Genomic DNA, 57,671 nt, shown 5'->3' with positions numbered 1-57,671 from the left:
CAGAAGTATCTAGCACGAATGTATTTTTATATGACCATAATACACTGTTCGTTTCTGCTGAAACTAAAATGTACTCCATCCCTACAGTAACATTGCCTGAAATGACCATATAATTAGTTTCCCAGGATGTTAACTTGATAAAGAGTACTGATTCTGCACCAAATTTATCTTTGTAGGTTGAAAATGGGATCCCTTTTAGTTGCGTGCCATCAATAATCCCTGCCTCTTTGAAAATATTGCTCACAATAGGTACAGGGAGTACATAGTAGCCTTTATCAGCTAAAGGCTGGGCAACCGTCGCGTTTAGGAAGTCGGGAGCTTCAGCAGCTGTTGTTTCATTGATAACGGGAACAATGAGCATAACTTGACGATTAACGTCTGAATACATGTCAGGAAAGGCAGCTTCTTTAGTTGTTGTCTTAGCTGCACAGCCCGACATAAGTAAAACAATAGTAATTGAAATGAGTAAGCGCATGTTTATCCCTATTTCTGATCTGATATTAAGCGTTCAATAAAGCCTTTGGACTCTGGGTACAATTCAGCTTCTTGGCGGTAATAAGCAATACTGTCATCGCTATCACCACGTTTTGCTGTAATGTATCCAATTTCAGCATAAATCCCTGGAGGAACTTTCAAACCTTTTTGCTTTGATGTATCAACAATTCTGTTTAACTCATTGAGGTGATTTGTGACACTTTGTTCTGAAGGCGCTTTAATATATTCATAGTAGGTCTCGGAGTAGTTCCCCCAGTAATATCCACTCTCAGTTATCGAAGCACAGCCTGCAAACAGAAATGTCGTGGCAAGTATAAAAAGGTATCTTGTTTTAATTAGCATTAGTTACTTTTCCTTTTAGAGTCGTATTGTTCTTACTTGACCATCAGCAAGGTAAATGTCTTTAGTGTAAAGAACTGTACCTGTAGGGCTCTTGATGGATAGTCTGTGTGACCCTTTATCCAATTTTATTACTAGAATTTGACGATTTTCATCTGCTGCATCAGCAGCACCAGCAATACCTGTTGCATAGGGAGTTAAATCTTGACCATTAATTATATGGTTATTGATTGCAGCAACAGAAATTGAATTTCCAACTAACACGTCGGCAATTATGACGACTTTTTGTTCATGTTCTAAACCCGTTTCATTTCGCTGTACATTTGATCCGCATGCAATTAAAAATACACTTAAAAATAAAAATATTATTGTTCTCATGAAAGTCTCATTTTATTTGTCAGAAAGGTAATATTTTGACAGGTCATCGCTAATCGACCCTTCAACTACATCTACGAAAGATATTTGCTCAAACTCATCATTTCCATATGTAGATAACACTTGGATCTTACCGATTTTCTTCCCCGGTAAAGTGATACGGCCACCTGTTTGTGGGTTTTTCACTTGCTTCCCATTCTGATAAACAACTAACTCCATACCTTCAGAAAGACCCTGTGCTTCTCCTCCAGAAATGATGAAAGTGCCATCCTCATTTGATAGAAAATATGATTTCCAAGGCTTGGCCGTCATGTTTTCGACTAGATTGCTGATCATTTGAGATATCGCTTGTGATAACGCTTTATCAGTTAGGCTTTGATCAAATGCAGCAGATGTTCCAGCTCCAAGTGTTTTCTTTGTTTCAGTGGTTGCTTCACCAGCCCCTTCAACAGAGCTTATTATCCTTCCTGTTGTTACATCCACTAAGCGGACGTTAACCTTTGTATAAGCTTTCTGTATTTTTGACTGAGAGAATAAACCTGTAGTACTCTCAGCTGAACGGCCAAATTCGCTCACAGAACCAACGATTAAGTAATCAACAGAAACGCCACTATCATTTATGCCTTTTAATATGTTTTCTGAATTAACTTCATCACTGTCAAGACGTTCAAACATAATAAACTTATTGGTGTCGGCTAGGCGAGCACTAAGGATATCAGCCGCTTGTTTACCAATTCTATTGTTAGAACTGTCTACTAGAAAGCTGTTTGCTGCCTGAGTTTCATTTGAAAATCTTGCTATTGCGATTTTACGTTTTAGAAACGTTTGAGCCGAATCAGACTTTATACTTGTGTTTGAAGATGTTGCATCCAATCCAGTTGCAAATGCAGGTCCTTGAAGGCAAAAAAGTGTCAACCAGGTGAATACGAAAATATTCCATTTATTCATTTTGTTCTCTTTTTTAATTTTATCCGTTGATGCTTCATTATATTTAAAATGAGCACTATTACTTGGAGATCTACGCGCTTGAGAATTCTGCTACCTATGTCATATTTCGTTGATTTTTCCCTCAAGTTTGTGTTTTACATTTATGAACTACAAAAAATAAAATAACCCACTTTAGCTTTCGATACCAAGGAAGCTCGCATTTTATACTCCCTTCTTCATCCAATTAGATATTCAGCTGAAAAATATAGTTTTTATCTGGGGGGGACTGGACAGTCGCATATTTTGTTTTGTTAACGACAAAACATCTTGAGTAGAAGCTTCCCTAGTTGCACTCTCAATTACTTCCACAAAGCGCTACGCTTCCATAGAAAACACGTAAGTAAAGATTACAGTATCCAAAATATCTAAATGCTTCCTTACTCCTTGGTTCTCAGTGCCCTCCATTGTGCATCGGTTTAGAAATGTAGAATCCAAACAAATGAGAATTTTGTATGGATTAATGTTTTTAAACAATTGATTGTTAACTATTTATTACGCTAGCAACTTGATACAAGTAACGGGCTCTTTGGGCTCTGGCTGCTAAATGTTCATAAAGCGAAGCAAAGAGTGGTATATCATCCTGATACGGGTTCCGCCTGAGCTGCTTGCTAGTACCTATTATGGGTATTAAGCGGTGCCGCTTAGGAAATCATCCTTGTTTTTTGTTTATCTTTTCGACAGACAAGATAGCGTTCTGTATACAATCTGTCTAGCAGTTTCTACTAATCATTTTCTCTACAATTATTCAGCTTTTATTTTAGATGACTTAATAGACAACATTTTAGATAACAGCTAGTTAAGCACCGACTAAACTAGATTGGCTAAACACAAAAAAAGGCAGTTCAGCCACACTTTTGTATTGTTAACGACTCCTTTATTCGAAGTAAAAACTCTTGCAGCTTTCCTTCTCCGTGACCTCTGTGTACTCCGTGGTAAATCGCTTTTTTTTTAACGAAGGCCAAGAGCATTTTCACCACAGAGCGCTACGCTACACGGAAAACACGGAGGTAAATATGGCTACTTCCAACGGGGACGAGTTGTAACTTTAGGCAGCGCGTAAAGAAATGAGTATTGAGGATACACAGAGGTGATTAGTAACACTACTTGACTATGATCCAGAGTAATCTAGTCGTTCCTATTATTTGATTGCCTCTGCTAGCTCAATAATGAATATAATATCGAGTGATATTAAATCCTAATAATTTGACGAATAGCGGAACTTATCGATCATAAAATCTAAGAATAATCGAATTCGTTTCGGTTGATACTGTTTACTAATGTACACCACGTTTAAGTCGGCACTCGATACTGAGGTCGATGCATTGAAATTTTTCATATAACCATTGAGCACTGTAACAAGTCGTAGATTATCAATATCATCTTGAATGTCTAAAACGGATTTAAGCGCAATGCCAGCCCCTTCTAAAGCCCAGCATCGAATGACTTCTCCATCATCAGAAAAACGCTTAGGGACAACCGTGATTGCATTTCTTTTATCTTGATCTTGATCTTGATCTTGATCTTGATCTTGAAAGTGCCAGGTCTTTAACTCCTCGTTACTACGAAGCATTGCTAGGCAATGATGATGCACTAAATCCTGTGGTGTTAATGGTGTGCCATATTGCTTCAAATATGCAGGTGAGGCGCATAACACCCGTCTGCTAGCCGACAATCGCCGCGAGATCAAGTTACTATCAGCAAGCTCACCATAACGAATAACAATATCCATACCCGACTCGGCAATGTTAGAGACATTGTCGTTCAAATATAAATAAGGCACAACATCAGGATATAGCTTACAAAACTCAGACACTATTGGAAGAATATATTGTTTACCGACATCCTTTGGCGCCGCGATTTTTAGTGAGCCTTTCACCTCTTTAACACCATTTTGAATCAGGTCTTCTGTTTCATTGACGTTATCTAAAATCTCAATACAGGCTTTATGATAAAGCGCTCCAGAATCTGTCAGCGATATGTGTCTGGTACTGCGATTAAGCAACTTCACCGCATACCTTTGTTCAAGTGCCTGCAACCTTGCCGTCATTGTGGCAGGGGAAAGGCCGATATCGCGCCCAGCAGCGGCTAACCCTTGATGCTTCACAATGCTGACAAACATTTCCATATCAGAAAACTTATCCACGCCCTCTCCTATTATTCAGCTTATACGAATAATAACTTCGTATTTAGACCAATTATCAAACCTTACCGAATAAATATAATAGCAACTGTTATCAAGAACAACAGCAAGGAACCAATTATGAACCAGAACCTAAATCAGAAAAAGACAACTTACGTGATCATTGGTGGTACATCAGGTATCGGTGAAGCAGTGGCAAAACACGTCAATAATGACAATACCATTGTCCATGTTGCCAGCCGCATGACGGGGTTAGACATCAGTGACGAGACTGCTGTACATCAGTACTTTGAGTCCATAGGCCCTTTTGAACACTTAGTCGTTACAGCAGGTTCATATGCTCCTGCTGGAAAAGTAGCGGATGTCACCATTGAAGAAGCAAAACACGCCTTTGATATTAAGTTTTGGGGGGCCATCAATGTGACTAAACATGCGGCAAGATACATGACTCCCAAAGGAACAATCACCCTGACCACTGGCATGCTGTCGCGTAAAGTCGTTGCTAATACTTACGTAAAAACCGCTATCAATGCCGCGCTAGAGGCCGTGACAAAAGTGCTAGCTAAAGAGCTTGCGCCGATTAGAGTCAATGCGATTAGTCCAGGCTTAACCATGACCTCAGCATACAAAAATATGGATGCTAGCTCACGTAACGCCATGTACGAAAATGCTAAACGCAATTTACCCGCAGGTATCGCGGGGTCGGCTGAAGATATTGCGATGGCTTATGTCATGGCAATATCCAACCCCTATATGACGGGTTCGATCATCGATGTCGATGGCGGCGCACTCGTCAATTAGCACATCAACCTACCAGGTGTGCCAAGCCATGCCGAGCAAATCTTAACGTAACCAAGGTGATTAATCATGAACAAAGCAAAGATGCCGTTTCAGGTATGGATACTCACACTCGCAGCCTTCGCTATTGGCACCGCTGAATTTGTTATTGCGGGTATTCTTCCGCAAATAGCCACATCACTATCGATTACAGAAGGCCAAGCAGGATACTTAATTAGCGCATACGCGCTAGCCATTGTGATTGGTGGCCCTATCTTAACCATCTATCTAGCCCGCTTTAATAAAAAATGGGTGCTCATTGGGCTCATGGCTTTATTCATTGTCGGCAATATAATGTCCGCATTAGCACCGACTTACAACTTACTACTCTTAAGTCGCGTTATTGCCGGATTAGTTCAAGGACCTTTTTATGGGATTGGAGCTGTTGTAGCGACAAACCTAGTGTCGGAGAAAATGGCGGGTCGCGCCGTTGGTCAAATGTTTGCAGGTTTAACACTTGCCAATGTACTTGGGGTTCCCGCTGGCACTTGGATTAGCTTAAAGTTTGGCTGGCACAACACCTTCTTTATTGTGGCCGCTTTTGGTGCCATCGCTATGATTTCAATTTTAATATCTATCAAGTCGACTGGGCATGGGGAAGCAAAAAATATTAAGGCTCAGCTAAAGGCATTCAAAAACCCAATGCTGCTTATCAGCCTAGCAATCACTGCATTAGCCTGGTCAGGTTTCATGGCGTTATATGGATACATAGCACCAATAGCAACCCATATTACAGGCTATAGCGAAGATGCCGTCACTTGGATTTTAGTTATTGTCGGGCTTGGTCTCATCATTGGTAACACGCTTGGTGGACGCTCGTCAGACAAGGATCTAAGAAAAGCCTCTATGTTCTGGGCTATTGCAATGATTGTCTCATTGATTATTGTCGGTCTGGTAATTGATAATCCGATTCTACTTATTGTTGCCCTCTTTGTATTCGGTATCGCGTCATTTGCAAACGTCCCCGCGATGCAGCTTCGGGTGATGAACCATGGTGGTGAAGGTCAAGAACTAGCGGCAACTGCCAATATATCGGCATTTAACTTAGCCAATGCATTTGGTGGTTTCCTAGGAGGAATGGTACTCGATAGCCACTTAGGTGCGGGCATGATCCCTTACGCGGCCATTATAGTGCCAATTATTGGTGTGTTCTTTATCGCTAAAGCCAACCAGCGTGAAAGTCGCAATGATAAGTTAGACACCAACCTGGCAAGTGCTAATCACTAACCTTCACCTTAATAGCGAGCGAAAATAATAGCCCTAACTGAAATTCCCCGCTTATTCGATGAATAAGCGGGGAAATTTTCCAGCACTTGCCTCTCTGATAGTGAGTTAATTAAACAGGAGCCTGCACTTTATAAACCAAAGTAACATAAGCCCCACATAGACGTAGGGTCTAGGCCGAGCGTATGCGTAAGAAGTTCTGGGGTTATGCCTCTGATGAAGTATTAGATAATGAAGGACTTATTCTTAAATCTATTGCACTTATTCTATATACTCCAGCAATGAGATTAACCCACTCAAGATTAAAAATAAGTCGTGGTTAACGATATAAACTTAATTACTAATTAAACACCTCTTACTTGCAACTAAAGAACTACAACCTTCATATGCAATTAAAAACTTGCATGAGAGAGATGAATTTAATTCATCAAAAAATAAAGAATTACATTTTAACACCCTAATATTCAATTGATCAAAACACTTAAGTATTGTACTTTGTCCGTCATTAATAATTACTTAACAAGTCAGGACAATTAACGAAACAAATATAAATAAAATTGAAACAATAAATAGTTAGTCTACTACCAAACAAATAAGTTACATATTTCAAGGAGTGAAAATGTCAAACATTGAATTATTCATAGCATGGTTTACGGTCATGTTCCCTTTAGTCATAAGTCCTGGACCTGCAAATGTTGTATTTGCGGCTTCGGGTGCATCAATGGGATTTCGACGATCTTTACCTTTAATAGCAGGAATCGATATTGTTTTTGTTTTTTACTCTCTACTCATTGGTTTTGGCTTTGGGGCCGTAATTCAAAGTAACAACACCCTTTTCAATGCAGTTCAAATATTAGGCGCAATATATTTACTCTATTTATCGTACCGATTTATTTCGCCTAAGGTAAAACAAAATAACAATTCAGAAAGTGCTTCCAATGCTAACTTTACATTCTTAAATGGTGTGATAATTCAATTACTTAACCCAAAAGGGTTAATCATGTTGATACTAATGTTCTCTCTATTCTCATCATCAGAACAATCCTCATCAAACATACTCACATTATCTTTATGGTTATGTATTTTAAACGTATCTTCACACATGCTCTGGGTCGCATTCGGTTCCCATATTTTAAGAAGAATGAATTCCGGTAGAAGTGAAAAGTTCCAAGCTATTTTTTTTGCAACTTGTCTAGCGCTAGTTTCAATTTGGATAATAACTGAAATGGTTATTAATCTTTAACATTTAAATTTCAAGGATGGAATTTGTAATGCAGTATTATTCTACATGTATCATAGGACTAGGTCCTCGAGGGTTATCTGTATTACACAGAATACTTTGTCACGCAAAATCATCACCAAACATTAATATTTCTATTGCTATATTTGAACCAAATGAACCAGGTGTCGGTGTACACAGTACTGAGCAGCCCGATTACCTACTGTTAAATACCGTTGCTGGACAGCTATCTATGTTTCCTCAGGAAAATACATTTGGTAGCCACCAGACTTGCAATGAAAATATCTCCGGCCCGACATTCTATGAGTGGTGCCAAGATCTAAATATACAAATTGATATGAATAATCATGTCACAAATCAATTAGGAAGGAATATTTCAAGTACAGACTATCTGCCAAGGCGTTTAGTCGGAGAGTATTTATCTTTCACATACAAAACCCTAATTGCTCATTGTCCGGCTAATGTAAGTATTCAACGATATGCAGATACCGTGAATGGAATCACTCCTCATCAGCTAGCCGATAGCCGATTAAGCTATAGTGTTCATAGCAACGAGCACCAGATTAATTGCCACTCTTTGTTCCTAACCCTAGGCCATACAGGACAAAGCAAAGATATTGCGAAAACTAAAACAAGTACAACCTTATACCCTATGCCAGCCGCATTTTCCCATATCAACCAAACAGATTTGGTTGGAATTGAAGGCTTAGGACTCGCAGCTATGGATGTATTATCCTGCTTAACCTTAGGTAGAGGTGGCAAGATAACGCGAACTGAAAAAGGAAAGATCCCACAATATACCCCTTCAGGAAAAGAGCCCAAAATTTGCTTATATTCACGCTCTGGAATGCCTTTTCGCGTTAGACCTGAAATAGCCGTAACCGACAAACGGCATCAAGCTATTTTACTCACAGCTAAAAGATTGGAACAACTCACAGCTAATGGAGAGCAAAGTGTTGATTTTGAAAGAGACTTCATCCCTATTCTCTTACTAGAAATGCGAGCCGTTTATGTTTTAACCTTGATGGACTTGCAGCTAAGAAAGACTGTTGAGCAAAGCCTTCGACAACACGCCAATATCAGTACCTCTTCATTTCTAGATATATTAATCCCTATAGAAAATGATTTAGGCTGTTTTGATCCATGCCTGTATGTACAAGACACCTTACCAGAATTTGTTACCCCTATTGATTATCAAGCCTGGTTTAAAGAATTTATAATAGAGGATTTATCTTCAAGTTTAGAAGGAATTTCATCTAATCCAGTAAAAGCCTCTTTAGAAGTATGGCGTGATCTGCGAGATACTATCAGAGCAATATCTGACTTTAATAAACTTACACCTAACTCTCACTCGCTGCTTTACTCTAAGTACTCAGGGATTGTAAATAGAGCAGTTGGAGGCCCTCAGAGAGAACGCCATGAAGATTTAATCGCATTGATGGACGCTGGAATAGTTGAAGTGACTACAGTTCACGGTACTGAATACAATCAGGAAGAGAACTCATATCAACTAAATTGTAAAGACGGCACTACCAGAAAAATGGACATCATCATTCCGGCTTATCTCGATAGTAGTGGAATCGGAAACAGCAACTCTTCAGTTTTAATATCTTTAAAAAATAGAGGTTTAATTTCAAAACAAAACAATAATTTAGGTTCGGACAGTATCAACATAAATCAATTACACCAAGTCATTTCCGAAAATGGTGAGGCAATAAGTAATATTTGGATACTGGGTCCTAATGTAGAAGGAACCACTTATTACAATCATTACATTCCGACATGTGGTGGTGTATCTAAAGCCTATGTAGATGCTGATATTGCAGTTATGAATTTCATAATAAATATCTAGTGTAGCACTAAAGATTTATAAATCAGTGTTTATTAGTACTTACTCTCAGACACTAAAATTATCAATGTTAATTTAAAGACAAATGGAGTTTTCTTATATGAACATTAATGAATCTATAAACCAGGTATTTATAAAGCTGGTAAAATTATCAGATTTAAAACCTTCTGAAGAGTTTTGTGAAAAGCATGTTGAATCTTTAGTACATAAGATTCAACATCAACAGAAATGGTCACATCCGATTTTAGTTGAGATAAATTCTAATGTTATATTAGACGGTCATCATCGATTTGCAGCGGCTAAAGTATTAAATTTTAGTCGTATTCCATGTTTTCTTGTTGACTATAACAACCCAGAAATCCACGTTTCTTGTTGGAATACTGGTAAAGAATTAAACAAATCAGAAATATTACAAAAATCATCTCAGGGTATCTTGCTTGAAAAGAAATCAACTAGACATTATTTTAACATTAACATGCCTATTCTATCTTCTTTTGAAGTCAATGACTTAAAAGGACATTCCTCATGATTCACAAATCTGAATTAGACTTGGTATTTGATGATATTTTCCTTGAAAATCATAGCATTTTGGATAATTCAAAACTTTTTTTGAAACTAGAAGGGTTCAATATCGGCGGTTCAATAAAAATGAAACCCGCATTGAAAATGATAAACAAACTTGAGTTACAAAATAAAATAAATGCTAACACCGCGATAATTGAAAGTTCTTCTGGAAATTTAGGTGTGGCACTCAGTATTATTTGTGCTTCTCGAGGTTATCCTTTTATTTGTGTTGTTGACCCCAATGTACTCCCAGCCTCTGAAAACTTGATGCGATCCTACGGTACAGAAATGATTAAGGTCACAAACAAGGACAGTAATGGCGGTTTTTTAAACTCTCGGATCGATTTAATAAAAGAGATGTGTAGTAAGAATGATAATTTAATCTGGCTCAACCAATATGAAAACATTGATAATATAGAAGCCCATTATTTAACAACAGCAAAAAGTATCTCACAAGAGTTTCCAGATTTAGATTATCTATTTATTGGTGCTGGAACTACTGGAACTTTGGGAGGGGTCAGTCAATATTTCAAAAAACACATGCCAAAGACAAAGTTGATCGCTGTTGACTCACAAGGTTCTATCACTTTCGGCGGCGTAGCTGGAAAACGTAAGATACCAGGATTAGGGTCAAGTAAAGTCCCTCCTATAAGTCAACACTCTTCATTTGATGAGATTATTCGGATCAGCGAGAAAAGCACCATTGAAATGTGTCACAGGATGGCAAAATCAGGCTTATTATTTGGTGGTTCAACAGGAACGGTCTTAGCCGGGGTAGAAGTATATAAATCAGCAATCCCGGCTAATAGTTCCGTTGTTGCCATCTCGCCAGACTTTGGCGAACGCTACCTCAGCACTATCTATAATCCGTCATGGGTGAATGAACACTTTCGTTAATAAAGATCAATGAAAAAAATTTATCCTAACCAACTCAACAAAGGAATGTATTGTGAATATGCCACCATTTAGCGTTATTGGCTCGACTGTTATTGAAAAGTGGATAAGCGGAAACAGTAGCACTATTATTGACCTCGTCGCTGAAAGCTATCAGTTGTTTGCAAAAGAACAAACTGTTTGCCCTGATAGCTATTTTTTACGTTATCCCAGTCAACCCCAAAATCGAATCATCGCATTACCCGCCTCAATAGAATCAGGTAGCCCAGTTTCCGGTATAAAGTGGATTGCTAGCTTCCCTGAAAACTTAAATAATGGGTTGGATAGGGCTTCTGCTGTAATCGTTTTGAATGATCGCCAAACAGGATACCCCATGGCTTGCCTTGAGGGTTCACAAATATCAGCCAGTCGAACTGCAGCATCTGCGGTATTAGGGGCTAAATATCTACACAAGACTCCAGGAAAAATAGAACGTCTGGCAATTATTGGTAGTGGCCTAATCGCGCAAACAACAGTGAACCTTTTCAAGCGACTTGGTTGGGACATCTCTGAGCTGATCGTTATTGACCTGAATCCCAAAAGAGCTGAACAGTTTTGTGCACAGTTTCCAGACATTCAATCCCAAATAAGTAATGACATAGAAAGCATTAAACAAGCTGACATGGTGTTATTTACGACCTCAGCAATCACACCTCATGTAGAAAAAATGGATCTACTTGCCCATAACCCAACCATTTTACATATGTCTCTGCGTGATATTTCAGCAGAAATTATTCTTAAAAGTCAAAATATCGCTGATAATGTGGATCACGCAGTAAAAGCGAATACATCACTTCACCTTGCTGAGCTCCACTCTGGGGATCGCCAATTTATGGCTGGTGATATTGTGCAATTAATGAATGGAGAGTTTACAGCTGATTTTTCTGTTCCCAGAATCTATGCTCCCTTTGGAATGGGGATACTTGATATCATGATTGGATATCAAATACTCAAAGATAGTGATGCCAATCAAGTTACTAAATTGAATGACTTCTTCCCAACACCACTGTCATCCAAAGCTGTTTCATAACGAACAATATCCCTCTAACTAAGGTATTTTCTTACCTTAGTTAGTTAGTTAACTAATCAAACTGCTATTTGATGAGACTCATAGCCGCTAAAAGCGGTTGTAAGTCATCTTGGAGTCCCTCTGCTGTGTTATGGTCGCACATAAACATTAGCGTGACTGTCTCTTCAATAACATCCATGTTTGCCTCACGTAATTTATTCCAACGCTCTTCGGCAAGTAAATCTATTTACTTAGCCAGTTCGCTATCCCTAGCTCTCGCTCATGAGATCATGGCTACACCATATTCACCTTCCAACGGGGATAGATTGTAACTTTAGCTTTCATCTTGAATATTTAGGGATATATTTACTATGATCCTACTTTTTATAACTCTACAGCCTTGTAAACAGAGGTTGGTTATTTATAAAGGTAACATTTTCTGCAGCATGGCAAGCCATGCAGGCAGCCTTGGCCTTAACTAAGCCTTGCTTGGCTTTAGTGAGGTCTTTACTGGTGAAGTCATTTTTGACTTCTGCCCAGGTATTATTAAGTAGAATAGCCTCGGCATTTTGACGTCTAGCAGGGCGTTTCATCAAGCCGTTCTCTATGGTTACCTTGATTTTATCCCAATGATAAGCCGCTAAATCAAAATTCTGATCTTTTATCGCTTGTACTATGCTGCCGTATCGCTCACCAACTTCCCACATAGGTTGATCGAAGCCACGTAAGTACTTCTCGATACGTTGATCTTTAACGCTGTCACTTGGCGCTTCGGTGATCCAGTGCTTCGACTGATGTGTACTTTCCTCAGCCGCAACCGCTATACCAGAAACACCTTGTGCAGCAACAACGAATAACCCGGTCATTAATAGTGAAGTAAATAATCCCCCTTTGAAATGGGTTTTAAGTACATCACCATCACTCCTAGTTTTATAATTCATTCACTCTTCCCCGCTCTCAAAGAGACCAACTCTAACAAAGTTAACATCGAAAAAATCTCGAAAATTTGCAAAGAAACGTAAAGGGTAAAAGTGTACAGCAGGCCAACATATTGCTTGTTTCGCATAGGCATAATACAAGTTGGGACAGGCATATCTTTTCGTTCTAGACCATCCCCTATAAGACTCCGAATTATCTCAACTTGCATTGATTTCAGATGGCTATCCATCTTCTTGAGAACATTATCTAACCGTCATTCCGTCAACGCTTGAGCCTGTTCTAACCTCCTAGAATTCGCTTCAAGGCTTCAAGGCTTCAAGGCTTCAAGGCTTCAACTAAGAACTCTCTCAGTGCGACTAAGTTGCTGTCAAAACTTTTTCGATGCGCCACGACCATATTTAACGGCGACTTTTCTTTGCGGTAGTCAGGCAGTAGCGATACTAAACGTCCTGCGGCAATATCCTCACGCACATCTAAGCAGGTTTTATAGACGATACCCACTCCCTTAACAGCCAATAAACGAAGATAATCGCCATCGTCTGATAAATGATTACCACTTACTTTCACGGAAACAGTGCTCGCATCTTTAAAAAATCGCCAATGACTGCTTAACATGTCGTCACTGTAAAAGTGTAAACAGTTATGTTTTACCAAGTCTTCCGGCGTTTTCGGCGTGCCATAGCGGGCTAAATAATCAGGTGAAGCGCATAATTCCCGGACGGCATTACGCAGTATGGGTAAACACACTAAGGAGGAATCTTCGGGCTCACCGTAACGTAGCCCCGCATCTACCGTTTGCGAATAAAAGTCTGCGTATTTATCGCTTAACTTAACCTTCAAATTGATATCTGGATGGTGTAGTTGGAAATCCATCAAACAGCCAAGTAATGTGTTTCTACCTAGATCAGAAGGCACTGACAAGGTGATACTGCCTTTAAGCTTATCCCCTAAGATAGCTTGCTTACCAATATCTAAGTTCTCCAGTGCTTTAAGTGCGTAGGGTAAAAAATTTCGACCGCTCTGGGTGAGAGTTAAACTGCGTGTAGAACGCTGTAATAACCGAGTGTTCAGCTCAGCTTCCAAGCGCTTTACAGCCGCGCTAGTAGCGGCAGGAGTAATTGACAATTCACGGGCGACAGCAGAAAGATTCTTAAGTTCGCATGCCAGCACGAATATTTTGACGTCAAAAAATTTCATCATGATTTTCAATTTCTCGTTGAAAGTACTTTCGATTTTAAAGCTATTATAAGAAAAAGCCATCTCCTTTATGCTGCACGAAACCACCAAAGGAGAGTTACACATGACACTATTTCGTTCCCTCAAACTAGCCACTGTCACCCTGGCAACGTCGTTAATATTAAGCCTTTCGGCTCACGCCAGTAATTTCGAAAAGATCCCATTTGAAAAAGCGCTATTTGATCAACTTCAAGCTCAAGGCGATACCGTGCTTATCGATGTATTTGCCCCTTGGTGCCCAACGTGTAAGAAACAACAAGAGGTTATCGGCGACTATTTTGCAGCCCACCCCGATAGCGAGATAAAGGTGCTTGTCGTTAACTTTGATGATCAACCCCAATGGGTAAAGTTCTTTAAGGCGCCACGCCAATCAAGCCTGTATCTATACAAAAATGGCGAGCAACTTTGGTTCAGTGTGGCTGAAACCCGTGAGCAAAAAATCTTTTCCGCTTTGAACTCAGTGAGTATGTAATATGGATACCTTTGCCATACCACTGGCGTTTGCCGCGGGCATACTCAGCCTGTTATCGCCCTGTGTATTACCCATGATCCCCGTCGTTGCAAGCTCAGCAATGCGCAGTTCTCGCAAAGGCATAATTACCTTAGCGTTAGGGCTAAGTCTGTCCTTTGCGTTTGCAGGAACAGTGCTCACCTTTGCGCTGATTAGTTTGGGGCTATCGCCAGAGGTATTGCGTTACTTCTCGGCGGCTTTACTGCTGATCATTGCCGCAGTCATTTTAATCCCGAAAGCCGGAGACTGGCTCATACTAAAGCTGTCAATGCTCACCAGCCGACTGCCTAGCCATCAAGTCGATGGCGAAGGTGTAATGACACAATTTGCCGTTGGCGCATCGCTAGGTCTAGTGTGGCTGCCCTGTGTTGGCCCAACGTTAGGGGCTGCTATCGCCCTTGCATCGACAGGTCAAAGTATGGGCTCAGCTTTCATCATTATGCTGGCTTTTGGTATCGGTACCGCCATTCCTCTGATTGGTTTCAGCCTGTTAATGAAAAACTCACTGGGAAAATGGATCAGTGGTGGCGCGGTGGCCAAAAAAGTAATGGGGCTATCTTTAATCATTTTGTCATTGACCATTTTCACAGGCTTTGACCGCACATTAGAAGCGTTAGCACTCGACATTATGCCCGAGTGGCTCTACAACATATAAGAGAATACGATATGAAACTTACTCACTCCGCCATTATGCTCGTCGGCTTAACAACACTCTCGTCAATAGCAAGTGCCACAGAGAAAACCGTTAATACGCCTCAAGTTTTACCCAAAGTTATTTTCTTCGACGTTAACGAAACACTGCTGGATTTAGGCAATGTTGCCCAGTCTGTCACCCTAGCATTAGATGGTCGTGACGATTTGGTGAGTAGCTGGTTCACTACCATGCTGCATTACTCCTTGGTGAGTAACGCTATTGGTGAATATCATCATTTCGGTGAAATCGGCGTTGCAGCGCTGCAATTAGTCGCTAAACAAAATGGCATAGCCTTATCTCAGACCGAAGCGAATCAAGCGATTCAAGCGCCATTTCGCGATTTACAACCTCATCTTGATGTCATTATGGGCCTTAAAAAACTACAAGCTTCAGGCATCAAACTGGTCACACTGACTAACTCTTCAGATGCTGGCATAGAGAGCCAGTTGAAAAATGCCAATTTAACCCAGTACTTTGACGACTCATTAACCGTGCAACACCTGCAAGTGTACAAGCCTGATTTACGCGTGTATCAGTGGGCACTTGAACAGATGCAGGTCGAAGCAGATGAAGCTATGCTCATCGCCGCCCATGCATGGGACATTGCCGGTGCAGCCAAAGCTGGCATGCAAACGGGCTTTATTCAACGCCCCGGTCAATATCAGTTCGCGTTAGCAAAAAAGGCTGATTATGTGGCTGTCGATCTGATTGGACTGTCGGAGCAAGTGTTGACCAAGCAGCCATAACCTAGATAGGTATTACAGCTACGCCAATATCAACGTCTCAGAGGGGGTCGTTGATCCCTTCCCCAGTGTTAGAAATAAGAGCCTCTAAAAAGCTTATATGGACGGTAAATTCCCGACGAGGTAACGATCCTGCTTATGCCACTGAGGTGAAATGAGGAAAGTATGATCTGGCCCCACTTTTTATTGAACTTCATAGTGCTATAGTGTAGGAAGTTCTAAAATAATAAATTTCAGATCACCATTCAGGGGTTACCTATGCTAAATGAGAATCACGCGCTTATTTTCGATTTCCCAGAATATAAGCAAGACATTGTTTATTTGAATTATAAAGACGAAGCATTCACAAAACTATCCAAGCAGTATCACCTCCTCGATTATGATATTCGTCAGTTAGAAATTGATGGTAGTCCAACCGATGACGAGCACATGCACCAGCTAAAATTACAACGCGCGAACTTGAAAGACGTATTGTTCCAACGATTGAAAGCTCACCACGACGCCCCGATTACAACAAGCTAGTTCCAGAGCCTAAGTTCACTCCCGCGCCATTCCGGCAATGGTTTAGACTCTGTCATTCTGGCAATGCTTTTAGCCGGAATCCATCCTGTCATGCCGCTGTTTTTTAGGCCTAAACAAAATAATCTGTCGTCCCGGTGTCTTTTAGACCGGGATCTGGCTCTTTATGGCTATACAAAATACCTATGACATCGTCAAAGTTGTCGTGTATTGGCAAGAAATCCATTTACTTAGCCAGTTCGCTATCCCTAGCTCTCTCTCATGAGCTTGTGGTTACGCCACTGCTTGTAACAGTCAGAACACCTTCCAACGGGGGGGTTGTAGCTTGAAGCAGTGATTTGAAAAATTTACTCTGACTCCTCTAGGATTTAAAACATTTTAAATAAGAATATATTTAATTAAATCCACTATGTAAAATCTATATTTTTCCCAAACTAATATTTCAACATGCACCATGCCTCTAACTGAATTAGTTGTAGTGACTTACTTTCTATTTCCTACCCGTTGATATCGGTTACAACCCTATTTTAACAGGTGTATTCTTATTAAGTGACACCATAAAAAAATAACAAACATTAAATTAACACTTTAATGTAAACGTGCAACAGTCACAGAATATGAACCTCAAGTAACAATCTTTACAATCTTCATAAGCAGATGCTTAACTAAATATAGGTTACTGTTATTTAATATATATTTACCCTTTCACTTTATCGTTCATCATTAAATCCCTTGCGTGATAAAAGTCAGCTGTCCATTTGAACAGTAATTAAAGCCAACAGTTTATTTTACTGTGGGATTTGAAATATCTAGTTAGTAATTTATAAATCATCAAATTCATTTAGATGAAAAACATCGCTAACTTCTGATTTAAAACTTGCGACTTCATTCCAGCAAGAAATATTAATTGTAAGAAAATATGTGCGCTAGTTATAATATTATTAATCAAGGATAAATTATGTCAGTTAACATTCAAACTCAACTTCTTTCTGCTGATGTCGACTATGAGATCAGAAATACTCAGGCAATGCATGAGCTGGTAAAATTAGCGACAGGTAAAGTTGAAGGCACGTCGAGCGATATCTCGTTAGTCCTGGATACTGAAGCAATACTTTCACTCGAGCGCTATAAGGTGCGTGGCGTCACTCTGCCTGAAACAGCTGCAGAGGTGAGATTATTTTTAGGTAATTATGACAGTACGATACCAGGCTTAGCCAATCATGATCTGTTAATCACTTATCTTGCGATTCGAACGAATGCCAAGCAGTGGGATCCGATAAAAGATGAGTTGTTAAAAACAGCGGTAGAGATGGACGGCTTTGCCAATAAGATACTCACTAGTGGCGGCCAGGCATTAAACTTTTTAATGGATATGGTTGGGATTTATTATACTGGCGATATTGAGCTCGATAGCATAACGCCTGAGCAGATGCTTGATGCTGAATTTGTAGAACAATTTATGCTAGATATTAACGACGATGCAGCTGCTGCAGAGGACAACGCTGGCAAGCTTGCTATCACTGCAGGAATGATTCAATCCCTGTGTAGTCAGGCCGATATTTATTACAAATCTAGCTTGAACCTACGTGATCAAATATTAGGATTTAAGACGGGCATGGAAGCCTGTAACTACGACGTCAAGAAAAAAGAAGCCCTGTGTGATCAATTAGATCTCGATGAGCAATTACAAGGCTTAAAAAAAGAACGCAGAGACTTAGCCGCGCAAATACAAGGCTTGAAAGCCGATTACGACAAGAACGTTGGACTGGCTTTTACCGGTGCCGTTGGTGGTTTTATAGGCATTGCGATTACTGGCGGGATATTTGGTGCGAAAGCTGAAAAAATAAAAAAAGAGATCGCTGTCAATACATCAAAACTGCATGATTTAGATATTGAAATCGAAGGTTTGAGTAAAATGCTCAATGCGGTTACCACAGTCGACGGGCAACTCGAAGGTGTAATGGCTGTTATCACCCAAGCCGAAAAAGGGGCAAATCAGCTCGTCACAGCCTGGTTGACTGTTGTCGACTTATTAGAATCTTCCCACAATGCCTGTGTTGCTATCGAATCTTCACAAAACTTAGTTGATTACTGGGTTGCATTCAATGATGTGGTTACTCCCTGGAATGACGTGCAGAGCAGTGTACTTGTGATCCTCGAGCAAATAAATAATGCCTTAGATCAAACCTTAAGAATGACGCCTCAATATAACTTAGATTATATTCAGGCGACAAAAGATTCGCAAATGATACATCCTAGCATCGATATCAAGCAATTAAATTTATTAGCAGCAAAAATACGTGAGGAAAATAATACCATTGTTAATAACTATTACCCTGATTTTAACTTTTTTTGTAACGCTATTACAGAAAGAGTGCTTGATGCTAAAGCTGATGTAAAGGCCTCCATTATTACTGTTGAAAATAATACCGGAGCGAGTCAAACCAGTAGTATAAATATGATAAACACATTTATTATTAATGACTTATATGCACTGTCTCATGAAACAGATCAAACCGTTATCGATAGTCTGAATATGAAAATTGACGGTTTTAGAACTACGGTCATCAAGAAGCTGCATACGATAAATGCTTTACTTCAGTCCCGAGCCGATCTGCATAAAGAATCTATCGGTAACATAAATTATTTTAATTTTAAATCTGATTTGATACATGAAAAAGAAGAGTTAACAGAAAAAATAGCACTTAAAGAGCTACAAATACTACAGATCAAAACTGAAATTAATGATACAGATCAACAGATTAATGATTTGAACAAAGCAAAAAACTTGATGCGTCAATACAGTGTTTTTGATTTTTTCTCTGATACGATCCCTAGCATAGATGATATCGCCGGTGTTGCAGATATACCGACTCCGCAATTACAAGCGATAGCATTAGGCTTAGATATACTATCAGGTCTTGTTGGTGAGATCGGTAGCGGTTTCAGCTACAACAAAATGGTAGATGCGACTATTTATCTCCATAAGGTGCTCGATGAGCTTAATGCAGCAAATAAGGACTTAGAAAGTGAGCAAGATACGTATCTCATCAGCTTAGATACAATCAATATTATGTTTAACATTGAATCTGATAGAAGACCATTTTGTGTCGAGTTACAGAATCTGATGCAGTGTTACCAGAACTTTATTGTAGACATTAATGATGCAGAAACACTGGCTCGTGACTTTAACAAACAGCTTGAGCTGCTTGCTAAAATGTCTAGCTACATGTCCGAGCTTAAAGTTGATATAGATAGCCGCCTCTCGATAACTTCTCAGAAAAGTTTAAGAACAGGCATGTATTTTAATAATATCAAGGGAATTTGTGAGCGTAGTGTCGTTAAATTAGACATAATAAATATTAAATCTGCCAGTGACTTGCTTAAATATGGCTGTCAGCCTAAAGGTCGGGGGACTATTGCTAAGCTTGTTGGAATAGATGAAGCTGAGTTACTTAATTGGATCAACCGTGCAGATCTTAGCAGGATTAGGGGCGTAGATGCTGAATACGCAGATTTACTCGAGATCTCAGGCGTCGATACTGTAGTAGAGCTCGCTCAGAGAGATGCTGTTAACTTGCTGAAAAAATTAACTCAGCTGAATCAAGAAAAGTCCTTGATTGAGACTTTGCCTTCGCTATCTTTAGTACAAAAATGGATAGACGAGGCACGCAGCTTACCCAGAGCTATTCATTATTAATCGTTAACTTATAAACAAAAATGTAATTTAGGCATAGCAAGGAAATTTATTTAATTGTCTTACTATGCCTTTATCCCTCCTCTGCCGACTACCTGATCCAAGCCACTAAGCCATGGTTTCATGCGAGTTAACTTATATATGTGAAATTAAAAAATGGTAAAAAGTAAAAATAATGAAATAGTGACCAGTGCCGATCTCATCAATATTAAGCTTTATGCGCGTTATGCTGTGTTAGCACCTGATAGTTTGAAGAAAACCCAATTTTTTTTAGGCTATGATAATAGTGATATATCACTATTATCTCCAGAAAGCTTTCACGAACTATTCTTAGAAGTTAATAACAATGGCAGATATTGGAGATCCACTATTGAAGCACAATTTAAATCCTGTCTGCGATCCATGAAAGATCTTTATCAACTTCACTATCCCTCTTTAGAAGAGGCGCTGGAACAACTCGATAAACTGTTAGATGAAGGCAAGATCGTACAAAATCCGCTGGCGGATCTGGATTTATCCGATGAACAACAAACTGTAATAAATGATGTTCATCGAATTCTTTATAATGCTTGGTATGACTTAAGTTATGCTGAAGCAGAGAATCAATCCGCCGCTAATTCATTAAGTGCTTTCAGAAAAAATATTGATCACACAAGAATATTAATAATAAAGAAAATCGAATTCATCCAGTATGTTGATACCTCAAGCCTGAGAGCCTTATTGTATAAATTACAAGATGACTTTAATTTCATGCTGGATTTTTCAATCAGTGCTGAGCAAGCAAGCTTGAGTTTGTGGGCGCAATGGCTAAGCCTTTGCGGCGAGCTTGATAATGCACACAGATCCATAGGTAATATAAGCTGTCAGGCCGATATTTATGACCTTTATGTCGACTTACTGGATATTATAAATGTGATGCAATCTGTTAATGTTGAGAACAGCTATATGCTCACTTGCTTTGAACAAGCAGATAATGATTATCGAGTTAATTATCCTTGTGGCTTCGTTCCTCTAGGCCGTTATCTTGATAATTGTAAGGATATAAGTGTCTTTCTCAGGGGCCAATGCCGAAATCAAAATGGGTCATGGCAAGCGTTTAGTATTAACTTAACCAAGCATGATCCAGTCAAGACTGAGGTGCTCTACGACAACGGGGCACTCATTATCGACATCAATTTTCCTATTACCCGAGGTTATTGCTACTTCCCCGGTGGGGATTATGAAGGTCATTGCCAGAACATCAGAGTGGAATTAACGGCTAATTGCCTGTCAGACAGCGGGAGCTATACCCCTAGTTCACTCGTATTAACCCATGAACTCTACCTTGAAGTTAATAATATAAACGGATGTTTAGTTATAAATTAAAAAAGATAGGAAAAAAAATAGGACACCCGTATCTTTTATGCTTTAAAACATCCTCTACTAACCTTTAAGCTCTCTTAACTCAGCTTTGTTCAGGATAACGATCATGACCTCAGCTCGACGTACATGTATGTTGAATTCGGGTTTATTTGGGTGTCTCTGTTTCTTCTCTGACTCCACTTGCTCAGAGCTTAGCTGCCTGGACCTCTATCTCCACCTTCCAATCCTCGGAAAAGAGACCAGCCACAAACAGTAACGTCACCGGGAGCACCTGAGAGTGACCGTTAAAGAGCTGCTGCATTGCCGCTCGATACCCACCAAGGTCCTCTCTGTCAGTTAGATAAACTCTAACACTGACAATATCTTCCCGTAACATCTGGTTAGCTTGCAGTAGCCCCTCTATATTTTGCCAGGCATACAGAACCTGCTGCTCTATCCCTTCCCCTAGCTGACCATCAAGATCGATCCCTAGCTGACCTGCGATATGCAGCCAACGACTATTGCCAGGTACATGGGCGCAGTGATGGTATCTTGCTGCGGGTGGCGCAATATTATCGGGGCTCCAAATTTTATTCATTTAAGCTAGTGTCCTTGAGTTAATTCCTGTTGATGCAAGCCAGTTAATCTTAGTAAGCCCTTTAAAAAAACCGGAAGATCATGAACTCAATGTTCAGATATCCTGAACAACCTTCTTCTATTTAAGGGAATAACCATTACAGCAAAAAATATAGCAGCCCAGATGTTCACCAGTACTGGTAAATGTTCATGTTGAATTCGTGATCTATTAGAACTTTAGCGCTGAAGATGTTTGTACCGGTTGATAGATTTCTATTTTAATCGATTGTGGGTTGAGCAGTGCAATTAGGTCATTGAAAGAGGCTTTATCTGCCATCAATTGATTAGAATTGTGCGCATCAGCCGCTGTTTGCCAATAATAAAGCTGCATCCAACTGCCGTCAGGGGCAAGAGTCAATAACTCATGAATAAATCCCGGCAGTACTTTCAAATCCGCAAGCATCATTTGAACCGCCAAGATCATTTGTTGCTCTGTGACTCCAGCTTGAGCGTGCCATGTTACGGTTTCCACCACATAGTCAAATGTTGCCACTTTTTCTTCCTTTAAATGCGAACTAGAAATAACGTTATTTCTGATTCTGATATTGTAAAGTGATTATAAACCTTGCCGCTAAGAGAATAATTCCACAAAATACTAATCATTAGTTTCCATAAGAGAACGAATCATGGCTAGATTTAGGCATGCATTGCTATACCAGCAGGTGGTTGAGCTAGGATCGATGGCGGCAGCCGCCCGAGAGCAAGGGATAGCCCCTTCAGTAGTAAGTAAGCACCTGGCAGAACTAGAGGCAAGTTTAGGCGCACAGTTACTTACTCGTACGACACGAAAAATAGCGATGACTGAAGCAGGCGAATACTTTTATCATTCGATATGCGGGATAGGAGCCAACTGGCAGGCTCTTCAGGATGAAACCGCAAGACTTAATAAACGACCAGCCGGGAAGTTGTCGATTGCCGCGCCCAGTTTGGTTCATAGCCGAGTACTGATGACTGTATTGAGTGGTTTTGCAGTTCATTATCCTGATGTTAAGTTAGAACTTCGATGTGTTGACTACGAAGATATCCCGTTTGACCGTGCTGATATTTCAATTGCCCGCAAACGTGAAGGATTTGATTCCGCTACTTACATAGGTGTTCCTATCTATTCTTATAGTAATAGCTTGTTCGCTTCCTCTGATTACTTGGCCAAACATGGTGAGCCCCAAAATACTCAAGATTTACTTCACCATCAATGCCTAAGCTATGGAGTAGGGAAAAGCCGCAGGTATTGGCATTTTTCTCAGGCAGATTCGATATTGGTTAATGGTCATTTATCGAGTAATGATACAGAGGTATTGATTCGAGCCGCGTTACAGCATCAAGGGATTGTTTATATTCCTCGTTTACTGGTGAGTGATGAGATTGAGCGGGGTTTATTGAAACCAATACTTGTTAATCAATGTCAAAGCGAGCCTTTTGAACTGATGGCTTATTATCGTAAACAAGCTTATTTACCACAAAAAACTCGAGTGTTAATCGACTATTTAATAAAGTAAAACTAGCCCCATCCATGAGAAAACTAAAGCCATTCATTGTTGATCAATTACATACCCAGGCTTTCGTAAGTTATCAATGGGCCTTCCCCCGTAAACCTAATCGAACAAGTTACTGGCATATTCAAAGTCGGCAATGTGCTAAAAATGGGGGGAAGTTAATAGGAAAAATGATGGGAACTATCAGCCAGCTTGAAGATACTAGCAACAACTTGAAAAGTGCTGGCTAGTAAGACCCTAGAACAGTAGACACTTCTCCAAGTGTTCACAATCACGAATGAGCTCTTGAAAACTCCCTACAGGACCATGAATTCGGGTATGAACCTTGCGTTATTGCAATTCAGTAAGCTCGATTTCAAGTTCTGAGATATCCTCCTCCTTTTCTTTGATTTTTCTTTGATACTTTTCAATTTTATCTGTTTCATTGTCTGATTCAGCTTCATTGAGGTTTTGCCTATATTCCTCTATGTCCTCCATTTTGTCATCAATTTTATCTAGTAAATCATCACGTAACCCTTGGATAGAACAATTCTCTTTAGCGTATTTTAGAGCCTTATTTAATCCATCAACCTTAAATTCATTGTTCTTAGATTCAGCGATTGATAGCTGATAATTGATTTCACAAAACTTTCTTTCACATGCCTTCAAATCTCTGCAATCTGAAGCAAATACATTACTTGATACACACGCAAGGACAAACAATCCTGATTTGTAGCCTACTTTCACAAAATAATCCTCTGAACGTTATAAATATAAGTCAAATTCAACATTATACATGTTGCAAGGTTAAGGGAGCATGAGGCAAGAGGTGAATTAATATTAACCTCTTGGAATAAGTGAGATGAGAGTAAATTTTGGAATTTACCTTTTCACTATGTCTTTCTAATTTAAATACTTTTGTGGGATGAAATAATAAGTAAGGCTATCTGAAAATGAGAACAAGACAGCCTTATCTTTTTATCAATGATTAATTAGTCTGTTGCTTTAACCACTTAGCCACATCATTACCCAAGGTATTGACCGTGTGCGCCAATACCGAGCATGAGCCTTTAAAGCCACCGAAGAAGCCACCACCCGAATTTCGAGTCTTTTCTATCGTTGCCAGCATCTCACCATCGACTAAATAAGATGCAGTGATACTGGCTGATTTACGGTGGCCTATGAAAGCATTTCCCGCGCTGTAAACATCATCAATAGATAACTTCAATACTTTGCCGTTAGCGGGTAGCTGATCTACAGCTTTAAGCGAAAGCTTCTGTTTCTTAGCGTACTTTAACACTGAGTTTGAGAATTGATGTCCAAGTTCAGTGCATTCATTTTCGATATTATCCGCGACATGATTGTCTGAACGAAAAGGGATATCCATTAAGATATAAACGGTCTTGTCAGCACTCTGACTCGATAGTTTAGCGACTTGCTTAACCGTTTTTTCCACCTTTTTCGTTTGCACTATTTCCGTTTGTACTATTTCTTTATTCGTTTCTGGTACTGGGCTAGGAGTAGTCTGAGTGGCACCACAGCCACTTAATAGGGCAGCGCTTAGCAAAGGTAAGGCGATTGGTTTCATTTTAAGTCCTTTTATAATGATAATACTTAAGTTATTTGTGCATGACATGTGATAAAAATTAGTCACTTATATTATTTTCAGGTGAAAAGTTGAAGCAGTATACATTGAAGCGAATGTACATTACTTATAACTTACTTTTTGGTCGATAACCGCTATGCCCTGCAATGTTGAGATAACGAAGAAACTTAGGACACTCTAAGTGATTTATGGTGCTACAAGCTGCGGCATGTCGAAGCCCGTCCCGCATTGCCGACATCTCAGCAATCTTCTTATCCAGTATTTCAGCTTTATCTAAGAGGCACCCTCTATCAACGACTAAACCGTCGGCAGTAAACATCGCCCCTATATCATCTAGCGATAGGCCTACGTTGCGTCCCAAAGCGATCAAAGCTAACTTTTCAATCACATCCTTTGCAAAGTACCTTCTCAGCCCTTTGCGACCCACAGAGCGAATTAGCCCTTTCTCCTCATAAAACCTGATAGTAGAAACAGGTAGCTTAGATATTTTTGAAACTTCACCTATGTCCATCAACTCCCCCTTGACCTCAAGTCAGCTTGAGGTTGTACCATTTAAAACCGAACTTCGCTTCATGTTTAGCACAACAAAGGAGATTACCTCATGTGGGATCAACGCTATAGCACCTTAAAATACGCTTATGGAACAACAGAGAATGACTTTTTGAGATCCAACATTCAGAGCATTCCAAAAGGGAAGATACTGAGTTTAGGTGAGGGTGAAGGCCGCAATGCGGTTTATCTTGCGAAAGCGGGATACTCAGTTACTGCTGTTGATTCGTCGATTGTAGGCTTGAACAAAGCTAAAGCATTAGCCAAAATCAATGGCGTATCGATTGAAGTAGTACATGCTGACTTAACAGAATATGATCTAGGTGAAAACCAATGGGATGGTATCATTTCTATCTTTTGTCCTTTGCCATCGACCATTAGAAAATCGCTACATACAAAAATACAGAGTGCACTTAAAGCTGATGGGGCTTTTCTGGTTGAGGCTTACACTCCAGAGCAGGTGCTTCGAAATACAGGAGGCGGTAAATGTGTCGACGTCTTTCAAACAAAGCAAACATTAACAGATGAATTGAACGGCTTAACAATACAGTACCTTGCTGAACTTCAAAGGAAAGTGATTGAAGGTAGTTACCATACAGGCATGAGCTCAGTCGTTCAGGCTATTGCGGTAAAAAATAAGTAAGTGCAGCCAAAGTCTGACTAGTCCCCAAAAAAGATATAGAACTCACCTATCCGCCATATCTCTCTAGTCTAAACCTTTTTATGGGGACAGAACGGGTATAGGAAAAGTAACTAAATAGAAATAAGACCATATTTGTAACTTTTTATCAGGCACATAATGAAGAATCAAATAGGAACCTGTTCTTTAATGATATCGACAAAGAAGGATTTTAGCGCTTGTTTACTCTCATCATCTAATGATTGACCATTTTTGTCAGAGACAAGAAATACATTGTCGACTTGCTCACCAACTGTGGTTATTTTTGCAGAGTGAATATTAAGTTCAAACAGCCTGAAACCGTTACAGAAGTGACTCATAAATTGTGGATTATCGAGTGCCGTAACGCTGATAAGCGTTCTATCCTTTTTACGAGAGTGCAAGAACTCGACTTTAGCCTCGCACACGAATGAGCCAATGTTGCTATTAAGACGCTGTTTAGGCACTTTTCTATTTTCAAACAATACTTGTTTGAGTCTTTTCTTGATACGGTCACGTCGCCCAGCGGTTCTTATTGGATGATGGTCATAATCCAATATTTTTAAAGACTCCACCACATAACCATCTTTAGTCTTGGAGATATTCGCTTGCTGAACTGAGATTTGTAGTGAGGCTAAAGTATTAAATAGTGTCACAAACAGGCCCGGCTTATCCTTCATATAAACGAACAGATCACTGCTACCTTTAGTACTGCTTTCATCTAGCAAAATAAGTGCATGTTCTGTGGGATATTGCATCATAGCTTTAGAATAACGAGCGATATCACAGGGCTGAGCGTTGCTGAAAAATGATAGCGGTAAGCGTTTCCAAAGCTGTTTAATCACATCAGGCGTTTCACTCATCCCCATCAGCTCTAGCGCTTCATTTTTGTGTTCACGGACGATAGTTCGCTGTTCTAGCACATTTTCTAAGCCATTACGCAGCGCATAACTAATCGACAAATAGAGATCTCGAAGTAACGTTGCCTTCCAGTTAGTCCACAGGTCATCATTTGTCGCCTTAATGTCGGCAACCGTTAAACAGTACAGAGCATCGAGTCTAGCTTTAGTGCCTATCGCTTTAGCAAGATTCTTAACTTCCGAAGGGTCATATATATCTAACCTTTGGGAGGATAAGGATAACAATAGATGATTTTTAACTAACCAAGTGATCACCTTAGCTTGCGAAGGTTTTAGTTCATGAAATTTGGCAAATTGCAGCGCGTCGACCGCCCCCAATTCACTGTGGTCACCGCCGCGTCCTTTGCCTAAATCATGGAACAAGGCGGCTAACAACAACACCTCTTTATTCTCTATCGCTTTGTAAACGGCACTAGGTTGTGCAAGAGAGGGAGATTCAGGTTTGCCACTGAGTGAATATAAGTTTTTTAGTAACTTATGCGTATGCTCGTCTACGGGGTAAACATGATATAGGTCGAATTGCATCTGACCCACAATTTCGCGCCATTGTGGAAGATAGGAGGCTAAGATCCCATGTTTGTGCATTAATGATAGCGCGAGCCCCATGCCTTGAGGATGACGGAATAGCGAGATAAACTCTTTGCGGCAGCTATGAAAATCTTGCAGATCACCCAGTAATCGTCGCCTAACCTGACGTATTAATCGAATCGTCTGTGGGCTGATACCGTCAATATCGTTCGCGTTTTCTGCTATATGGATAAACAGAGCGATTAGCTGCTTGCGATCGACAAATACATCATCATGGCGAGCATTAATCAGTCGACCATTTATTTCAAAATGCTGATTTAACGGAGTAGATTTCTTGTCTGTTTGCTCCAGAATTTCATCTTTAAAATACTGTAATAGCATTTGATTAAGTTCACTAATTCGCCTCATTGCCCGATATAACTGACGCATCATTTTTTCGATAGCAAGGTGACTATTGTCTCCAAAGCCCATCAGCCTTGCCACATCGCTTTGCAAAGAAATAAGTAATCGATTTTGAGAGCGCTGAGCTGCAGCGTGTAATGCCCAACGTGCACGCCAGATAAAATGTTGTGACTCTAATAATTCTGTATATTCGTCGGCCGTAAAGAAGCCGAACCGTCTTAACGCCGCCATATCCTCAGCAGCAAAATACTTACGGGTTACCCAAATCAGGGTTTGAATATCGCGCATACCGCCGGGGCTATTTTTTAGGTTTGGTTCTAGGCTAAAAGCACTGCCTTGCGCCTTTAGATGGCGTTCGTCTTGCTCACTGACTTTGGCTTTAAAGAAGGCTTCACTGCTCCAGAGATCATCGCCATAAAGTCTGTCTAATACCTGATTTGCGTGGGACTCAGGACCCGTCAGATGGCGAATTTCAAATAGTGAGGTAGCAATGGTGATGTCTTCTTTACACGCTTTATCAATTTCCGTCAGTGCTCGAACACTGTGGCCTAGCTCTAGGCCTAAATCCCATAGCTGGGTAAAAAAAAGGCCAATCTGCGTGGTTTGATGAGAACTAAGCTCTTCGGGAAATAACACACAAATATCAATGTCTGAGTGTAGGTGTAACGTTTGACGGCCATAGCCGCCTATGGCATTGAGAGATAAGTTTTCGGTAGCGAGATCGGCACATTCCCAGAGATGGAGAAGCAAGGCATCAAAAAAGTCAGCGCGCAACTTTACTATCTCGTCGATAGCAACGTGGGTAAAATTTTCATTAAGGTAGTTGTCAGCATCTTGGATTACTTTTTTATAATCAGTAATGCTCATTTTTGAACTGAATTGAGGTGATATATCAGAGTCTGACATGCTTCTCCTGTGCCAGTTTGCAGTGAGTATAATTAGCTTTTTTGACTTTTTTTATACTAATTAAACCGTTCTACAATGGCCTTAAAATGAACAAATAGGGTAGATGATCTAAGTGAAAATTACAAATCGATAACAGCAAAACCAAGGCCACATGGGAATAAGTGGCGGTCAGCGTAAGCTTTTGGAAGCTATGTTCAATGAGAAACAGGACAGCCATATCTTTATTTTAATTCTGTGAACTGTGCACCTAGGTTTCAGCGCACACTTGTACGCATAATAGTCACTAGTCATATGACGTACGTGCGACAACTGGAGTTTGCAATGAAGAATAGTGATGTCCCATGCTCTCGATGTACTGAGTGCAGCCAAAAAATCGACCTTAATTTGGTCACCTGCCCCCAATGTCATGCAGCTCAAGGGTTAGAAGCCCTCGCGGGAATCGATCCGAACATTCGCATTAAAAATCAAAAAGTCGCAATATGGTTTAGCTTTATATTCGGCGGTTTGGGGCTACATAAATTCTATTTAGGCCAATACCTGAAGGGCTGTTTGTACTTAACGTTTAGCTGGACGTTAGTGCCGATGATTGTTGGCTGGGTCGATGCTTTTCGCACCCTGAAAATGAGTCCATTTAATTTTGAGCAACGTTATAGTCGTAGAGTGACTCGCCACTACATTTAGCCAATGATAAGGGGAGCAGCTTGCTTCAAAGTGGGAAAAGAAATATCCACCGTTAGTCCCTTGCCAACACCACTAGCGAGCTTGATATGACCATTAAGCTTTTGAGTGACGATATTGTGAATAATGCTTAATCCTAGTCCACTGCCTCCTTCATCTCTTTTTGTGGTGAAAAATGGCTCCATCACCTTTGGCAGAATATCATCAGCAATACCAATACCATCATCACTATATTGTATGCTGACTTCATTCTCTTGAGCCGATACAACAAGTGTAATCGTGCCATGATTTTGCTCTGCAAAGCCGTGGATAATGGAGTTGGCTATCAAGTTAGTTATCACCTGGGATAGGAAACCCGGATAAATAAAACAAGAGCGATCTTCAATACAGTCTAAATCAACCGTTACTTGTGCTCTTTTAGTTTTAGGTAACATGCTGTGAATCACTTCTTTAAAGTATTCAGATAGCAATACTTCTCGCACTTGTTCACTCATTTGATCGACCGATACTTGTTTAAAACTGCGAATCAGATCTGCAGCTGAAGATAAGTTTCGAGTTAAAATCATCATTGAACTACGACTCGATTCTAAAAATGCCTCAAAGTCCTCCTCATTTAACTCTCCAGAGGCAAACTTCTTGGCTAATATTTCAATTTCATCTTGCAAGAAACTGGCTGCGGTAACGCCAATACCTATGGGAGTATTCACATCATGAGCGATGCTGGCCACCATTCTGCCCAATGAGTTAACTTTTTCTGTTTCAAATAGTTGTTGCTGTTTTTCAAGTGCTTGACGTTCTAATAATGCAGTTTTAAACAGTTGAAATGCCGTGTACATTTGATGTGTTTCTAAGGTGGCAGAATATTGAGGTATTTCGGTCTCATAATTGCCTTTACCAAGAGCAATCATGCCTTGGGAGATATTACTGACTTGTTCGGTTATTTTCCCCGTTAAAAAATAAAAGATGATGATCAGTAATGTACACGCAATGAGCATGCATGAAATTATCCACAAACTTAACGTATTTGCTAAGGCTAGTTGAGACGAAATATCTATACTCATCTCTAATACACCACGCACATCACCTAACTTCCAGTCTGATTTAGGCGTTAATGGATGATTATTATGACAATCAACACAAGTTTGAACTTGCATTTGATCAGAAATCGCGACTCTTAATACCGCATTATCATTTTCTTTATTGACGACACTAATTATTTTTCTCGGATTATCACTGAGCTCCAACCAAGCTTTTTGTTGAAAAGAGTCAAGTGCGATATGTTGACGGTTAGGAAAAGGGTAAGGGCTGTATAAGTTCAATTTACTGCCATTTTTATCAAACAGCTGGCTTAAATCGTGAATCATGGTTGCTGGCAGAGGAATTTTATCAGTCTCACCTGAGTGCTTAATCGCTGGGGTTAATACGCCATACTCTTGCACTTTCTTAACAATGTTTTTGGTGTAATAAGTACGCAATACTTTCAGTTGCTTTAAGGAGTTAAGTGCTGTGTGCAATGCATGTTGCTCAGCATTTCTTTCAACCAGTATTGGAATAGAAAAACTAAGTACTGCTAACATAATCGCCATAATAAGCGACAGTGGGAAGATTATCTGAAACCGTAGATTATTCTGAAAGAATGACATAGCTATCCATGTTTTCTGAGCTTGACCATTACTTAGTCCATCACTGAAATATAGCCATAGATGACTTAGAAAGAAACTTAACAAGTGTTTGGCTGTGACTATGATTGCAACGGTTAGTTAGTAATCATTAAAAATAAGACAGGCGACCCTGACAATTGTCGCTCGCTCTCACCATTCATATCGCCAAGTGTCCCCAAAATAATGGAGTACAACAGGATACCAATTGTGACTTTTGTTTGCATTCAGCTTGTATGTTACAGGAACTTTAAGGCACTGTAATAGTTAGTGAAATATGTTGAGCAACCTTACTTTGACTGTGATAATGCTATTTTTTCAGGTGTTACAAATGCATTTCAATAATAAAAGGGGACTTCCCGTAACCCTCATTTTTCTTTGCCTCTCCAGTGCTGTCAATGCACAAACTATTCGCCACATTGCAGACCCCCTCAATTTAACCACAAGCTTAGGTGCTGGTTTCGACGCCGATGTACTAAAAGTCGCCGGGCGCTATGGGTGGGAAAATCAAAAAATTGAATTAAACACCAATTTTGGCGGAGATAAATGGAACTTGTCTTATCTCTATTCTCCTCAAAGCTCGTTAAGTAACTGGAATGTGAGCGCTTCAATTAAACATGGGAAAACGGATACGGAAATCGGCCGCTTTAACCATTACCAATATCAAGTTGGCATTATTAGCGAATTTAATGGTTGGATGGATACCGCCATATTTACTGAATTAGGAGCAAATTACCTGAATGTAAAAGATTACTCGAGTAGTGACAGTATTACCGCAAATGCCAGTGCGACGATTCTCAAGCCTTGGAGTGACAGGTGGTACAACACATTAGTTGTGCAGGGCAGCGCGGCAATTGATGGCAGTGAACGTTATGAGACTCATGCCTGGCTATCACTCGGGTATCGTGTCACCGAACGCTGGTCCTGGGAGATCAGATACCGTTATGAGTCTAATCAATACGAGACTTATAATGAAGAGGAGACTAAGTGGGGCTTCACCATGCAGTCTCAATTTTGAATACAATCAATAAAACGCAATACAATATAAGCCATAAATAACGCTGCACTTGCATGTTGAACGCGGCGAGACAACTGGCGCAATTCGATCACTTAGGCCAAAAATAGGGGGAATGAGTGATCGCAACCGCCGGAATATGCAGTTCCCTCAGACTCAGCCCCCTAGGTTCTAAAACTTAATGCTCAATGCTTACATTGAGACGATTAAATGTTCGCTCGCGACTTTATTTTCTTTCTACAAAATGCAATAACTCTTCGCTTGTTAGTTCACCTAACCCTAACGAAGCTAACGTTCTGCCTTCTTTATAAAAGTCTCTCGCTAAAATACCGCCACTCATCTCGATCAAACGATCACACTCAGGCGTATTAATACCTAATTTGTCACCTAATGATGATAATAAAACCAACCCCATAGGAACATCCTCAGTTATGTATCTATTATCGAAACTGTCAGGTCCTGAAGGTGATGATATTTTATAGCTTTCAAAAACTTCTCTAGGGTCTTGATTAACGTCTTGTTCATTTCTGAATAAACACGCTTCTAGATAAGGAATGGGTTCACATCCTAGCGCACTTAACACCGCCATTTTTTCCGCGTCCAATTTTTCTATCATTTGCCATGCCATTTCAGTCGAAAGAGCATCCCTATACATATAAGGCACTTCATCAGGATGATGTTTGGCACAATACTCAAGCATTGGATACATTACATACTGGCCCACGGTGTGAACTATGATATTGGGGTTATGTAGTGCCGATTCGAATATGTGTTTTCGAACGCTGCTCATTTCAATGTTATAGGCAGGGAACAAGCGGGATGCAATGGCCATTCCTTCAGTTGTTCTTGTGGCGGGAAAAAATGACAGCGAATTTCTGACATTTTTAAATAAAACTTTCACAGTGCCAGGTTCAACCACTCTAGCATCATTTGGGGTGGATTCCCCTTCTGAAAATATCGGATTATTATCGCAATATTGATTATAGAAGATACTGCTTGCATACCCAGGTATCAAGATAACCAACTGATTATCCTGAAAATATTTTGCAATTTTTTCAGCCAAAGCCCGATGGTATGTAGTTTGAATGAAAATCATGACTACATCCGCCCCCTCAATCGCTTCTTTAGGGTCTCGGGTAATCAATTCCAATGGTTGAAAGGTTTTTTCGGCATCATCGGCACTATCAGTAAAATGCCCTTTTTTGGTGTTATCGATGCAGTATATTCCCTTATTTCTGACCATAGCTTCAAAGTGGTCATCATGGGTAATACGATTCGAAGTCTTCAATAGTCTTACTTTATGTCCTGCTTCAGCAGCCATAAACGCACAAGCAGAACCAGCATTGCCGGCTCCAATTATGGTGATTATCATTTTTTCTCCATTAAAATATTAAAATATTAAAATTAGTTAGAAAGTTATAAATATCACCTCTTTGTCAGTGTAAAACTGCGGAAATGGAATAACCAAGACACCTATAGTTATTCTTATGCTTTATTAGTGATCGCAGCATAATATTCGGTGATCCGCAGGCACCGTACTCACTGCTAAAGCTGTAGAAAGCTTAAAATCAACTTAACTGATAATTAATAATAGGGAGCATGCGCTTTTGTAGGGTGTTATTATTGATAGACATCAAAATTTTACTTTTTGATGAAGAGCCATCCTGATGTAAGTGTCCACCAAAGCTCTGCTTTCTATGCGATGTTAACCACCAGATAAATTGGGTTTTGTTCTTGTTTCGCCTATTTTTACAACCGATAAGGTAGCGGTCTGTATACAATCTGTCTAGCTGTTTATACTTATATTTATATTTATAGTTAAATTTGTATTGCCATTGATTTTAAATGGCTTAAACTAAAGGGCTGCCTAAAATTAATATTTTATTTGGCATCCGGGTTTAATATCGTGCCTAACTACAACTAATATATAAATACCAACTAGTATTCGGGCTACTTGCTCAGTGGGCACCATGGAAAACGGTTGCGGCAGCTATTACTTATGTAACATATACTTATATTTCACAAAGCATGGTTAACGAAGCTATAATCAAGAAAACCATAGTTATTTTTATGTTTTTTACTCCTAGAAAGCAATAATTTCAAATAGACTAGTCCTGTGGTTATAGTTATGGTGTCGTTATCACAATGCGATTTTCAAAAAAATCGCACGCGTTGAGAGGGATCGCAGCGTAAAGTATTCGGTGAGATGCAGACAGCCTACTTACTGCCAGAGCTGTAGAAAACTCAAAATCAACTTAACTGTTAATCCATAATAGAGAGAGCATATGCTTTTGCATGATTTTATTCTTTCCGTACCTATTTTTACAAGCGATTAAGGAAACGAGCAGTATACTCATTCCTTTCCTTACTGAATTAATACAACAGTTACTTAAGTAAATTATTAACTTCTGACTTAGGTGATAGTTTCTCTCTGAACCCCTGATACATTTATAATTTACAGTGTGATAACTGTTTGATCTATGCATGATGCATTGAGCCTAATTATTTCTGATTGTCAGCCTAACTTTATTATAAAAATAATTGTTTAACTCAGAGGTATCATTCGGATTTTTACTTTTTAGATATGATAATCCAGTCAGCTTAGGTCTATCTTATCCTTTTGGTAAGTCACCTTTCATTTAATGCCAGCTTTATCTCTTTGGTATCAAGCCCAAATATCCTTTTATTACCAATTACAATTACCGGATATCCATTTGCACCTAATTTTTTATACAGTTCAAATGCATATTCATCCTTCTCTGGATTAAGCTCTTTATAGGCAATACCTTCTTCAATGAAAAACTCACGAGTCCTTTCACATACAGGGCACCAATCTGTACCGTACATAATTACTTTCTTATCCGTAGTTTCGAAGTGCTGAGTATAATCACCAACAAGTACAAGCTTAGGCTCAGTAAACTCCTTATATCCAAGCATGACCCCATAACCTGAAGATGTTCCTATCAAGAGTAACAAGGTGTATACAATAACACCCTTAAACACTCGTCCTTTTGTAATTGACATAAACAAAACTCAAAAACTCAATTTCATGACAAACTACATCAATATAAAAACTTAAACAACTATGATAAAACAAAATAATATAACAGCCAACACTTTAGACTTACCAAACAAGGATAACATTAAGACATTAGCGCTATTGACTAACCCCAAACCTAACATCATATTAATTGCACATCCCCCACTTACCCTGGGGTAACATCGGTTTAATATACAAACAAATTAAACTTAAATTAAATAATAACTTAAATATTTGGGTTAATTATGAAAACTAAAATTTTAATGCTATCTTTTGCTATTTCTCTTGGTTTATCCGCAGGCGCATCAGCAATCTCACCATGTTTAGCTAAATACATGGCATGTGTAGAACGTGATGATGGGTTAAATGAAAGAGCTTGTGAAGCTGACTACAAGAGATGTGCAGGCATCTAGAATTTTGGAGGTCTAGCGTTTAAATTAGCCCTCCTACTCAGCAGTAACAACATTAAACAGTCGATATATAACATACGATTTTCTTAAGCTTGTCGTTTAAAAACAAAATAATCACGTAAAATAAAAAGGAATTTATAATGAGAAAAATAATCTCTACAGCATCCATTATAACATTTGTTGCATCTCTTTCATTTGCTGCATATGCAAATATATGTGACGAGTTCCCAGAATGCCCAGTCGGACCACAATGTCAGTGTCACGTAAGTAAATAGATTGTTTATAAAAAGGTGAAGTAAGAACTTCACCTTTAAAAATCAATAATTAAACAATGAAAGACATACAGACCATATATGGAGCAATCTATTTAAACCTACTATCTTATATGTTTATTGTTTATTGTTTAAAAACAAAAATCACTATATTTAAGAACTTGTTAACAACCCTCAAACTTTATCACTAGCATTTTATTTTTGTTTAGTATAATACTCAGTAAATGGACCTCTAACTTAGATCCACTTGTACTGTAAAAACTTAATCTAATTTAACAGGAGCAGTTTTTAATGACTCATCTAAATCATCATTTATCTCTATATAGTTTTTACCTTTCATATCATAGATTGATTTTTTGTCCGTAAGAATGTTTTCTCCAGTCCAAAACTCAATAGGATTAAATAGACCATAATCAGCAACAGTAGTGACAGCATATACTGGAGCCATCAGTATTGTTAAGCCGCCTCTGGCATAACGATTATCGACAGCATCCATATTAAATTTCATTGTTGCGTTACTTACAGCCATTTGACCCGCACATCCCGATAACAACACTGACAACATAACTGCAGATAGCACTTTGATTTTCATTAACAACTTCCAGACTTAAAAATAAAGCCAGTAAGCTTAATAGGTTATAGCCTATTATCAATGCTTATTACTTTCTTGCTTTCATAATTTGAATTAAATCACAATAAAGCTATTTACAGTATTATCTATACCCCAACCTTATTAACAATAAATGAAAATAAAAAACAATAGCACTACTTACAATCAATAATTCAGCGAGCCAATATAAATATCCACACTCTGGCTACATACAAAATAGCACGAATAAATATGCCTTCATTAATATTAATAAATAACCCTGTTAGATTACAGAATTTAAGTATCTTCGACTATCGCGAATGTTTTAGCAGCTAAATAGGCTAGCAATAAACAACTGCTAGCCTATAACACCATATTCGACAGTTAAACGTGTTCAGGCCAGTACTGGCTTGAGACTTCATTTCCTTTCTCGAAAGTAATTTCAGCAGCTTTTTCGCCATTAGGGTACCAAGCCTTCACCGTTCCATCATTTAACTTACCCTGGGTGTAGTTTGATACTTGGTACTTTTGTCCATTGCGATACCACAAGGTTTTCGTCCCATTTTTCTTGCCGTCTTTATAGGTTATCTCAGAAGATTTTTGGCCATTTTCAAACCAATGTGTTTCTACTCCGTCTTCCTGGCCTTTAGTGAATTGAGATTCAACGGCTTTTTGACCATTTTCATACCAGCCAGTCTCCTTGCCATTTTTTTTCCCATCACTATATTGAACTTCACTGATCTTTTGATCATTCGGGTACCACCTTGTTGCAGTACCATTCTGTTTACCGTCTTTGAAGCTGACTTCAATGTCTTTTTGACCATTGTTATACTTATTCACAAAAGTGCCAGTAAAGGGTTTGTCATGGTTTACCTGATACGCCACCCCATTTCTTGATTGTAAGTAGTCCACCGTGGCCGCTTGAGATGCCCCAGCAAAAGTCATTAGAAGTAACGCAAAAGGAATTGTTTTTTTCATGATGATATTTCCATTTAATGGTGATCAATTCAATGTTGACTTCACTATGCTTGAGCTTAGCGAGTTGGCTCTGTGAAGTATCTGTGTGACAAAAATTTCATCGGGAAAGTTCACCTCCTAAACTCCTTTTAATAATCTGGCAATGTTTACTTGCACATAAAAACAAGGAAACACAGGTCAGCCATACCATCTTATTCATTCAACATTAACATGCCCCTTCAGCTCTTGAACCATTGCCCGAGCTATTGAATTCAAAGCAGACTAGTTCACCTAAGCTTCATAAGGGCTTGATTTATGGAGAAGCAAGGACAAGGGTTCATCATCATAGAAACCGAACAAGCCCCACACCATACAGTCCACCGCGACCAATGTTTATAAAAATTAAACGCATGTTAAATACATTTAAATATTTTTACTTAGCGATTTAGACAAATATAGCTTCATGTCATGGACATTTATTTAAATCTAGTACAGGCAAACAGGTTAAATAACCTGAAAATTCACGAAATAAATTAACACAAAGATAAACACTATCTTTGTGTATTGATTTTTATATCTGAAAATATATTGGAAACATAAAATCATGTTTAAAAAAACTATGTTAGCTACAAGCTTATTTATCGTTAGCTCATTAGCCCATGCAATTTCAACAGAACCTCTGGATAAAGACTTTACCCTACAGTTATTAGGTTCAGGCGGCCCAATTTCTGATGATGCCAGAGCTTCCTCAGGTGAGGTGATTTGGTGGAAAGGTAAATCACGGATCCTTATCGATGCAGGAGGAGGTGTATACCTGAGATTTGGCCAGTCAGGCTCCAGAATGGAAGAGTTGAATTTCTTAGGTATGACTCATTTTCACACCGATCATGTTACAGATTTACCAGCCTTACTAAAAGGCGGGATATTTTTTGACCGAAGTTCGACGTTAGCCATATCAGGTCCAACTGGGGGGGAAGGATTCCCAAGTTTAACTGAGTATATGGATGCATTATTTAACTCGGATAAAGGCGCTTACGCTTACCTTAATGGCATCTATGATGGCAGCCATGGTCTATTCCCTGTCTCTTTAAATGATGTCGACATCCATGAAACACAAGCTACCAAGGTATATGACGCTGATGGCTTAACCATTTACGCCAAGAGTATCCCCCACGGAGATGTACCTTGCTTATCTTATCGGATTGAATCCGCCAAAGGCACAATCGTTATTTCAGCCGATCAAAATGGCAGTGATGAATCATTTATCGAATTCGCTAAAGATGCCGATATTCTGGTGATGCCAAGCGCTATTGATGAAGGTGCCGACAGCGGCTCTGCTTTTTTACACGCTAAACCTTCAACCGTTGGACAAATTGCCGCAAAAACCCATGCAAAAATGTTGGTTCTTAATCACTTTATGGGTAAAAGTCTGAGCATGAAAGATGAATCTATCGAAATAATCAAGCAATACTATCACGGACCAGTCTATGCGGGTCGCGACCTTGCTAGTTATCCCGTTAATGCTAATAAAGGATCTGACAAATGAAAAACAAATTAATTCTCTCAATCGCCATGACCTCCTTAGTTGGTCTTAATATTAGTCTGGTGCAAGCTGCTGTATCTCAACCCCAACTTCAGTCTCAGTCTCAGTCTAGTCTGCCGCAGACTAAACCAGAGAAAGCCACTGGTAATAATGGTGCCTGTGCCGCTGGTAAATGCGGAGGAACAAAGCAATTTGGCAAAAAAGATTTAGTCAATGATCCCCAGGGACAATTGGTTTACGCTCGGGATGGTCAATGTGGCTCTTCAGGGGAAGGTATTAGCAACAAGAAAACACAGACTCAGATCGCTCAACCAGGAAAATGCGCAGGTGGCTTATGCGGTCAATAACAGCTGCAAATAAAGGGATTGGTCTGCGTAACGAACATATCCAATCGCTATGTAACCAAGCTAAAATTCCACAGTTAGATTTCCTGGAACTCGCACCGGAAAACTGGATGAATATGGGAGGGTTAAAACGTGAAAGTCTCGACTGTATTGCCGAGCGCTATCCTCTTATTGCTCATGGACTCAGCCTGTCAATCGGTGATGCCCAACCTCTTAATATTGATTTCATCAAAAAAGTCGGTGACTTCTTAGATTACTACGATATTGATATTTACAGTGAGCATTTGAGTTTTTCTCGAGATACAACCGGTTACCTCTATGAATTGCTGCCCATCCCCCGCCACCGAGCCAATATTGACTACTTAGCGGATCGTATTAAGCAGGTTCAGGATATTATTAAGCGTCCATTAGTATTGGAAAATATATCTTACTATTACCAATATGCTGATGAGATGGCAGAAGCAGAGTTTATATCTGAACTCGTTGATAAGAGTGACTGCGAGCTACTACTGGATATAAATAATGTCTATGTTAATAGCAAAAACCATCATTATAACGCCTTAGACTTTATTACCTCGCTGCCTAGTAAGGCTATTCGCTATTACCATATTGCTGGACATTTAAAACAAGATGACGGCTTTCTTCTGGATACTCATGGCAAGCCAGTTAATCATGAAGTTACCATATTAGCTCAACAGGTCATTAAATATCATGGTCTACGGCCTTTACTGTTAGAGCGAGATCACCATGTTCCAGAGCTAGCAAAGCTTTGTACTGAACTGGAGCTATTACATGATTCGGTAGCAGGAGAGAAGCAAGTCGAGGAGGACTGGTATGCACAATCCGCCTGAGAAGCTATGCAGAGATACGCAACGACTGACTCAAGCTATTCGTCACCAAAGTATGACGACTAATAAGGCTAATGTTATCCTTTACCGAGAATTTATTATTGACAACATAAGTGATGTTATCAGCAATACGTTCCCATTATTTAGCTTTTCATTAGGAGTAAACGATAAAGAAAAGTTAGTCTTAGAGTTTTTATATCATCATCCTTCAACAGAGCCTGAATTTCATAATATAGCCACAGAGTTTGTTCGCTTTATACAAGGTTATAATGCAATAAGCCCTATACTATTATCTCTAATTGAATTTGAGTGGGTTATATATAGCACAGAAATAAACCCATTAACAATTAAGCACTCAGAGGTAATGCCTGAGTTAAACGATTTCAATGTTCAGGAAGTTTATATCTACCTGAATCAAACGCTTCAGTGTATTGAAGTTCCATTTTCAATAGACCAGGCAATGGTAGGGTTTTGCCATCTTAGGCCTGACCGATTGTCATATGGGATTTTTAGAAATATAAAACATCAGGTTTTATGGCAAGAGCTAACTCTTATTGATAGATTTATAATTGGTTATCTAAATCAAGTTATGCCTGTTAGTTACTCTGAGATTAAAGAATATATAGATAAAAACCTAAAGCATTTCGATTTAAACATGTGGTTAACTCAGTCCCATAAAACAAACTTAATTAACATGTCATACAAAGAGGAATTCCATGATTAAATTATTATTTTCTAGAATCAATTTATTACTTAATAGATGTAAGAAATTTGATTTTATTGCATTACTTGCCATTCGCCTATATTTAATCCCGGTAATATATACAGGGGCCCACTCTAAAGTTGTAGGTTTTTCTGGTACTGTAACCTCGTTTGGAGAGGGCGGTCTGAATTTACCTTTTCCAACATTAATGGCTTTTATGGCAACAGGGACTGAAATTATAGGACTCATTTGTATTGCACTGGGGCTGTTCACACGAGTCATGTCGGTTCCAATGATATTTATGATGAGTGCAGCCAGCGCTTTAGTTCATTGGTCTAATGGATGGCTGGTTGTTGCAGATAAAGGAGCTGAGTCCAGTATGCGGTTAAGTTCTTTTATGACTTGGTTAGGCGAGAACTTCCCGGGACGTTATAACTATCTTACTGAGCTAGCCGATCCTGTGATGTTAAATAACGGAATGGAATTTCCAATAACTTATTTTGTTATGTTTATGGTTCTATTCTTTTACGGCGGGGGACGTTATGTCAGTGCCGATTACTGGCTGAATAAGCGTTTCAAGCTAATCAATAATGGATAACTCGCCTAGCCATCTAATTACAATTCAGTAAACATAATGAGCTAAAAGACAGCTACCTCTTATATCAAGAGACATGCTCTACTTAAGCCAAAATCGTTATTCCCTCCTTTTTAGCGAAGGAGGGAATAAATTAAACTGTGAATACATAGGTTAACAGTCTTTATCTTTATGCCTGAACCCTCACTTCAATGAGGCTAACTAGCACTATCGAATCACCTGTTAATACGCTTCGTTCTTTGGGTTTAAAGCCTGAAGTGAGACTTATCGATCTTCTTATCAATAAGTCAAATATATAGCGCGCAGGCAACAAACATAAATAAGATTAATAGGAAATCTTTATATGATTAATGAAACTCTGGTGGAGTTGTCTCGCTGGCAATTCGCCATCACAGCTCTGTTCCATTTTCTCTTCGTCCCCTTAACCATAGGCATGTCCTGGATATTGGTCATCATGGAGGTAGTTTATGTAATAACGGGACGTGAAATATACCGGGACATGACTAAGTTCTGGGGCAAGTTATTTGGTATTAACTTTGCGTTGGGTGTCGCAACAGGCCTGACTATGGAATTCGAATTTGGTACTAACTGGGCTTATTTCTCACATTATGTTGGTGATGTGTTTGGCGCCCCTCTGGCTATCGAAAGTTTAATGGCTTTTTTCCTTGAATCTACATTCGTAGGCATGTTTTTTCTGGGTTGGGACAGGCTAACTAAACGTCAACACTTAGCCGGCACTTTTTTGATGGCCCTAGGCACTAACTTATCTGCATTATGGATCCTGATTGGTAACGCTTGGATGCAAAACCCGGTCGGCAGTGAATTTAATTTTGAAACCATGCGCATGGAAATGACCAGTTTCTCACAATTGATATTCAATCCAGTAGCCCAAGTGAAGTTCATTCACACTGCAGCTGCCGGATATGTTGCTGGTGCCATGTTTGTAATGAGCATCAGTAGTTATTACATATTGAAGGGCCGGGATCTCCCCTTCGCTAAGCGCTCTTTTGCGGTCGCATCTGGGTTCGGTCTGGCAGCGATTTTATCCGTTTTAGTACTGGGTGATGAGTCAGGTTATGAGGCTGGGGCGGTACAAAAAGTTAAGCTTGCTGCAATTGAAGCTGAATATCATACCGAACAGGCACCAGCTGACTTTACCCTGATAGGCATACCGAACGATAAAGAGATGCATACTGATTATGCGATAAAGATACCCTATGCTCTGGGGATTATAGCGACCCGTTCGTTAGATAAACAAGTCATCGGGATCAGCGATCTGAAAAAGGATCACGAAGTACGGATCCGTAATGGCATACTTGCCTATGACTACCTGTTAAAGCTGCAAGCGGGAGACAAAACTAAAGAAAATCTCACAGGTTTCGACGATACCAAGCAAGATCTGGGATATGGCCTGCTACTTAAGCGCTACACCGAAAATGTAATAGACGCCAACGAAGAGCAAATAAGTATGGCTGTGGATGACTCTATTCCACCAGTTGCCCCACTATTTTTTGCATTTCGCATTATGGTTGGCAGCGGTATAACTATGCTACTCCTGTTTGTTCTGGCCTTTTACTTCAATGCAAAACGGGTTATCGAACAAAAAAGATGGTTACTCAAAGCCATTTTATTTGCACTACCATTACCTTGGGTTGCCATAGAAACGGGCTGGCTTGTCGCCGAGTTAGGCCGTCAACCTTGGTCAATAAGTGAAGTATTTCCGACCTTCCTCTCCGTATCTAACCTAGCGGTGAGCGATGTTCTTACCAGCATGATCGCCTTTATTTCTGTCTATCTCATTCTGTTCGTTATCGAAATGTATCTGATGATTAAATTTGCTCGGATCGGACCCAGTTCATTACACACAGGTCGTTATCATTTCGAGCAAGAATCCGATGCCAGCCCTCTATTGCATCTAAGCACCACAAAGGAATCCTTAAATGTTTGACTATGAAAGCTTAAAATTACTCTGGTGGGGTTTGATTGGCGTCTTGATGATAGGCTTTGTCATCACCGCGGGGATGGATATGGGAGTGGGCGGCTTATTACTCTTCGTTGGTAAAAGTGATAATGAACGCCGAGTCGCGATTAATAGCATAGGCGCTCATTGGGACGGTAATCAGGTATGGTTTATCGCCTTTGGCGGTTGTTTATTCGCTGCCTGGCCTATGGTTTATGCCACCGCATTTAGTGGTTTCTATTTTGTGATGATGTTGACCCTATTCTCGCTATTCCTTAGGCCTCTGGCTTTTGATTATCGCAATAAGATTGACTCTCCACGCTGGCGTAATAACTGGGATAGAGCCTTATTCGTTGGCAGTATGGTGGCTCCTTTAGTATTTGGAATCGCTTTTGGTAACTTACTGCAAGGTGTGCCATTTCATTTTGATAAGTTTATGCGCGTAACTTATACCGGTACTTACCTAGGCTTATTTAATCCCTTTGCCATACTGTCTGGCGTCGTGAGTGTTGCCATGATTATTATGCATGGCGGCACTTGGTTAGTGATGCGCACCGATGCGCTAGTCGCATCCAGAGCGGCTAAGGCCGCCCAAATAGCCGCCTTGGTTCTGGTTGTCAGTTTTGCTTTAGCCGGAGTCATGGTTGCCCAATCTATCGAAGGCTTTGTGATCACCAGCCAGATTGATCCTTCCGCATTAGCGATTCCTATCACTAAACAGGTTGTCACTGAGCTAGGTGCTTGGATGCATAACTATAAGATACAACCCTTGCTTTGGTCATTCCCGGCTCTCGGTATAGTGATGGCGCTTATAGCAGGCTTGATGGCCCGCGCCGGAAAAGGCGCATTAGCATTTACCGCCAGTGCCTTATCTGCAACTGGCATCATTCTCACGGCGGGCACTGCAATGTTTCCATTTGTCATGCCATCGAGTAGCGTGCCAAATCATAGCCTGACATTATGGGATGTAGTGGCCAGTCAATACACTCTATCCATTATATCCATTATTGCTGTAATCATTATTCCAATTATTCTGCTCTACACTTTTTGGTGTTACTACAAGATGTGGCGGGTCGTTACCGTGGACGAGATTATTCAAAACAATCACTCGGCATATTAGCGTCTGGCGATACGTACTTCAGCCATTAGATATCTCCTTAGACAAGCGATATCTAAGGTTAAATTGAATAAGCCTGCTTTCAGAATGCTTGGCTCTCATGGTAAAGCCAAGCATTTGTTAGCAAGCATTAAAGAAAGTAATAACAAGCTAAGGTATATAAAAATATACCTATTTAGGAGTTTATATGTGGTACATGTGCTGGATATTAGGTGTTTTTTTTGCATGCGCTTGCGGCATAGTCAATGTAATCTGGTATGAGATGGAACAACATCAAGATAACGTTGCAAAAGATCAGCAAGACCAAGTGTGATGCCAAGATGAGTATATAGACTTCTATGGACAGAAATCTATATACTCTAGATCATGGCTAAAATCTGTAGCAGCAGGTGCTAATTTAAGCCCCATATTTCCCAGTGAGTCAATGATGAATATTACCCTTAAACAGCTTAAAGTTTTCGCCACTGTGGCCAGAAACACCAATTTGAGTCTGGCTGCCGAGAAGTTATACCTATCAAAGCCTGCGGTCAGTATCTCACTCAAAGAACTGGAAAAGCAGCTGAACAGGGAGTTATTCGACAGGTTACCAAACTCCTTGAGGCTTAACTCCAATGGAGAAAAATTACTTCCCCTTGCCGATGAATTGTTAGCTCGTGCAAAATTGCTCGACAGCTTATTTGATAATGCCGAGTTGACCGGGGAAATTAAGATAGGTTGCAGCAAGGCCATAGGTAATCATGTACTACCAGAATTACTGGCAGGCTTTCGTCAACTGACTGGACATACAAACCAACGGGTAGAGATCCTCAATAGTGAGGATGTTTGTCGAAAATTGGCCAACTTCGAGCTGGATATCGGCTTAATCGAAGCCGATATCCCCCGGGAAGGTCAGGTACATTTACCCTGGTGGCAAGACCGTATGTGCCTTATTGCCGCTACTAATCACCCTTTAAGCCAACAAGCCAGTCAATCTTACGGTGATCTGGGTGGACAAGACTGGATTTTAAGAGAGTTAGGTTCAGGAAGCCGTGATGTATTTACCCAGTGCCTGGCGCCTCACCTGAGTCAATGGAATATGACACTGGAACTCAATGACAGTGAAGCCATTATAAACGCCGTCAGCACAGGTCTGGGGTTAGCATGTGTTTCGGAGTTAACGGCCAAGTGGGCGTTAGACGACAAAAGAGTTAAAGAGCTACCACTGGACGTAGTCATCGCACATCCGCTATTTATTACCTATCAAGAGCATAAATACAAAACACCATTATTCGAGGCGTTTTTTAAGTATTGCCAACAATATGGAGAACTAAAAATGGATTAAAGCTCGCCACCCACCTGTTTTCGCTCCAGCTCCTCCTTTTGCAACATGATCATCCCACAGGTGATAGCCACGACTGCTTTAGATTTAAACTCTCGGGCGTAGAGGGTGTAGACAACCAGTAGACTAGAGACAATAAAGAGTAGCGGGTGGAAGAACCAGCTTAGTACCGCCATGGAAAAGTAGTAACCACGCATGCCATAGTTGTAGGAGTGGGCTGCTTGATCTTGGACAATCGCCATCTGAGTTGCGTAGTTTTTCATATGATCACTAGCCTCACCTCCTCGCAGTGGAGTGGCACCGATCATCACATTCACGAAACCATATTGGCGCATCGACCAGGTGAACTGGAAAAAAGCCATCACGAAGATGAAAGTAAGCAGGCTTAATTTTATCTGGATCAAGGCGTAGGTAGGTGTAGCAGTAAAGGGAATAGAATCGATCACCGATTCCAATCGTTCTACCTGTGCAAAGAGTGCCAACACACCGGCAAGTATTAACATAGTAGTGGAGGCAAAGAAGGTTGTATTTCGCTCAATGTTTGCCATTAGTGCAGCTTCACCCACCCGCATTTCATAGCGCATCAGTTCATTCATCCAGTGAATTCTGTGCTGATGCAGGCAGCGAGCGAGACAGTTGCTATTTTTCGCTTTCCACTTGGCAAAGTAGGTGTAGCCGATCCAGCTCACGACAAAACAGATAAATGCGATGAGATCTAATACTGAACCTGTCAACATAGCGACTTCCTTGAGGCCTTTGGCAATATCACCACCGCCTCGATTATGGCAAGCTTTTCATGGCATGACTATGACCTAGAACAGATCCAGCCGTTAATTATCAAGGATATATCGAGTTATCTTTAGGTTATAAACGTTCATCAAATCGCTCTCACCGATGAATTCCCTCAGTGCTAACGGGGTTCACTAATGAGGGGGGCTTTCACGCATCCTCTTCATGCATATAGTCTTCAATCTGTGTCATTTGTTCGGCTAATTCATCATCCTTAGTGATGAGTCGATAACTGCCATGTGCCATCTTCTCGAGACAGATACTGTCTCCGGCATCAAGATGGAGCCGCTCTACCACATCTTGTGGTAACTCCAACCCTAAGCCTTTACCCACATTTTTGATCTTGAGTACTGTCATCATCACTACCTACTCGTGTTATCTATCATCCGACACTTCATCATTAAACAAGCGCCACATTAAAAGGACCTATTAATGCAAATTATAGTTGTTCTGCATAGAAATGAGGCAAGCCTTACCAGTTGTTGATCTTTTCTTGTCAGACCAACATCGGCATGCAAAGCATGTGAAATTAGTGCTATGTTAATATAGATATAATTTAGTAAAAAGGATTTAGCTAAATGGACAAACACGGACTTCATCAACTTGTCGCAGCGATTTCTGCAGCCGCAGCAGCGCGAGATCATTACACTGCAACCCATCAAAAGAAGGTCTCGGCTCTCGCTCGCCGAATAGCCCAACACCTTGAGCTACCGAGCAATCAAGTAGAGTGCATAAGAATCTCAGCCTTGCTGCATGATATTGGTAAGTTAGGTGTTCCCAGCTCCATACTTTCAAAAACTGGAAAACTGAGAAAAGAGGAGTTCGACTTAATTAAGGTACACCCGGCAATTGGAGAAGAGATTTTTCTAGGGGTCGATTTTGAATGGCCAGTAGCCAGTATAATCCGGCAACATCACGAACGCTTGGATGGTTCTGGCTACCCTGATGGCTTGACAGGAGATCAAATTCATTTTGAATCTAAGGTAATTGCCGTTGCCGATGTGGTTGAATCTATCAGTCACTCTCGTGCCTACCGTCAGGCATTAGGACAAGATAAAGCCATCGAAGAGATCAGTAAAAACCGAGGGACTCTATATGAACCTTGTGTGGTCGATGCTTGTATCGCGCTGTATGATCTTAATCAAGGCAATCTGTTCCCATCTTAATAGAAAATAAAAAGTTGGAACCAGTCTCTACTCACGTCACCAACCACAGCATATTCCCTTTTAAAACAGCGAGGTGAAAACATCCGGATCACGCATACCCCCCTTCCTAAAGTGAGAATAAATGAAGGGAGGCCTGCCTATTTGACTATACTTAAAGTTAAGCCTCGGACTATGGGTAGTCCTGTTAGCGACATAGCCTAGGCTCCTATTCATCTACTGCTGATATGTAGATACAATTGCCATACATGCACCCACTTCTGTCGCTCAGGAAGGAGAAAGGTTCATGTCCACTCGACTCAACTCGTCTGTCATGCTGATATTGTGTGCAATGTTTGCAGCTATGCTCACCTCATCTGCCGACGCTCAAGACGAAGTAACCGACCAAGGTAAAGCCAACAGACCCACAGTTGCCAGCGGAGACTTAGGCAGCGTCAACGCATCTTCGAAGGCAACATTGCACGCTTCAGCCAAGAGCGCACTCCAACTTGTCTTGAGCGACAAATTTGGCGCCGATGGAAGCGAAGAGATCACTGTCACTAAGGTCATCGAAGATAAAGTCGGCGGCCATCATATACGCTTCGAGCAGAAGCTCAATGGCCTGCCAGTTGCGGGGGCAGGCATGGTACTCCACGCCGATATCAATGGTTCGGTTTATTCGGTCAATGGTGACTTTGTTCCCGGCGGTGATCTGCCCCTAAATCCTGACTTAAGTGCTGTAGAAGCCTTTGGTCTGAGCGACTTAAAGGGTACTCGAAGCGGCAAACCTGAGCTCAGCTATGTGCTAGGTAGCGACGGTAACGGCCATCTGGCCTGGAAAGCCACCTTCGAATATGTCAATGAAGAGGGGCCTCAGCGTGATATTGTCTTTATCGACACAAGCACAGGTAAAGTTGCCGCCAGACATCCGCAGATCATGTATGCGCTCTTCCTCGATACTCAGGATTGTAAACAGAAGACCAGGCGCTGTAGGACTATTTCCACTAGTTCGATTGAAATCGATACTGACGACCTTGCTATCGACTTCGCCCATAACTACGCCATAGCCACCTATAACTACTATTGGAATAATCATGGTCGTGACTCCATCGATAATGCAGGCATGACCCTCATATCCCGAGTGCATTACGGCCGTAACTATAACAACGCCTTCTGGGATGGCAGCCAGATGACCTATGGTGATGGCGATGGCGTGAATTTCATCCCGATGTCACAAGATGCCGACGTTGTCGCCCATGAGCTCACCCACGGTGTAACCGAACGTTCGTCAGGCCTTATCTACCAAAACGAGTCTGGGGCGCTAAACGAAGCATGGTCAGATATCTTCGGCGCTATGGTCGACCGACAGGAAGGCGCTATGGGGGCTGATATCTGGCTATTAGGTGAAGATATCTATACTCCAGGTACATCGGGTGATGCCCTACGAAATATGGCAGATCCCGCCGCGATGGGAGATTATGACTATTATCCCACACGCTATACTGGCAGCTCAGATAATGGCGGTGTACATTGGAACTCTGGGATTGCCAATTTGGCGTTCGTGCTCTTGGTTGAAGGTGGTCATCACCCGCGTAGCGGGGAGCCAGGAATACCTGCTATCTTAGTAACAGGAATAGGCTTCGCCGCCGCAGCAGATATCTTCTATGCTGCCAATACAGCCTGTTTAACACCGAGCTCTGACTTTGCCACAGCCAGATACTGTACGGCACAATCTGCTACCAGTGCAGCTCATGAGCAGGCCGTTCATGAGGCTTGGGATGCGGTAGGCGTACCTACTTATGAGCCACCTCAGCCAAATCCAACTATCTCATTAACAGATAACGAACTGATGAGTGGCCAAGACGCCAGTACAGGGAATATTCAGAATTACCTCCTACCTAATGTGAGTGATGACCAAACTGTCATCTGTACCACTTCCGGTGAGAATGGCGATGCCGACCTCTATCTGCGCTTCAACAATGAAGCTGAAACTAACCCCAGCAGCAGTGTCAATGAATGCGGCAGCTATTCCTCTAATTCGGACGAATCCTGTATTACAGGAGCGGCGCTGAGTGATGACGGTACAGGCAAGAGCACACTCAATGCGGTAGTTCACGCATATGCTGCATACAGCAATCTATCTATCACCTGCTCGATAGACAGTGACAGTGGTGGAAGCTGCTCTTTGTTTCCCGTTGGTAGCAGTTGTCGTTTAGGTTCAGAGTGCTGCTCGGGTAAATGTAAGGGAGGTCCAAACTCCAAAACATGTAAATGACCGTTCAACAGTGACAACTGTCTATAGCTAATAAGCCCTGGGTTGAACCTGGACTTATTGCTCACTCTTGCGCGGCTCCTTCATCGCTTCTTTTTCAGCCTGACTTGGCGACTCAGCCAATGTGGCTGGTGCCATCATCAATGATGCTTGATACAAGCATGGCTTTTACGAATTCCGTTACTTTCATGGGGAAACTCCTTTTAAGCTTCACTACTATTAAAGATAACGTTATCACATAAGCTGTTTTACCGAACACATAGCCTAAAGTGGATTTACCTTCAAAAATGAGTAAACCTTATGGTAACCAAGGGCGAAAGAAAGAGTTTATACCGATTGGTATTAAACATAAGTGGTGACCCCAAATTGAAAAACAGAAATGACATTAATAGGTTCACAGTTGCAGCTGGAAGCCAATATGACAATAAACCAACTTGTATTCGCACTCTTATTAATCGCTGCCATCATCAGTGTGGTGATTTACCTGCGCTTTCCTCCTCGCTTTCACAATAAAATTAGACATCATCCCCACCTTAAGCCTATGAGTCATATCTATGAAGTGCTGCCGGATGGGCACCATGATATAAATAAACAGACAATGCATCCGTATCACAATGTCACTATTGAACGAATCCAAAATGCTTGTTGTGCGGTAAAAAATATTCAAGGCATACATTTTTTATCTAAAGATGCCCCATCTATCCCCCTATCCAATTGCGATGCCTTTGAATGTCGATGCCACTACAAACACTACCAAGACAGAAGGAGAGAAAAACTGGAACGCCGTGTCGATTTTGGCATGACACACGATCTGTTTGGTGCCTTCGGTGAGAAAAACCAAAGGATAAAAAAGCCTGATAGAAGACACGATGACGACTAAACCAAGTGAAGGTAACCTGAAAATACTAAGCACATCGCCCTTTATTATCGGATGACCAAACTGCTACTACCTGCTCACTACCTGCTCACTACCTGCTCACTATCCGCTCACTACCTGCTCACTATCTGCTCACTATCCGCTCACTACCTGCTCACTATCTGCTCACTATCTGCTCACTATCTGCTCACTATCTGCTCACTATCTAACTTTGCCATGCTGCCACTAGTCTACCATCCCATCTATTCTCAGTTACCTCTGGCAAAGGGGACTGGCGACGACACCTTTTTAACCAGCTTTAAACAGGTGGTTAAGATGGCGATAAATTTACACCGACCGGATCTGGTTATTTATGATGTCGGGGTGGATCTTCATCGAGACGATGAACTGGGTTATCTCGATATAAGCACGGAAGCCATCTATCTAAGGGATCTATTTTTGCTAAAAACCATGCAAGATAATCACATTCCTGTTGCTGCCGTCGTCGGCGGAGGCTACCGAACCGAGCAACAAGAACTGGTGCCAGTGCATTTTCAGTTGATTCAAGCGGCCCTGAATTTAAGCTTAGATTTGGATTCAGATTTACTAAAAAATAAAGTTAAAACACAAGTTTGCGCCTAAACTGAAATCAATGGCGTTTGTAATCTGCCTGATACAAATATGAGTAACCTTGGTGATACCTATGTTTATAACATGAGTGATAGGCTAACTATCTCAACAATTCCCTAGCGAAACCAAGAATATATTGCTTTAATCTCATTTAGCTTGTAACCCTACTGAATAGCCAAGAAGTTAACTTAAGCCGCTGGTTCGACTCTAATACTTGGCATACCTATTCTGTTTATTAATAATAAAAGGACAAATTACATGATTAACAAGACACGAGTATTATGCGCCACTGCGGTGCTTTTCCCACTTTTGGTTAATGCTGGAACGACCCAAGATGCTGGTCATAACGTCTCAGATAAAGTGATAGAAAAGCAAAGAGCCGAATTGGCCATTAATACTCAAGGTAAAGGTTATGGTCCTCAGTCGCCAAGAGATATAGATACCATTCAAGGTAACAACAAGCGTATATTTGGCGAGGCGCCTGACTACACAGAAATGAACCTATGTAACATACATTTCCATAAGAATGCCGAGCACAAAGGTGGTGAGTTCACTAAATATGCCGGCAATGGTGATGGTCACGGCTATCAGAGCGGTTATCAATATAGCGGAAAACTATCTAAGAATGAGTTAACTCCCCTTAAAAATGAAGTCGGTGCCAGTAAGCACGGTAGTCTGTATCCAGGAGATACGATTGAAGTGCACTATGTCCACTCAACCGCTCAAGTTAGCCCTGGCGCGACTCTGGGCGCTTGCCTCAGCGAGGCTAATAGCAACCCTCAGTTACGCGTAGAGACTCAGGTATTCGTGCTGGTCAATGATACTAAAGCCATGAGCTTTATGGAGCTAACAAAGTTAGGCATGAAAAACGGGCTTAACCAGGCCCTAAACATTCCAAGCAATACCGGTGAGCCAGTGGAATATGAAGGTTCAACCACAGGTCCTGGATATAACGAGAAGGCTTCACCACTACAAGTGAGCTGGAGCGTGCGTCCAAAGGTAATGAAGGTGGATATTAACACTGTAGGTAAGTGGTTAGAGGGTAACGCCTTCGATGAAGATCATGCCCACGGCGTCAGAAACCTAGTGATTAACCCAGATCTACTATCCGCTGACAGTGACTAGTCTGGTACAGACTGTCTAAACCAAGACAAGTAAGGGGCCGATTAATTCGGCCCCTTTTATTTTGTATGTTATACCGAGAAGTGAGCGAGATTACTTCTCAACAGATTTTAGAACAGCGACGGAATCCCGGATAACTAAGCTGGGTGGCAACAAGGTACGTTGGCCTTCCCGTTCGGGAGTCTCTATTCGCGCCAGTAACATGGCAATCGCCTGCTCCGCCAACTGTTCTAATGGCTGACTCATGGTCGTCAGTGGCGGGTTGAAATACTTAGCCCCGGGAATATCGTCATAACCGATAATCGACAGATCCAGTGGGATAGTAAGCCCAAGTTTGCCAGCCACCCTTATGGCACCCATGACCATGAGATCATTGGAGGCAAATATGGCCGTCACCGAACAAGGCTGACCGAGTAATCTAGTCATGGCCTCAGCGCCACCTTCGTAGGTGAACTCTCCTGATTGGATCCAGCGCTCATCCACCTCTGCGTTCGCTTCGGCCATTGCCCGGCGATATCCGGCAATACGGTTCTGACTATTGGACTTATCCAGCGGCCCAGCCAACAAGCCAATGCTCATATGGCCCGACTCTAACAGATGCTTGGTCGCCATGTAGCCCCCCAGCTCCGAGTCATCCAAGATGCGATCATAGCCCGCCTGCTCCGAGTCATCCAAGATGCGATCATAGCCCGCCTGCTCAGGACCGGAATCCATCATCACCATGGGCATGGTGCCATAGGAAGATACAGGTAACTGACGGGCATCCGAGCTCATCATTAACATACCATCCACCCGTCTTTGATTGAGCATGACCATGTAGTCTTTGGCTCGCTCGATGTTGCCCTGGGTATTACACAAGATAAGGTTGTAGCCATGGCGGTACGCTACCTGATCCACCCACTGAATTAGGTCTGCGTAAAATGGATTATTCGCATCTGTGATCAGCATACCTAAGACTCGACTACTGCCGCCTTTGAGACTACGGGCAATGGTGTTGGGCACGTAGCTGAGCTCAATAACTGCCGCCTCGACCTTGGCCTTCCCCTCGGCAGAGACAAACCGAGTCTTGTTAAGCACGTGGGAAACAGTGGTAGTTGAGACACCGGCCAGCTTAGCAACATCACGTATGGTGGTCATAGAAATACCCTGCAAGCTTAGTCAAAATGCTACAAAAAGTGGTCATGCAATTCGGCTCCTATCGAAAACTACGACTAAAAACTCAGACTAAAACGTGTAAAGTTAGCCATTAAGCTAACAATGCTAAGGTTTCTACCCGAGTCGGGATAGAGCTTTGCGCCCCCATGCGAGTCACAGATAATGCCGCCGCCGCCTGGCCAAAACGCACCGAATCCAACATGGATTGACCTTCCAGTAATCCAGTGACGAAACCGCCGTTGAAGGTGTCCCCGGCAGCTGTTGTATCTATGGCCTTCATCACGAAACCGGCAATGTGTTTACCTTCACCCTTGTGTGACAACCACACTCCCCGCTCACCTAAGGTGATCAGCACAGTCTTTATACCAAATTGGCTATGCAGCTTGTTAGCCGCAATATCCGCATCCGCTAACTCCCTGATCGCCACGCCGGTCAACTGCTCGGCTTCAGTCTCATTGGGCGTGATGATATCGACATGGCGTAGTAGGCTTTCCGGTAACGCCTTAGCGGGCGCCGGATTCAACACCACCCGAGTACCGGCAGCTTTCGCTATCTTAGCCGCCGCGACTAAGGTAGCGACAGGGGTTTCCAGCTGTAGCAAGAGTAAATCCGAGTCTTGGATAGCGGCCTTATGCTCAAGCATCACCGTCTCAGTCAGGAAAGCATTAGCACCCGGCCAGATACCGATACGGTTTTCACCCGAGTCCTCGACGTAGATCATCGCCACTCCAGTATTTTCACCAGCAACAGTGGTAATGCCTTTAGTGTCGATACCAATATCGGCGAGGCTATGTTTCATCTGCTCACCTATGGCGTCGGTGCCAATACAGGCTATCATGGCCACGTCCGCTCCCAACTTGGCCGCGGCCACAGCCTGATTCGCGCCCTTGCCCCCAGCCACTATTTGGTACTGTTTAGCTTGAATAGTCTGCCCGCCCTTAGGTGCGGCGCCGACTTGCATCAGGTGATCTACATTGATGCTGCCCAATACGGATAATTTAGCCATCTGAGTCTCTCTTTGCTTAATTTGATCGCTGAGGGCCTACACGGCGGCGCAGCAAGGACCGAATAATCGGCCCAGTTATAATAACTTAGCTCTGAATTAGCAAGCTAATGTAAGTAACTAACTATAAGTAACTTAAGTCAGCAGCTAAACTGCTTATGTCTCAGCTTATGTGCGACGAACCGCTAAAGGCTTATTGAGAAATAATCTGCAGGGGTACCGGCTGAAATTCGGAAACAGTTTCGCCTTTGAGCACCTTAACCGCGGTCTCGACACCCAACTCGCCAATCAGTTGTGGCTGCTGCGCCACAGTTGCGCTCAGCAGGCCGCGTTGAACGGCGGCAATGCCTTCATCTGTGCCATCGAAGCCCACAATCAATACATCTTTACCCACACCACGTACTGCGCGCAGTGCACCCAGAGCCATCTCGTCATTCTGGGCAAATATGGCCTGTACATCCGGCTTAGAGGCCAACAAGTTTTCGGTGACGTTCAAACCTTTGGTGCGGTCGAAGTCTGCGGGTTGTGATGCTTGCAGCTCGAAGCCGTTCGCCGCAACGGCGAGGGCAAAGCCTTCACCACGATCACGGGATGCCGAGGTACCAGCCACACCTTCAAGCTGGATAACCTTAACGCCTTTGCCCAACTTATCTGCGATGAAGTCGCCCGCAAGCTTGCCACCTGCCACATTGTCAGATGCGATATGAGACACCACCTTCCCTCGGGTCACACCGCGATCTAGTGTCAATAATGGGATACCGGCACGATTCACCATGCGAGCCGCATTCGAGGCTGCATCGGAGTCCGTGGGATTCAGCAAGATAGCCTTTACCTGACGAATGGTCAGATCTTCGATATTGCTCAGCTCCTTAGACGGATCGTTCTGAGAATCGAGAACTATCAGCTTATAGCCCAGTTCTTCGGCTTTCTGCTCCGCGCCCTCTTTCATCGACACGAAAAATGGGTTATTCAGGGTCGATACCACCAAGGCTATGGTGTCTTGTGCCATGGCCGGAGCGGTTAGGCCCAGAGCCAAGGCCAGTACTGCAGCAGATGTGAGTAGCTTGTTCATATTGGTCACCTTCTTTCCGGATTAGTTATCGTTATGTGTTGGATTTTCGGTCGGCAAGTACCGCCAGTAAGATTACTCCAGCCTTGGCAATCATCTGATAATAAGATGACACATCCAGCAGGTTCAAAGCGTTGTTAAGAAAACCTATGATCAGCGCGCCAACCAGAGTTCCCCAGATAAAACCGCGACCACCAGCCAGAGAAGCGCCGCCGACCACCACAGCAGCGATGGCATCGAGCTCATAAGAAGTACCCGCTGTCGGTTGAGCCGAAGACAAGCGTGATGTCACTATCAGCCCCGCCAGCGCCGCCATCATGCCCGAAAGGCCATAAACCGCGATTTTCACCCTATCGACATTGATGCCAGACAAGCGCGCAGCGGATTCATTGCCGCCTATGGCGTAGATGTAGCGTCCCAGTCGAGTGTGGGTCAACATGACCCAGACCAGCACGAAAGTGATCAGCATCAGCCAGACCGGCACAGGTACCCCAGCCAACCAGCCAGTACCGATAAAGGAAAAGTTGTCGGCGGTGTCGGTGAAGCCGGTGGAGATAGGACGCCCCTCGGTGTAGACCATAGTCAGGCCACGGATAGCCGTCATGGTCACCAGAGTGGCGATAAACGCCTGTACCTTACCTTTAGATATCAGCATGCCATTCATGGCACCAAGCGCCCCTCCCAGCATCAAGGTCAGAGGCAATGCCAGTGCCAAGGGTAACTCGGCCCCCACCATGGATGCGCCGAGCGCCCCGGTTAAGGCCAGAATCGCACCGACAGACAAGTCTATGCCGGCAGTCAAGATCACTAAGGTCATTCCCACGGCGATGATGGCGTTAACCGAGGTCTGACGCAGTATGTTCATCAGGTTACCCATGGTGAAGAACTGGTCGTTCAATATAGAAACCACGACAATCAAGGCGATCAAGGCGATAAGTGCTTTTTGCTGCTTCAGCCATGCCCAGATTTTAGTGCCGGTGGCGTTATAAGTTGCAGTTTGATTCATTGTTATTATTCTCTAATCAGTGGTTGCCGATGGCCGCAGCCAAGAGTTGTTCCTGAGTCACTTGGGTGGCGTCGAACTCGCCGCTGATGCGACCTCCGCTCATCACCATTATCCGGTCACTCATCCCCATCACCTCCGGCATATCGGAAGAGACGAGAATGATGCTCATGCCCTTTTGCTTATACTGGTTGATCAGTTGGTAAATCTCTTTCTTCGCGCCGACATCGACTC

The 57,671-nt window shown here is 41.4% G+C and carries 58 protein-coding genes (2 of these 58 running past the window's edge); 33 read left to right on the top strand and 25 right to left on the bottom strand.

The window, feature by feature from the left end; translation table 11 throughout:
- From FS373_RS10625 to FS373_RS10605, 5 genes are all read right to left on the bottom strand, one after another.
- On the bottom strand, nucleotides 1-475 hold the 5' portion of the coding sequence (locus FS373_RS10625; RefSeq protein WP_152829412.1) for a GNA1162 family protein. 203 nt of this gene lie to the left of the window's left edge; 475 of the gene's 678 nt are visible here — the first part of the coding sequence; its start codon is at nucleotides 473-475; the stop codon falls past the left edge of the window.
- An 8-nt stretch (nucleotides 476-483) separates the two neighbouring features.
- On the bottom strand, nucleotides 484-837 hold the full coding sequence (locus tag FS373_RS10620; protein WP_144045075.1) for a DUF4810 domain-containing protein: 354 nt from the start codon (nucleotides 835-837) through the stop codon (nucleotides 484-486).
- A gap of 15 nt (nucleotides 838-852) precedes the next feature.
- Nucleotides 853-1,212, bottom strand: a complete 360-nt coding sequence (locus FS373_RS10615; RefSeq protein ID WP_144045074.1) for a hypothetical protein — start codon at nucleotides 1,210-1,212, stop codon at nucleotides 853-855.
- Between the two features lie 12 nt (nucleotides 1,213-1,224).
- A complete protein-coding gene (locus tag FS373_RS10610; RefSeq protein ID WP_144045073.1) occupies nucleotides 1,225-2,157 on the bottom strand; it encodes a CsgG/HfaB family protein in 933 nt (310 codons plus the stop codon).
- A gap of 1,234 nt (nucleotides 2,158-3,391) precedes the next feature.
- Nucleotides 3,392-4,339: a LysR family transcriptional regulator gene (locus tag FS373_RS10605; RefSeq protein ID WP_322619482.1), complete on the bottom strand. Its 948-nt coding sequence runs from the start codon at nucleotides 4,337-4,339 to the stop codon at nucleotides 3,392-3,394.
- Between the two features lie 117 nt (nucleotides 4,340-4,456).
- On the opposite strand from FS373_RS10605, the gene FS373_RS10600 reads away from it, so the two are divergent.
- The 8 genes from FS373_RS10600 to sbnB all read left to right on the top strand — a co-directional run bounded on the left by FS373_RS10600 (nucleotide 4,457) and on the right by sbnB (nucleotide 12,013).
- The gene (locus FS373_RS10600) at nucleotides 4,457-5,137 is read left to right on the top strand and encodes an SDR family oxidoreductase (protein ID WP_144045071.1); all 681 of its coding nucleotides are present in this window, start codon (nucleotides 4,457-4,459) and stop codon (nucleotides 5,135-5,137) included.
- 66 nt (nucleotides 5,138-5,203) lie between these two features.
- A complete protein-coding gene (locus FS373_RS10595) occupies nucleotides 5,204-6,400 on the top strand; it encodes an MFS transporter (RefSeq protein WP_077754752.1) in 1,197 nt (398 codons plus the stop codon).
- Between the two features lie 182 nt (nucleotides 6,401-6,582).
- The gene (locus FS373_RS31470; protein WP_194165839.1) at nucleotides 6,583-6,720 is read left to right on the top strand and encodes a hypothetical protein; all 138 of its coding nucleotides are present in this window, start codon (nucleotides 6,583-6,585) and stop codon (nucleotides 6,718-6,720) included.
- A gap of 296 nt (nucleotides 6,721-7,016) precedes the next feature.
- Nucleotides 7,017-7,640, top strand: coding sequence for a LysE family translocator (locus tag FS373_RS10590; RefSeq protein ID WP_152829411.1), 624 nt, complete (start codon nucleotides 7,017-7,019; stop codon nucleotides 7,638-7,640).
- Nucleotides 7,641-7,668: 28 nt separating this feature from the next.
- Nucleotides 7,669-9,489 carry an FAD/NAD(P)-binding protein gene (locus FS373_RS10585; protein ID WP_194165838.1) on the top strand — a complete coding sequence of 607 codons (1,821 nt, stop codon included), beginning with the start codon at nucleotides 7,669-7,671 and terminating at the stop codon, nucleotides 9,487-9,489.
- 97 nt (nucleotides 9,490-9,586) lie between these two features.
- Nucleotides 9,587-10,015 carry a ParB N-terminal domain-containing protein gene (locus tag FS373_RS10580; RefSeq protein WP_185976959.1) on the top strand — a complete coding sequence of 143 codons (429 nt, stop codon included), beginning with the start codon at nucleotides 9,587-9,589 and terminating at the stop codon, nucleotides 10,013-10,015.
- Nucleotides 10,012-10,947: a 2,3-diaminopropionate biosynthesis protein SbnA gene (sbnA, locus tag FS373_RS10575; protein WP_144045066.1), complete on the top strand. Its 936-nt coding sequence runs from the start codon at nucleotides 10,012-10,014 to the stop codon at nucleotides 10,945-10,947. Before FS373_RS10580 ends, sbnA begins: the two co-directional genes overlap by 4 nt.
- A gap of 58 nt (nucleotides 10,948-11,005) precedes the next feature.
- Nucleotides 11,006-12,013, top strand: a complete 1,008-nt coding sequence (gene sbnB, locus FS373_RS10570) for a 2,3-diaminopropionate biosynthesis protein SbnB (protein WP_144048822.1) — start codon at nucleotides 11,006-11,008, stop codon at nucleotides 12,011-12,013.
- A gap of 371 nt (nucleotides 12,014-12,384) precedes the next feature.
- On the opposite strand, the gene FS373_RS10565 is transcribed toward sbnB, so the two are convergent.
- A complete protein-coding gene (locus FS373_RS10565; protein WP_152829409.1) occupies nucleotides 12,385-12,933 on the bottom strand; it encodes a hypothetical protein in 549 nt (182 codons plus the stop codon).
- Between the two features lie 313 nt (nucleotides 12,934-13,246).
- Entirely contained in the window at nucleotides 13,247-14,131 is an 885-nt protein-coding gene (locus FS373_RS10560; RefSeq protein ID WP_185976958.1) for a LysR family transcriptional regulator, read from the bottom strand.
- A 100-nt stretch (nucleotides 14,132-14,231) separates the two neighbouring features.
- On the opposite strand from FS373_RS10560, the gene FS373_RS10555 reads away from it, so the two are divergent.
- From FS373_RS10555 to FS373_RS10530, 6 genes are all read left to right on the top strand, one after another.
- Nucleotides 14,232-14,639: a thioredoxin family protein gene (locus FS373_RS10555; RefSeq protein ID WP_144045063.1), complete on the top strand. Its 408-nt coding sequence runs from the start codon at nucleotides 14,232-14,234 to the stop codon at nucleotides 14,637-14,639.
- Nucleotide 14,640: 1 nt separating this feature from the next.
- Nucleotides 14,641-15,333: a cytochrome c biogenesis CcdA family protein gene (locus FS373_RS10550; RefSeq protein WP_152829408.1), complete on the top strand. Its 693-nt coding sequence runs from the start codon at nucleotides 14,641-14,643 to the stop codon at nucleotides 15,331-15,333.
- 11 nt (nucleotides 15,334-15,344) lie between these two features.
- The gene (locus FS373_RS10545) at nucleotides 15,345-16,118 is read left to right on the top strand and encodes a haloacid dehalogenase type II (RefSeq protein ID WP_152829407.1); all 774 of its coding nucleotides are present in this window, start codon (nucleotides 15,345-15,347) and stop codon (nucleotides 16,116-16,118) included.
- 255 nt (nucleotides 16,119-16,373) lie between these two features.
- Nucleotides 16,374-16,637: a YdcH family protein gene (locus FS373_RS10540; RefSeq protein WP_144045060.1), complete on the top strand. Its 264-nt coding sequence runs from the start codon at nucleotides 16,374-16,376 to the stop codon at nucleotides 16,635-16,637.
- A 955-nt stretch (nucleotides 16,638-17,592) separates the two neighbouring features.
- On the top strand, nucleotides 17,593-20,334 hold the full coding sequence (locus tag FS373_RS10535; protein ID WP_152829406.1) for an alpha-xenorhabdolysin family binary toxin subunit A: 2,742 nt from the start codon (nucleotides 17,593-17,595) through the stop codon (nucleotides 20,332-20,334).
- Nucleotides 20,335-20,487: 153 nt separating this feature from the next.
- On the top strand, nucleotides 20,488-21,696 hold the full coding sequence (locus tag FS373_RS10530) for a hypothetical protein (protein WP_152829405.1): 1,209 nt from the start codon (nucleotides 20,488-20,490) through the stop codon (nucleotides 21,694-21,696).
- 181 nt (nucleotides 21,697-21,877) lie between these two features.
- Here FS373_RS10530 and FS373_RS10525 read toward each other — a convergent pair whose 3' ends face one another.
- Both FS373_RS10525 and FS373_RS10520 read right to left on the bottom strand, forming a co-directional pair.
- Entirely contained in the window at nucleotides 21,878-22,270 is a 393-nt protein-coding gene (locus tag FS373_RS10525; protein ID WP_144045057.1) for a RidA family protein, read from the bottom strand.
- A 207-nt stretch (nucleotides 22,271-22,477) separates the two neighbouring features.
- Nucleotides 22,478-22,801 (bottom strand): hypothetical protein, encoded by a 324-nt coding sequence (locus FS373_RS10520; protein WP_322619481.1) that lies wholly within the window; start codon nucleotides 22,799-22,801, stop codon nucleotides 22,478-22,480.
- A 133-nt stretch (nucleotides 22,802-22,934) separates the two neighbouring features.
- Here FS373_RS10520 and FS373_RS10515 point away from each other — a divergent pair, with 133 nt between their 5' ends.
- A complete protein-coding gene (locus FS373_RS10515; protein WP_152829404.1) occupies nucleotides 22,935-23,804 on the top strand; it encodes a LysR family transcriptional regulator in 870 nt (289 codons plus the stop codon).
- Between the two features lie 327 nt (nucleotides 23,805-24,131).
- Here FS373_RS10515 and FS373_RS10510 read toward each other — a convergent pair whose 3' ends face one another.
- From FS373_RS10510 to FS373_RS10500, 3 genes are all read right to left on the bottom strand, one after another.
- The gene (locus tag FS373_RS10510) at nucleotides 24,132-24,527 is read right to left on the bottom strand and encodes a DUF1090 domain-containing protein (RefSeq protein WP_144045054.1); all 396 of its coding nucleotides are present in this window, start codon (nucleotides 24,525-24,527) and stop codon (nucleotides 24,132-24,134) included.
- Nucleotides 24,528-24,768: 241 nt separating this feature from the next.
- Nucleotides 24,769-25,368: a hypothetical protein gene (locus FS373_RS10505; protein ID WP_152829403.1), complete on the bottom strand. Its 600-nt coding sequence runs from the start codon at nucleotides 25,366-25,368 to the stop codon at nucleotides 24,769-24,771.
- Between the two features lie 124 nt (nucleotides 25,369-25,492).
- Nucleotides 25,493-25,897 (bottom strand): helix-turn-helix domain-containing protein, encoded by a 405-nt coding sequence (locus FS373_RS10500; RefSeq protein WP_152829402.1) that lies wholly within the window; start codon nucleotides 25,895-25,897, stop codon nucleotides 25,493-25,495.
- Between the two features lie 90 nt (nucleotides 25,898-25,987).
- Between FS373_RS10500 and FS373_RS10495 the strand changes: the two genes are divergently transcribed.
- Nucleotides 25,988-26,578: a class I SAM-dependent methyltransferase gene (locus FS373_RS10495; RefSeq protein WP_144045051.1), complete on the top strand. Its 591-nt coding sequence runs from the start codon at nucleotides 25,988-25,990 to the stop codon at nucleotides 26,576-26,578.
- A 164-nt stretch (nucleotides 26,579-26,742) separates the two neighbouring features.
- Here FS373_RS10495 and glnD read toward each other — a convergent pair whose 3' ends face one another.
- A complete protein-coding gene (glnD, locus tag FS373_RS10490) occupies nucleotides 26,743-29,349 on the bottom strand; it encodes a [protein-PII] uridylyltransferase (protein ID WP_152829401.1) in 2,607 nt (868 codons plus the stop codon).
- A gap of 321 nt (nucleotides 29,350-29,670) precedes the next feature.
- Between glnD and FS373_RS10485 the strand changes: the two genes are divergently transcribed.
- Nucleotides 29,671-30,030 carry a TM2 domain-containing protein gene (locus FS373_RS10485; RefSeq protein ID WP_144045049.1) on the top strand — a complete coding sequence of 120 codons (360 nt, stop codon included), beginning with the start codon at nucleotides 29,671-29,673 and terminating at the stop codon, nucleotides 30,028-30,030.
- On the opposite strand, the gene FS373_RS10480 is transcribed toward FS373_RS10485, so the two are convergent.
- Nucleotides 30,027-31,604: an ATP-binding protein gene (locus tag FS373_RS10480; RefSeq protein ID WP_185976957.1), complete on the bottom strand. Its 1,578-nt coding sequence runs from the start codon at nucleotides 31,602-31,604 to the stop codon at nucleotides 30,027-30,029. The genes FS373_RS10485 and FS373_RS10480 overlap by 4 nt on opposite strands.
- 412 nt (nucleotides 31,605-32,016) lie before the next feature.
- Here FS373_RS10480 and FS373_RS10475 point away from each other — a divergent pair, with 412 nt between their 5' ends.
- Nucleotides 32,017-32,703, top strand: a complete 687-nt coding sequence (locus FS373_RS10475) for a hypothetical protein (RefSeq protein ID WP_144045047.1) — start codon at nucleotides 32,017-32,019, stop codon at nucleotides 32,701-32,703.
- 223 nt (nucleotides 32,704-32,926) lie between these two features.
- On the opposite strand, the gene FS373_RS10470 is transcribed toward FS373_RS10475, so the two are convergent.
- On the bottom strand, nucleotides 32,927-34,072 hold the full coding sequence (locus FS373_RS10470) for an NAD/NADP-dependent octopine/nopaline dehydrogenase family protein (protein ID WP_144045046.1): 1,146 nt from the start codon (nucleotides 34,070-34,072) through the stop codon (nucleotides 32,927-32,929).
- A gap of 1,256 nt (nucleotides 34,073-35,328) precedes the next feature.
- On the bottom strand, nucleotides 35,329-35,724 hold the full coding sequence (locus tag FS373_RS10465) for a glutaredoxin family protein (RefSeq protein ID WP_152829400.1): 396 nt from the start codon (nucleotides 35,722-35,724) through the stop codon (nucleotides 35,329-35,331).
- A 261-nt stretch (nucleotides 35,725-35,985) separates the two neighbouring features.
- Here FS373_RS10465 and FS373_RS31465 point away from each other — a divergent pair, with 261 nt between their 5' ends.
- Entirely contained in the window at nucleotides 35,986-36,153 is a 168-nt protein-coding gene (locus FS373_RS31465) for a hypothetical protein (protein ID WP_185976956.1), read from the top strand.
- 531 nt (nucleotides 36,154-36,684) lie between these two features.
- Here FS373_RS31465 and FS373_RS10460 read toward each other — a convergent pair.
- Nucleotides 36,685-37,014 carry a DUF3332 family protein gene (locus FS373_RS10460; protein ID WP_144045044.1) on the bottom strand — a complete coding sequence of 110 codons (330 nt, stop codon included), beginning with the start codon at nucleotides 37,012-37,014 and terminating at the stop codon, nucleotides 36,685-36,687.
- 381 nt (nucleotides 37,015-37,395) lie between these two features.
- The gene (locus FS373_RS10455) at nucleotides 37,396-37,989 is read right to left on the bottom strand and encodes a toxin-antitoxin system YwqK family antitoxin (RefSeq protein WP_144045043.1); all 594 of its coding nucleotides are present in this window, start codon (nucleotides 37,987-37,989) and stop codon (nucleotides 37,396-37,398) included.
- A gap of 583 nt (nucleotides 37,990-38,572) precedes the next feature.
- Here FS373_RS10455 and FS373_RS10450 point away from each other — a divergent pair.
- From FS373_RS10450 to FS373_RS10410, 9 genes are all read left to right on the top strand, one after another.
- A complete protein-coding gene (locus FS373_RS10450) occupies nucleotides 38,573-39,514 on the top strand; it encodes an MBL fold metallo-hydrolase (protein ID WP_152829399.1) in 942 nt (313 codons plus the stop codon).
- On the top strand, nucleotides 39,511-39,858 hold the full coding sequence (locus tag FS373_RS10445; RefSeq protein WP_144045042.1) for a hypothetical protein: 348 nt from the start codon (nucleotides 39,511-39,513) through the stop codon (nucleotides 39,856-39,858). Before FS373_RS10450 ends, FS373_RS10445 begins: the two co-directional genes overlap by 4 nt.
- Entirely contained in the window at nucleotides 39,846-40,706 is an 861-nt protein-coding gene (locus tag FS373_RS10440; protein ID WP_144045041.1) for a DUF692 domain-containing protein, read from the top strand. The genes FS373_RS10445 and FS373_RS10440 overlap by 13 nt, the downstream gene beginning before the upstream one ends.
- Nucleotides 40,690-41,427 (top strand): putative DNA-binding domain-containing protein, encoded by a 738-nt coding sequence (locus FS373_RS10435; RefSeq protein ID WP_144045040.1) that lies wholly within the window; start codon nucleotides 40,690-40,692, stop codon nucleotides 41,425-41,427. The genes FS373_RS10440 and FS373_RS10435 overlap by 17 nt, the downstream gene beginning before the upstream one ends.
- On the top strand, nucleotides 41,420-42,004 hold the full coding sequence (locus FS373_RS10430) for a DoxX family protein (protein ID WP_144045039.1): 585 nt from the start codon (nucleotides 41,420-41,422) through the stop codon (nucleotides 42,002-42,004). Before FS373_RS10435 ends, FS373_RS10430 begins: the two co-directional genes overlap by 8 nt.
- 340 nt (nucleotides 42,005-42,344) lie before the next feature.
- On the top strand, nucleotides 42,345-43,949 hold the full coding sequence (locus FS373_RS10425; RefSeq protein WP_152829398.1) for a cytochrome ubiquinol oxidase subunit I: 1,605 nt from the start codon (nucleotides 42,345-42,347) through the stop codon (nucleotides 43,947-43,949).
- Entirely contained in the window at nucleotides 43,942-45,081 is a 1,140-nt protein-coding gene (cydB, locus tag FS373_RS10420; protein ID WP_144045038.1) for a cytochrome d ubiquinol oxidase subunit II, read from the top strand. Before FS373_RS10425 ends, cydB begins: the two co-directional genes overlap by 8 nt.
- A 184-nt stretch (nucleotides 45,082-45,265) precedes the next feature.
- Nucleotides 45,266-45,391, top strand: a complete 126-nt coding sequence (gene cydX, locus FS373_RS10415; protein WP_144045037.1) for a cytochrome bd-I oxidase subunit CydX — start codon at nucleotides 45,266-45,268, stop codon at nucleotides 45,389-45,391.
- A gap of 111 nt (nucleotides 45,392-45,502) precedes the next feature.
- On the top strand, nucleotides 45,503-46,399 hold the full coding sequence (locus FS373_RS10410; protein ID WP_144045036.1) for a LysR substrate-binding domain-containing protein: 897 nt from the start codon (nucleotides 45,503-45,505) through the stop codon (nucleotides 46,397-46,399).
- On the opposite strand, the gene FS373_RS10405 is transcribed toward FS373_RS10410, so the two are convergent.
- Together FS373_RS10405 and FS373_RS10400 are read right to left on the bottom strand one after the other, a co-directional pair.
- Nucleotides 46,396-47,130: a DUF599 domain-containing protein gene (locus FS373_RS10405; RefSeq protein ID WP_227992703.1), complete on the bottom strand. Its 735-nt coding sequence runs from the start codon at nucleotides 47,128-47,130 to the stop codon at nucleotides 46,396-46,398. The two genes, FS373_RS10410 and FS373_RS10405, sit on opposite strands and share 4 nt — an antisense overlap.
- 205 nt (nucleotides 47,131-47,335) lie before the next feature.
- Nucleotides 47,336-47,545, bottom strand: a complete 210-nt coding sequence (locus tag FS373_RS10400; RefSeq protein ID WP_227992668.1) for a hypothetical protein — start codon at nucleotides 47,543-47,545, stop codon at nucleotides 47,336-47,338.
- Between the two features lie 218 nt (nucleotides 47,546-47,763).
- Here FS373_RS10400 and FS373_RS10395 point away from each other — a divergent pair, with 218 nt between their 5' ends.
- From FS373_RS10395 to FS373_RS10375, 5 genes are all read left to right on the top strand, one after another.
- Nucleotides 47,764-48,351, top strand: coding sequence for an HD-GYP domain-containing protein (locus tag FS373_RS10395; protein WP_144045034.1), 588 nt, complete (start codon nucleotides 47,764-47,766; stop codon nucleotides 48,349-48,351).
- Nucleotides 48,352-48,634: 283 nt separating this feature from the next.
- Nucleotides 48,635-50,602: a M4 family metallopeptidase gene (locus FS373_RS10390; RefSeq protein WP_152829397.1), complete on the top strand. Its 1,968-nt coding sequence runs from the start codon at nucleotides 48,635-48,637 to the stop codon at nucleotides 50,600-50,602.
- A 415-nt stretch (nucleotides 50,603-51,017) separates the two neighbouring features.
- Nucleotides 51,018-51,479 carry a hypothetical protein gene (locus tag FS373_RS10385; RefSeq protein WP_227992667.1) on the top strand — a complete coding sequence of 154 codons (462 nt, stop codon included), beginning with the start codon at nucleotides 51,018-51,020 and terminating at the stop codon, nucleotides 51,477-51,479.
- 51 nt (nucleotides 51,480-51,530) lie between these two features.
- Nucleotides 51,531-52,097, top strand: a complete 567-nt coding sequence (locus FS373_RS10380) for a hypothetical protein (protein ID WP_227992666.1) — start codon at nucleotides 51,531-51,533, stop codon at nucleotides 52,095-52,097.
- Between the two features lie 246 nt (nucleotides 52,098-52,343).
- Nucleotides 52,344-53,210, top strand: coding sequence for a delta-class carbonic anhydrase (locus tag FS373_RS10375; RefSeq protein WP_152829396.1), 867 nt, complete (start codon nucleotides 52,344-52,346; stop codon nucleotides 53,208-53,210).
- Nucleotides 53,211-53,300: 90 nt separating this feature from the next.
- Here FS373_RS10375 and FS373_RS10370 read toward each other — a convergent pair whose 3' ends face one another.
- The 5 genes from FS373_RS10370 to rbsA all read right to left on the bottom strand — a co-directional run.
- Complete coding sequence (locus FS373_RS10370) at nucleotides 53,301-54,344, bottom strand: LacI family DNA-binding transcriptional regulator (protein WP_152829395.1); 1,044 nt, start codon at nucleotides 54,342-54,344, stop codon at nucleotides 53,301-53,303.
- A 109-nt stretch (nucleotides 54,345-54,453) separates the two neighbouring features.
- On the bottom strand, nucleotides 54,454-55,368 hold the full coding sequence (gene rbsK, locus FS373_RS10365; protein WP_152829394.1) for a ribokinase: 915 nt from the start codon (nucleotides 55,366-55,368) through the stop codon (nucleotides 54,454-54,456).
- Nucleotides 55,369-55,558: 190 nt separating this feature from the next.
- Nucleotides 55,559-56,437, bottom strand: a complete 879-nt coding sequence (gene rbsB / locus FS373_RS10360) for a ribose ABC transporter substrate-binding protein RbsB (RefSeq protein WP_152829393.1) — start codon at nucleotides 56,435-56,437, stop codon at nucleotides 55,559-55,561.
- A 31-nt stretch (nucleotides 56,438-56,468) separates the two neighbouring features.
- A complete protein-coding gene (gene rbsC, locus FS373_RS10355) occupies nucleotides 56,469-57,440 on the bottom strand; it encodes a ribose ABC transporter permease (protein ID WP_152829392.1) in 972 nt (323 codons plus the stop codon).
- Nucleotides 57,441-57,456: 16 nt separating this feature from the next.
- On the bottom strand, nucleotides 57,457-57,671 hold the 3' portion of the coding sequence (rbsA, locus tag FS373_RS10350; RefSeq protein ID WP_144045027.1) for a ribose ABC transporter ATP-binding protein RbsA. The gene runs 1,270 nt beyond the window's last position; only the last 215 of its 1,485 coding nucleotides appear in the window; its start codon lies off the right edge, out of view; the stop codon is at nucleotides 57,457-57,459.

The sequence above is a fragment of the Shewanella sp. YLB-07 genome (genome assembly GCF_009377275.1).
Note: the sequence above shows the minus strand (reverse complement) of the source record. Positions and strands in the feature narration are given on the sequence as shown.

Coding starts and splice junctions, on each gene's coding strand:
- FS373_RS10620 (WP_144045075.1), bottom strand. CDS start 837: ATGCTAATTAAAACAAGATACCTTTTTATACTTGCCACGACATTTCTG.
- FS373_RS10615 (WP_144045074.1), bottom strand. CDS start 1,212: ATGAGAACAATAATATTTTTATTTTTAAGTGTATTTTTAATTGCATGC.
- FS373_RS10610 (WP_144045073.1), bottom strand. CDS start 2,157: ATGAATAAATGGAATATTTTCGTATTCACCTGGTTGACACTTTTTTGC.
- FS373_RS10600 (WP_144045071.1), top strand. CDS start 4,457: ATGAACCAGAACCTAAATCAGAAAAAGACAACTTACGTGATCATTGGT.
- FS373_RS10595 (WP_077754752.1), top strand. CDS start 5,204: ATGAACAAAGCAAAGATGCCGTTTCAGGTATGGATACTCACACTCGCA.
- FS373_RS31470 (WP_194165839.1), top strand. CDS start 6,583: ATGCGTAAGAAGTTCTGGGGTTATGCCTCTGATGAAGTATTAGATAAT.
- FS373_RS10590 (WP_152829411.1), top strand. CDS start 7,017: ATGTCAAACATTGAATTATTCATAGCATGGTTTACGGTCATGTTCCCT.
- FS373_RS10585 (WP_194165838.1), top strand. CDS start 7,669: ATGCAGTATTATTCTACATGTATCATAGGACTAGGTCCTCGAGGGTTA.
- FS373_RS10580 (WP_185976959.1), top strand. CDS start 9,587: ATGAACATTAATGAATCTATAAACCAGGTATTTATAAAGCTGGTAAAA.
- sbnA (WP_144045066.1), top strand. CDS start 10,012: ATGATTCACAAATCTGAATTAGACTTGGTATTTGATGATATTTTCCTT.
- sbnB (WP_144048822.1), top strand. CDS start 11,006: ATGCCACCATTTAGCGTTATTGGCTCGACTGTTATTGAAAAGTGGATA.
- FS373_RS10565 (WP_152829409.1), bottom strand. CDS start 12,933: ATGAATTATAAAACTAGGAGTGATGGTGATGTACTTAAAACCCATTTC.
- FS373_RS10560 (WP_185976958.1), bottom strand. CDS start 14,131: ATGATGAAATTTTTTGACGTCAAAATATTCGTGCTGGCATGCGAACTT.
- FS373_RS10555 (WP_144045063.1), top strand. CDS start 14,232: ATGACACTATTTCGTTCCCTCAAACTAGCCACTGTCACCCTGGCAACG.
- FS373_RS10550 (WP_152829408.1), top strand. CDS start 14,641: ATGGATACCTTTGCCATACCACTGGCGTTTGCCGCGGGCATACTCAGC.
- FS373_RS10545 (WP_152829407.1), top strand. CDS start 15,345: ATGAAACTTACTCACTCCGCCATTATGCTCGTCGGCTTAACAACACTC.
- FS373_RS10540 (WP_144045060.1), top strand. CDS start 16,374: ATGCTAAATGAGAATCACGCGCTTATTTTCGATTTCCCAGAATATAAG.
- FS373_RS10535 (WP_152829406.1), top strand. CDS start 17,593: ATGTCAGTTAACATTCAAACTCAACTTCTTTCTGCTGATGTCGACTAT.
- FS373_RS10530 (WP_152829405.1), top strand. CDS start 20,488: ATGGTAAAAAGTAAAAATAATGAAATAGTGACCAGTGCCGATCTCATC.
- FS373_RS10525 (WP_144045057.1), bottom strand. CDS start 22,270: ATGAATAAAATTTGGAGCCCCGATAATATTGCGCCACCCGCAGCAAGA.
- FS373_RS10515 (WP_152829404.1), top strand. CDS start 22,935: ATGGCTAGATTTAGGCATGCATTGCTATACCAGCAGGTGGTTGAGCTA.
- FS373_RS10505 (WP_152829403.1), bottom strand. CDS start 25,368: ATGAAACCAATCGCCTTACCTTTGCTAAGCGCTGCCCTATTAAGTGGC.
- FS373_RS10500 (WP_152829402.1), bottom strand. CDS start 25,897: ATGGACATAGGTGAAGTTTCAAAAATATCTAAGCTACCTGTTTCTACT.
- FS373_RS10495 (WP_144045051.1), top strand. CDS start 25,988: ATGTGGGATCAACGCTATAGCACCTTAAAATACGCTTATGGAACAACA.
- glnD (WP_152829401.1), bottom strand. CDS start 29,349: ATGTCAGACTCTGATATATCACCTCAATTCAGTTCAAAAATGAGCATT.
- FS373_RS10485 (WP_144045049.1), top strand. CDS start 29,671: ATGAAGAATAGTGATGTCCCATGCTCTCGATGTACTGAGTGCAGCCAA.
- FS373_RS10480 (WP_185976957.1), bottom strand. CDS start 31,604: ATGTTAGCAGTACTTAGTTTTTCTATTCCAATACTGGTTGAAAGAAAT.
- FS373_RS10475 (WP_144045047.1), top strand. CDS start 32,017: ATGCATTTCAATAATAAAAGGGGACTTCCCGTAACCCTCATTTTTCTT.
- FS373_RS10470 (WP_144045046.1), bottom strand. CDS start 34,072: ATGATAATCACCATAATTGGAGCCGGCAATGCTGGTTCTGCTTGTGCG.
- FS373_RS10465 (WP_152829400.1), bottom strand. CDS start 35,724: ATGTCAATTACAAAAGGACGAGTGTTTAAGGGTGTTATTGTATACACC.
- FS373_RS31465 (WP_185976956.1), top strand. CDS start 35,986: ATGAAAACTAAAATTTTAATGCTATCTTTTGCTATTTCTCTTGGTTTA.
- FS373_RS10460 (WP_144045044.1), bottom strand. CDS start 37,014: ATGAAAATCAAAGTGCTATCTGCAGTTATGTTGTCAGTGTTGTTATCG.
- FS373_RS10455 (WP_144045043.1), bottom strand. CDS start 37,989: ATGAAAAAAACAATTCCTTTTGCGTTACTTCTAATGACTTTTGCTGGG.
- FS373_RS10450 (WP_152829399.1), top strand. CDS start 38,573: ATGTTTAAAAAAACTATGTTAGCTACAAGCTTATTTATCGTTAGCTCA.
- FS373_RS10445 (WP_144045042.1), top strand. CDS start 39,511: ATGAAAAACAAATTAATTCTCTCAATCGCCATGACCTCCTTAGTTGGT.
- FS373_RS10440 (WP_144045041.1), top strand. CDS start 39,846: ATGCGGTCAATAACAGCTGCAAATAAAGGGATTGGTCTGCGTAACGAA.
- FS373_RS10435 (WP_144045040.1), top strand. CDS start 40,690: ATGCACAATCCGCCTGAGAAGCTATGCAGAGATACGCAACGACTGACT.
- FS373_RS10430 (WP_144045039.1), top strand. CDS start 41,420: ATGATTAAATTATTATTTTCTAGAATCAATTTATTACTTAATAGATGT.
- FS373_RS10425 (WP_152829398.1), top strand. CDS start 42,345: ATGATTAATGAAACTCTGGTGGAGTTGTCTCGCTGGCAATTCGCCATC.
- cydB (WP_144045038.1), top strand. CDS start 43,942: ATGTTTGACTATGAAAGCTTAAAATTACTCTGGTGGGGTTTGATTGGC.
- cydX (WP_144045037.1), top strand. CDS start 45,266: ATGTGGTACATGTGCTGGATATTAGGTGTTTTTTTTGCATGCGCTTGC.
- FS373_RS10410 (WP_144045036.1), top strand. CDS start 45,503: ATGATGAATATTACCCTTAAACAGCTTAAAGTTTTCGCCACTGTGGCC.
- FS373_RS10400 (WP_227992668.1), bottom strand. CDS start 47,545: ATGATGACAGTACTCAAGATCAAAAATGTGGGTAAAGGCTTAGGGTTG.
- FS373_RS10395 (WP_144045034.1), top strand. CDS start 47,764: ATGGACAAACACGGACTTCATCAACTTGTCGCAGCGATTTCTGCAGCC.
- FS373_RS10390 (WP_152829397.1), top strand. CDS start 48,635: ATGTCCACTCGACTCAACTCGTCTGTCATGCTGATATTGTGTGCAATG.
- FS373_RS10385 (WP_227992667.1), top strand. CDS start 51,018: ATGACAATAAACCAACTTGTATTCGCACTCTTATTAATCGCTGCCATC.
- FS373_RS10380 (WP_227992666.1), top strand. CDS start 51,531: ATGACCAAACTGCTACTACCTGCTCACTACCTGCTCACTACCTGCTCA.
- FS373_RS10375 (WP_152829396.1), top strand. CDS start 52,344: ATGATTAACAAGACACGAGTATTATGCGCCACTGCGGTGCTTTTCCCA.
- FS373_RS10370 (WP_152829395.1), bottom strand. CDS start 54,344: ATGACCACCATACGTGATGTTGCTAAGCTGGCCGGTGTCTCAACTACC.
- rbsK (WP_152829394.1), bottom strand. CDS start 55,368: ATGGCTAAATTATCCGTATTGGGCAGCATCAATGTAGATCACCTGATG.
- rbsB (WP_152829393.1), bottom strand. CDS start 56,437: ATGAACAAGCTACTCACATCTGCTGCAGTACTGGCCTTGGCTCTGGGC.
- rbsC (WP_152829392.1), bottom strand. CDS start 57,440: ATGAATCAAACTGCAACTTATAACGCCACCGGCACTAAAATCTGGGCA.